Annotated in this window: 49 protein-coding genes, 1 tRNA gene and 1 pseudogene (2 of these 51 cut by a window edge); 25 read left to right on the forward strand and 26 right to left on the reverse strand. The window is 41.6% G+C overall.

All coding sequences use genetic code 11. From position 1 onward, the window contains the following. Positions 1-2,072, forward strand: partial view of a DNA polymerase I gene (gene polA, locus GYX26_RS06475; RefSeq protein WP_174828585.1) — the 3' portion only. It extends 718 nt beyond the left edge of the window; 2,072 of the gene's 2,790 nt are visible here — the last part of the coding sequence; its start codon lies off the left edge, out of view; it ends in the stop codon at positions 2,070-2,072. Between the two features lie 207 nt (positions 2,073-2,279). Here the strand turns inward: polA and rpe are convergent, their stop codons facing one another. Continuing rightward, entirely contained in the window at positions 2,280-2,975 is a 696-nt protein-coding gene (rpe, locus tag GYX26_RS06480) for a ribulose-phosphate 3-epimerase (protein WP_174828586.1), read from the reverse strand. Between the two features lie 167 nt (positions 2,976-3,142). Here rpe and GYX26_RS06485 point away from each other — a divergent pair, with 167 nt between their 5' ends. Next, entirely contained in the window at positions 3,143-3,490 is a 348-nt protein-coding gene (locus tag GYX26_RS06485; protein ID WP_174828587.1) for a Spy/CpxP family protein refolding chaperone, read from the forward strand. Between the two features lie 332 nt (positions 3,491-3,822). On the opposite strand, the gene GYX26_RS06490 is transcribed toward GYX26_RS06485, so the two are convergent. The 6 genes from GYX26_RS06490 to dnaB all read right to left on the reverse strand — a co-directional run bounded on the left by GYX26_RS06490 (position 3,823) and on the right by dnaB (position 8,501). Then, complete coding sequence (locus GYX26_RS06490) at positions 3,823-4,272, reverse strand: type IV pilin protein (RefSeq protein ID WP_174828588.1); 450 nt, start codon at positions 4,270-4,272, stop codon at positions 3,823-3,825. A gap of 32 nt (positions 4,273-4,304) precedes the next feature. Further along, on the reverse strand, positions 4,305-4,895 hold the full coding sequence (locus GYX26_RS06495) for a PilX N-terminal domain-containing pilus assembly protein (RefSeq protein WP_174828589.1): 591 nt from the start codon (positions 4,893-4,895) through the stop codon (positions 4,305-4,307). 37 nt (positions 4,896-4,932) lie between these two features. After that, positions 4,933-5,802: a PilW family protein gene (locus GYX26_RS06500; RefSeq protein WP_174828590.1), complete on the reverse strand. Its 870-nt coding sequence runs from the start codon at positions 5,800-5,802 to the stop codon at positions 4,933-4,935. Then, positions 5,799-6,281, reverse strand: a complete 483-nt coding sequence (locus GYX26_RS06505) for a hypothetical protein (protein WP_174828591.1) — start codon at positions 6,279-6,281, stop codon at positions 5,799-5,801. The genes GYX26_RS06500 and GYX26_RS06505 overlap by 4 nt, the downstream gene beginning before the upstream one ends. Before the next feature lie 32 nt (positions 6,282-6,313). Further along, positions 6,314-7,003 (reverse strand): GspH/FimT family pseudopilin, encoded by a 690-nt coding sequence (locus tag GYX26_RS11415; RefSeq protein ID WP_174828640.1) that lies wholly within the window; start codon positions 7,001-7,003, stop codon positions 6,314-6,316. A gap of 106 nt (positions 7,004-7,109) precedes the next feature. Then, positions 7,110-8,501 carry a replicative DNA helicase gene (gene dnaB / locus GYX26_RS06515; RefSeq protein WP_174828592.1) on the reverse strand — a complete coding sequence of 464 codons (1,392 nt, stop codon included), beginning with the start codon at positions 8,499-8,501 and terminating at the stop codon, positions 7,110-7,112. Positions 8,502-8,716: 215 nt separating this feature from the next. Here dnaB and GYX26_RS06520 point away from each other — a divergent pair, with 215 nt between their 5' ends. Beyond that, positions 8,717-9,301: a superoxide dismutase gene (locus tag GYX26_RS06520; protein ID WP_174828593.1), complete on the forward strand. Its 585-nt coding sequence runs from the start codon at positions 8,717-8,719 to the stop codon at positions 9,299-9,301. A 69-nt stretch (positions 9,302-9,370) separates the two neighbouring features. Here GYX26_RS06520 and GYX26_RS06525 read toward each other — a convergent pair whose 3' ends face one another. The 10 genes from GYX26_RS06525 to radA form a co-directional block, all read right to left on the reverse strand. Continuing rightward, the gene (locus GYX26_RS06525; protein ID WP_174828594.1) at positions 9,371-10,183 is read right to left on the reverse strand and encodes a MetQ/NlpA family ABC transporter substrate-binding protein; all 813 of its coding nucleotides are present in this window, start codon (positions 10,181-10,183) and stop codon (positions 9,371-9,373) included. Positions 10,184-10,451: 268 nt separating this feature from the next. After that, positions 10,452-11,120, reverse strand: a complete 669-nt coding sequence (locus GYX26_RS06530) for a methionine ABC transporter permease (protein ID WP_100089560.1) — start codon at positions 11,118-11,120, stop codon at positions 10,452-10,454. After that, on the reverse strand, positions 11,117-12,070 hold the full coding sequence (locus GYX26_RS06535) for a methionine ABC transporter ATP-binding protein (protein ID WP_202984291.1): 954 nt from the start codon (positions 12,068-12,070) through the stop codon (positions 11,117-11,119). The genes GYX26_RS06530 and GYX26_RS06535 overlap by 4 nt, the downstream gene beginning before the upstream one ends. Positions 12,071-12,313: 243 nt before the next feature. Next, positions 12,314-13,108, reverse strand: coding sequence for a ChbG/HpnK family deacetylase (locus tag GYX26_RS06540; RefSeq protein ID WP_174828595.1), 795 nt, complete (start codon positions 13,106-13,108; stop codon positions 12,314-12,316). After that, positions 13,089-13,523, reverse strand: coding sequence for a GtrA family protein (locus tag GYX26_RS06545; protein ID WP_174828596.1), 435 nt, complete (start codon positions 13,521-13,523; stop codon positions 13,089-13,091). The genes GYX26_RS06540 and GYX26_RS06545 overlap by 20 nt, the downstream gene beginning before the upstream one ends. Continuing rightward, positions 13,499-14,461 carry a glycosyltransferase family 2 protein gene (locus GYX26_RS06550; protein ID WP_174828597.1) on the reverse strand — a complete coding sequence of 321 codons (963 nt, stop codon included), beginning with the start codon at positions 14,459-14,461 and terminating at the stop codon, positions 13,499-13,501. Before GYX26_RS06550 ends, GYX26_RS06545 begins: the two co-directional genes overlap by 25 nt. Before the next feature lie 93 nt (positions 14,462-14,554). After that, entirely contained in the window at positions 14,555-16,003 is a 1,449-nt protein-coding gene (locus GYX26_RS06555; RefSeq protein ID WP_174828598.1) for a glycosyltransferase family 39 protein, read from the reverse strand. Positions 16,004-16,215: 212 nt separating this feature from the next. Continuing rightward, entirely contained in the window at positions 16,216-16,866 is a 651-nt protein-coding gene (locus tag GYX26_RS06560; RefSeq protein ID WP_174828599.1) for a fumarylacetoacetate hydrolase family protein, read from the reverse strand. 147 nt (positions 16,867-17,013) lie between these two features. Next, positions 17,014-17,316 carry a putative quinol monooxygenase gene (locus GYX26_RS06565; protein WP_100113451.1) on the reverse strand — a complete coding sequence of 101 codons (303 nt, stop codon included), beginning with the start codon at positions 17,314-17,316 and terminating at the stop codon, positions 17,014-17,016. A gap of 94 nt (positions 17,317-17,410) precedes the next feature. Continuing rightward, positions 17,411-18,784: a DNA repair protein RadA gene (radA, locus tag GYX26_RS06570; RefSeq protein WP_100089568.1), complete on the reverse strand. Its 1,374-nt coding sequence runs from the start codon at positions 18,782-18,784 to the stop codon at positions 17,411-17,413. Between the two features lie 1,000 nt (positions 18,785-19,784). Here radA and putP point away from each other — a divergent pair. The 5 genes from putP to secF all read left to right on the forward strand — a co-directional run bounded on the left by putP (position 19,785) and on the right by secF (position 25,375). Beyond that, positions 19,785-21,272: a sodium/proline symporter PutP gene (putP, locus tag GYX26_RS06575; protein ID WP_174828600.1), complete on the forward strand. Its 1,488-nt coding sequence runs from the start codon at positions 19,785-19,787 to the stop codon at positions 21,270-21,272. Between the two features lie 117 nt (positions 21,273-21,389). After that, positions 21,390-22,064 carry a DNA repair protein RadC gene (gene radC / locus GYX26_RS06580; protein ID WP_174828641.1) on the forward strand — a complete coding sequence of 225 codons (675 nt, stop codon included), beginning with the start codon at positions 21,390-21,392 and terminating at the stop codon, positions 22,062-22,064. A gap of 126 nt (positions 22,065-22,190) precedes the next feature. Next, positions 22,191-22,490, forward strand: a complete 300-nt coding sequence (yajC, locus tag GYX26_RS06585; protein WP_100089571.1) for a preprotein translocase subunit YajC — start codon at positions 22,191-22,193, stop codon at positions 22,488-22,490. 89 nt (positions 22,491-22,579) lie between these two features. After that, positions 22,580-24,433, forward strand: a complete 1,854-nt coding sequence (secD, locus tag GYX26_RS06590; protein ID WP_174828601.1) for a protein translocase subunit SecD — start codon at positions 22,580-22,582, stop codon at positions 24,431-24,433. A 6-nt stretch (positions 24,434-24,439) separates the two neighbouring features. Continuing rightward, positions 24,440-25,375: a protein translocase subunit SecF gene (secF, locus tag GYX26_RS06595; RefSeq protein ID WP_100089573.1), complete on the forward strand. Its 936-nt coding sequence runs from the start codon at positions 24,440-24,442 to the stop codon at positions 25,373-25,375. 215 nt (positions 25,376-25,590) lie between these two features. On the opposite strand, the gene GYX26_RS06600 is transcribed toward secF, so the two are convergent. Further along, complete coding sequence (locus GYX26_RS06600) at positions 25,591-26,232, reverse strand: hypothetical protein (RefSeq protein WP_100089574.1); 642 nt, start codon at positions 26,230-26,232, stop codon at positions 25,591-25,593. Positions 26,233-26,427: 195 nt separating this feature from the next. Between GYX26_RS06600 and GYX26_RS06605 the strand changes: the two genes are divergently transcribed. Together GYX26_RS06605 and GYX26_RS06610 are read left to right on the forward strand one after the other, a co-directional pair. Continuing rightward, positions 26,428-26,781, forward strand: a complete 354-nt coding sequence (locus GYX26_RS06605; RefSeq protein WP_100113448.1) for a Spx/MgsR family RNA polymerase-binding regulatory protein — start codon at positions 26,428-26,430, stop codon at positions 26,779-26,781. A gap of 20 nt (positions 26,782-26,801) precedes the next feature. Further along, positions 26,802-27,539: a UDP-2,3-diacylglucosamine diphosphatase gene (locus GYX26_RS06610; protein WP_100113447.1), complete on the forward strand. Its 738-nt coding sequence runs from the start codon at positions 26,802-26,804 to the stop codon at positions 27,537-27,539. Positions 27,540-27,885: 346 nt separating this feature from the next. On the opposite strand, the gene rho is transcribed toward GYX26_RS06610, so the two are convergent. After that, positions 27,886-29,148 carry a transcription termination factor Rho gene (rho, locus tag GYX26_RS06615; protein ID WP_100113446.1) on the reverse strand — a complete coding sequence of 421 codons (1,263 nt, stop codon included), beginning with the start codon at positions 29,146-29,148 and terminating at the stop codon, positions 27,886-27,888. Positions 29,149-30,087: 939 nt separating this feature from the next. Between rho and GYX26_RS06620 the strand changes: the two are divergent. Then, a pseudogene (locus tag GYX26_RS06620) lies at positions 30,088-30,504 on the forward strand (FKBP-type peptidyl-prolyl cis-trans isomerase); the annotation flags it as partial. Positions 30,505-30,560: 56 nt separating this feature from the next. Here GYX26_RS06620 and GYX26_RS06625 read toward each other — a convergent pair. The 4 genes from GYX26_RS06625 to GYX26_RS06640 form a co-directional block, all read right to left on the reverse strand. After that, positions 30,561-30,636 (reverse strand) — tRNA-Asn (locus tag GYX26_RS06625). 122 nt (positions 30,637-30,758) lie between these two features. After that, a complete protein-coding gene (argB, locus tag GYX26_RS06630; protein WP_174828603.1) occupies positions 30,759-31,673 on the reverse strand; it encodes an acetylglutamate kinase in 915 nt (304 codons plus the stop codon). Between the two features lie 271 nt (positions 31,674-31,944). After that, a complete protein-coding gene (gene ruvX / locus GYX26_RS06635) occupies positions 31,945-32,406 on the reverse strand; it encodes a Holliday junction resolvase RuvX (protein WP_174828604.1) in 462 nt (153 codons plus the stop codon). Continuing rightward, entirely contained in the window at positions 32,399-32,977 is a 579-nt protein-coding gene (locus tag GYX26_RS06640; RefSeq protein ID WP_174828605.1) for a YqgE/AlgH family protein, read from the reverse strand. The genes ruvX and GYX26_RS06640 overlap by 8 nt, the downstream gene beginning before the upstream one ends. A 215-nt stretch (positions 32,978-33,192) precedes the next feature. Between GYX26_RS06640 and gpmI the strand changes: the two genes are divergently transcribed. The 4 genes from gpmI to GYX26_RS06660 all read left to right on the forward strand — a co-directional run bounded on the left by gpmI (position 33,193) and on the right by GYX26_RS06660 (position 39,397). Beyond that, positions 33,193-34,716, forward strand: coding sequence for a 2,3-bisphosphoglycerate-independent phosphoglycerate mutase (gpmI, locus tag GYX26_RS06645; protein WP_174828606.1), 1,524 nt, complete (start codon positions 33,193-33,195; stop codon positions 34,714-34,716). Next, positions 34,716-36,017, forward strand: a complete 1,302-nt coding sequence (locus tag GYX26_RS06650; protein WP_174828607.1) for a murein hydrolase activator EnvC — start codon at positions 34,716-34,718, stop codon at positions 36,015-36,017. Before gpmI ends, GYX26_RS06650 begins: the two co-directional genes overlap by 1 nt. A gap of 139 nt (positions 36,018-36,156) precedes the next feature. Continuing rightward, positions 36,157-37,680: a S41 family peptidase gene (locus GYX26_RS06655; RefSeq protein WP_174828608.1), complete on the forward strand. Its 1,524-nt coding sequence runs from the start codon at positions 36,157-36,159 to the stop codon at positions 37,678-37,680. A 751-nt stretch (positions 37,681-38,431) separates the two neighbouring features. Then, positions 38,432-39,397: a triacylglycerol lipase gene (locus GYX26_RS06660; protein ID WP_174828609.1), complete on the forward strand. Its 966-nt coding sequence runs from the start codon at positions 38,432-38,434 to the stop codon at positions 39,395-39,397. 166 nt (positions 39,398-39,563) lie between these two features. Here the strand turns inward: GYX26_RS06660 and lysC are convergent, their stop codons facing one another. Continuing rightward, a complete protein-coding gene (lysC, locus tag GYX26_RS11690; RefSeq protein ID WP_370520860.1) occupies positions 39,564-39,749 on the reverse strand; it encodes an Rz1-like lysis system protein LysC in 186 nt (61 codons plus the stop codon). On the opposite strand from lysC, the gene GYX26_RS06665 reads away from it, so the two are divergent. Both GYX26_RS06665 and GYX26_RS06670 read left to right on the forward strand, forming a co-directional pair. Continuing rightward, entirely contained in the window at positions 39,742-39,879 is a 138-nt protein-coding gene (locus tag GYX26_RS06665; protein ID WP_174828549.1) for a hypothetical protein, read from the forward strand. The two genes, lysC and GYX26_RS06665, sit on opposite strands and share 8 nt — an antisense overlap. A gap of 1,204 nt (positions 39,880-41,083) precedes the next feature. Then, the gene (locus GYX26_RS06670) at positions 41,084-42,205 is read left to right on the forward strand and encodes a hypothetical protein (RefSeq protein WP_174828610.1); all 1,122 of its coding nucleotides are present in this window, start codon (positions 41,084-41,086) and stop codon (positions 42,203-42,205) included. Positions 42,206-42,960: 755 nt separating this feature from the next. Here the strand turns inward: GYX26_RS06670 and ppsA are convergent. Further along, positions 42,961-45,348 carry a phosphoenolpyruvate synthase gene (ppsA, locus tag GYX26_RS06675; RefSeq protein ID WP_174828611.1) on the reverse strand — a complete coding sequence of 796 codons (2,388 nt, stop codon included), beginning with the start codon at positions 45,346-45,348 and terminating at the stop codon, positions 42,961-42,963. Between the two features lie 417 nt (positions 45,349-45,765). Between ppsA and GYX26_RS06680 the strand changes: the two genes are divergently transcribed. The 4 genes from GYX26_RS06680 to GYX26_RS06695 all read left to right on the forward strand — a co-directional run bounded on the left by GYX26_RS06680 (position 45,766) and on the right by GYX26_RS06695 (position 50,449). Continuing rightward, positions 45,766-46,587, forward strand: coding sequence for a pyruvate, water dikinase regulatory protein (locus GYX26_RS06680; protein ID WP_100089943.1), 822 nt, complete (start codon positions 45,766-45,768; stop codon positions 46,585-46,587). Positions 46,588-46,855: 268 nt separating this feature from the next. Further along, complete coding sequence (locus GYX26_RS06685; protein ID WP_174828612.1) at positions 46,856-47,626, forward strand: gamma-glutamyl-gamma-aminobutyrate hydrolase family protein; 771 nt, start codon at positions 46,856-46,858, stop codon at positions 47,624-47,626. 8 nt (positions 47,627-47,634) lie between these two features. After that, positions 47,635-48,969, forward strand: a complete 1,335-nt coding sequence (locus tag GYX26_RS06690; protein WP_100089945.1) for a glutamine synthetase family protein — start codon at positions 47,635-47,637, stop codon at positions 48,967-48,969. 91 nt (positions 48,970-49,060) lie between these two features. Next, positions 49,061-50,449, forward strand: coding sequence for an aspartate aminotransferase family protein (locus tag GYX26_RS06695; RefSeq protein ID WP_174828613.1), 1,389 nt, complete (start codon positions 49,061-49,063; stop codon positions 50,447-50,449). 76 nt (positions 50,450-50,525) lie between these two features. Here the strand turns inward: GYX26_RS06695 and GYX26_RS06700 are convergent, their stop codons facing one another. After that, positions 50,526-51,233, reverse strand: coding sequence for a class I SAM-dependent methyltransferase (locus GYX26_RS06700; protein ID WP_174828614.1), 708 nt, complete (start codon positions 51,231-51,233; stop codon positions 50,526-50,528). Between the two features lie 159 nt (positions 51,234-51,392). Between GYX26_RS06700 and GYX26_RS06705 the strand changes: the two genes are divergently transcribed. The 4 genes from GYX26_RS06705 to uvrA form a co-directional block, all read left to right on the forward strand. Continuing rightward, positions 51,393-53,315 (forward strand): LysM peptidoglycan-binding domain-containing protein, encoded by a 1,923-nt coding sequence (locus GYX26_RS06705; protein ID WP_174828615.1) that lies wholly within the window; start codon positions 51,393-51,395, stop codon positions 53,313-53,315. A gap of 783 nt (positions 53,316-54,098) precedes the next feature. Continuing rightward, positions 54,099-54,425, forward strand: a complete 327-nt coding sequence (locus tag GYX26_RS06710) for a hypothetical protein (RefSeq protein ID WP_100089950.1) — start codon at positions 54,099-54,101, stop codon at positions 54,423-54,425. A gap of 29 nt (positions 54,426-54,454) precedes the next feature. After that, entirely contained in the window at positions 54,455-55,783 is a 1,329-nt protein-coding gene (locus tag GYX26_RS06715) for an MFS transporter (protein ID WP_174828616.1), read from the forward strand. Between the two features lie 118 nt (positions 55,784-55,901). After that, positions 55,902-57,671, forward strand: the 5' portion of a protein-coding gene (gene uvrA / locus GYX26_RS06720) for an excinuclease ABC subunit UvrA (protein ID WP_174828617.1). The gene runs 1,059 nt beyond the window's last position; only the first 1,770 of its 2,829 coding nucleotides appear in the window; its start codon is at positions 55,902-55,904; the stop codon falls past the right edge of the window.

A 57,671-nucleotide genomic window follows, 5' to 3' on the forward strand; every position in this document is an offset into this window, starting at 1 on the left:
CCATTAAAACAGATATAAACTTGCAACAGGAATTGCCACATGGTCTTGAAGACCTAAAGCGCCAAACGCCGGCATGGGCAGAACTAATTCCCCATTTTCAGCAACTGGGATTTAAAAACTGGTTAAAAGAAGCGCAGACACATCATGAAGAGAACACAACTATTTTACAGCCTGTGAACGACCTGTTTACCGAGACGGAAATTAATGAAGATACCAATAAAAAAATTGTACAGAACAAATCAGATGCAGATGATTTAAAAAACATTCCTAAACAATATTCAGCTATTATCAAAGCCACACAACTGTCTGAATTACTGAAACAATTAGATACAATACACACTATTGCTTTGGATACAGAAACAGATAGCTTGGATGCAATGAATGCCAATTTGGTTGGTGTCAGTATTGCTTTAGAACCAGGAAAGGCATTCTATATCCCTGTTGGTCACAGCCCTACTGCAGTTAGTGAACAATTACCGCTTGAAACGGTTTTGAATGCCCTTAAACCTTATTTAGAAGCCGATAAGCTTGGCAAAATTGGCCAGAATATCAAATACGACCAGCATGTTCTGGCTAATTATAATATTAATTTAAAAGGTATTGTTGGTGACTCCATGCTGGCTTCTTATATTGTTGAAAGCCATTTGGGGCATGGTCTGGATGAGCTGGCACTGCGACATCTTGACTGGCAAACTATTCACTATGAAGATTTATGTGGTAAAGGAGCAAAACAAATAAGTTTTGCTGATGTAGCACTGGAAGATGCAGTTAACTACGCCGCAGAAGACGCGGATGTATCCTTACGTCTCGAAATTTTACTCAGACAACAAATGGATGCAGCCCAGCTCGAGCTGTACCGTAATCTGGAAATCCCTGTTGAAAACATATTATGTATTATGGAGCGTACAGGGGTATTAATTGATCGTCACGAACTGGCCCAGCAAAGCCATGAGCTTGGTACGCAGCTGGTTAAACTAGAGGAACAGGCTTATCAGCTGGCCGGCCAACCTTTTAATCTAAACTCTCCAAAACAGCTGCAATCCATACTGTTTGAAAAAATGGGTATCCCTACTTCTGGGCTGAAAAAAACCTCGTCTGGCGGTATTTCAACCAATGAGGCAGTATTGGAAAAACTGGCTGCTGACTATCCCCTGCCCAAACTTATTTTACAGACGCGTAGCCTGGCCAAACTTAAGTCTACTTATACGGATAAATTGCCTCAGCTGATAAATCCACACACAGGGCGTGTACATACTACTTATGCCCAGGCTGTTGCCATTACAGGCCGACTAGCCAGTAACAATCCTAATTTGCAAAATATTCCTGTACGCACCGAAGAAGGACGGCGTATACGAAGAAGCTTTATCGCCCCACCCGGCCAACTCATAGTTTCAGCGGATTATTCTCAAATTGAGTTACGCATTATGGCTCATCTTGCCAATGATACTACTCTGATTGATGCCTTCCGCAATAATGAAGACATTCATAAGCGTACAGCTGCAGAAATCTTTGCAATCAGTCAGGATCAGATAACTGCAGAACAGCGACGCTACGCTAAAACGATTAATTTTGGTTTAATTTATGGCATGAGTGAATATGGATTGGCCAAATCACTCGGAATTGAACTTCAGGCAGCACAACATTTCATTTCCCGCTATTTTAGCCGATATCCGGGTGTGCATGAATATATGGAAAAAACTAAAGAACAGGCATTGCAGCATGGGTTTGTAGAAACACTTTTTGGACGACGTCTTTATCTGCCAGGCATAAAAAGTAGCAATGGTACGGAGCGCGCTGGAGCATTTAGAGCTGCAATCAATGCACCAATGCAAGGTACAGCATCAGATTTAATAAAACGTGCCATGATTGCTGTACAAGGTTGGCTGGAGCAGGAAAAAATGCATACAAAACTAATTATGCAAGTACACGACGAACTCGTATTACAAGTACCTGAATCTGAATTATCAACCTTGCAGCATCATTTACCACAATTGATGTCTGGTGTAGCCCAGTTAAAGGTACCATTAATTGCCGACGTTGGAAATGGCCATAACTGGGATGAGGCTCATTAAAATTTAATTGTATTATTCTGATATTGCTCTTATTTGTAAAAATAAAAAAAAGCAGTCTGCTATAAATCGACTGCTTTTTTATAAAACTATTTAAATCTTAAAGAAACATAAATAGTATGTCATTATAAGAATCAATAAATTACAGTAATCAATATATCAACTCAATATTGTCGTTTATATCCGAACAAAATACCAATTGACTAATTGCTAACTTATATCAGCCAGTTGCGTTCGCATTTCTATTATTTGTTTAGCATAGTTATCATGTCCAAAAATTGCAGAGCCTGCAACAAATGTATCAGCACCTGCCGCGGCTACCTGAGCTATATTATCAATCTTGATACCCCCGTCTACTTCCAGACGAATGTATCTTCCATTTTCTTTTGCATATTCATTGATTAGCGCTCGAACCTGACTTATTTTTTTCAACGTTGATGGAATAAAACTCTGTCCACCAAAACCTGGATTAACAGACATCAATAATATGACATCAAGTTTATCTATTACCTCTGCCAATACATGGATTGGCGTAGCTGGGTTTAATACCAGCCCTGCCTCACATCCTGCTGCTTTTATCAGACTTAAGCTTCTGTCAATATGCCGACTTGCTTCAGGATGAAAAGTAATAATATTGGCACCTGCAGCAGCAAAAGCATTTATCATTTCGTCTACTGGCTCAACCATCAAATGCACATCAATCGGTACAGAGGCATAAGGCTTTACAGCCTGACAAACCATAGGACCAAAAGTAAGATTTGGCACATAATGGTTATCCATTACATCAAAATGTATCCAGTCAGCACCACCATCAATTACTGAAGCAATCTCGTTGCCCAAACAGGCAAAATTAGCAGATAGAATACTGGGTGCTATAAAAAAATCTGGCTTTATTAACTTATTCATATAAAAGGCCTATGGTAAATTGTATTATTTACGCAAGTTTACTACCATTATAGGTGCTTGACTGCTATTTAAGTATACTCTTAACGTTCAAGAGAACTGAAAGGGAGAACAGAATGGTAGCCCCATGCTGGCAAAAAATAGTACGCTATTGTACTAGCTTTGTCATTTTGACATTTGCCTGCCCTACTTTTGCTTCTGGACAAATCAATTGTGATATCCGCAAGCTTGAATTAACTCAAATGCAAAAAGCACGGCTCAGATTCATTAGAATGCAGTATAAGCGAAATCATGATACAAATTTACAACATACTGCAAATAACAAACGTAAAAATGAACAATTGAATCAAATTCTGATGCAACCAAAATTTGATGAGGCAGAAGCTAAACGTTATGTGCTGAGCCATTATATGCCACGAATGCAGCAGGATGTAGAAGAATTAAAGGTTCAGTATGATTTTTTACAGGTTTTAAACCATCAACAGCGTCAAAACTGGATTAATAATTGTTTACGTTAATGATTAACAATTAATTAGAATTATCTATGTTGCTTTCTTAAAATTACACTGTATTCAATGTGATGTGCTAAACCAGATAAGCATTAAGCTTGTAATGCAACCACGCAATCTATTTAATGTACTTCAACTTATTGATATATCAGGTAAATATCTATAATAAGTGACTCATTAAGTTTTCATTCACTCAAGATTTATTTACTTTACTAACTCTGCATAAATCCCCTACAGGAATTTATGCAGAGGTGGAATAAATTTGAATGGTATTTGTTGTTATTTGGAATTAAAAAATTTAGCTATAAATCCAAAATTTTTTATTTAGTGAAATAATTGTTTTATTGTTTCGTGCAATTAGCATCACTAGATGCATCAACAATGCCACTAACACTACTTATATCACAAATATATAGACCACTATTATTCCCCATCCATACTGATTTTTTTAGATTGCTACCACTTTTGGGTTCAGCATACAAATGATAAGTAGAACAATCAGTATTATTTTGACATTTAACTCCAAAATTATATTTATTGCTGTTACCAACTTGCTGCTGAACAATAGCACTTAGATCACTTTGAACAAAACTACCATTAAATGATTGTAATTTTCGTTCGGCAATTTTTTGACTCAGATTTGTTAGTGTTGTGCTAGCCTCTGCTAAATTAGCTTTTTCGATATAGGTTTTATAACTAGGCACGGCTATAGCAGACAATATACCAATAACAGCGACTACTATCATTAATTCTATCAGAGTGAAACCATTATTTAAAAATTTATTGCTCATAAAAATCAATCTGTATATACGTTTTTAATAAATTATTTCTCATACAGAGCAGCCTGTATATTTTCCTCAACTATACTGGTTGTCGATTCATTAAGTCCCCAGCCTTTAGAAGTGATGCGGAATAAATATACACCTACTCCAGCTGCTTTATCTGGACCTAAATATTCTATAACGTATCGGTACTTCTTTCCATCGCTGTCGTGTGGTGATTTAATAGAGGGATCATTATTTGCATCGGTAAATACATTACCTCTCTTCCAGACTTCTACTTCACCCGACTTAATACTACTACTACATTCTTGTACTGTTGCCAACTTACTATTGGCTTTCGATGGTTGAATATTGGCGGCCGCACATAAACCATCTTTACAATTACAGGTGAATATTTTTTGAACACCCTCAGCCGGCCAAGTGCTAATAAGGTCTTCTGCTGCGACAATACCTAATTGCGCATTCTGTAGAGCAAATTGATGGTCACTATCATTGGCACTAGTGCGTGAATCCATTGAAGTACTCTGCATGGTGGCAACAACTAGAAAAGCAATGACAATCATCATAATAAGCACTAAAAATAGAGCGAAGCCGGATTGCTTAATTGGTTTAGTTTTATAATTAGTTTTCATGTCTTCAGCCATTAGTATAGAACTTAAATAATTACAGTTAAACTTGATTATTGTTACAAATTTCACCTTGTCTAACCATTGCATTGATAACATAATTCACATTATTCGTATTCGGACCAGCTGACAGTGGGTTTATTGTCAACGTAGCTTTTATTAAAACAGGTGGTTTGGCAAAATTGAAATTAAGCCGATTTCGTGTATTAATATTATTAACTGATTGAATAGGAGAGCCCACCCCTGATGAAAGCTTTGGACAGTTATCAGTGTGACCATCGTAATCAAAGCTAAATTGTAGATTGGATACATTACTCACAATAAGTTGAGGAGCCCCCCAATGTCCGCTGCTATAATTTATGCGATACAATCCAGGTGCAGAATCAGAATTTGTGGTACCAACTATGTATACTACAGCATCCACATGATTTTCTAAATTCGGTATATCTTCATTACAATTTGTGGCTACAATATCTCTTGCATAATTTTCATTAATATATGTCATTATTAGTGACTGGCTGCCTCTAGTCGGAGTAATACTTATACCATTAGGGATTCTAGTTGATAAAAACTGTTTATTATTTATAGTAAAAGAGCCACTGAATATATGATTTAGATCTGCTGTTGTTGGTGGGTTCATGCAACTAAAATTACCTAATTGGCGTGCATCGCTACGCAAGAGGTTTGCTGCATTTCTGACATCCTGTTCATAATTGATTCTTGTCTTAACCTGTTCTTTCAGTTTATAAGTAGTTATAAATGTTGAACTAGCGGCTAGTAGTATAATTATACTGATAATTGATGCTACCATTATTTCAACAAGACTGAAACCAGATTGTTTATTTAAACCAACTACAAAGTTTGAATTAAATTTACTCTCTCGATTAGTCTGAGCATGATAAGTTTTTTTCATGATTGGCCTGCTGTTAAACTATATGAAAATTCACCATTTACATCATTATTACCCAGAGATTGTCCTCCCCACGTGACAGTAATTTTTCCATCCCGATTAATAGCACAGCTATTTAAACTTGCATTGATGAGGCGAATATTCAGTTTGTTTGAACAAGTATCCTTATTGTCGGTAACATATTGAGAATAATCTTTAGCAATGTATTGTATTTTGGTACCATTTGCGTCCTCTCTTTCCTTAATCATTAAACCAGGTTGGGAGCGCATCTTTTCTATATAATTTTGCACTGCTCTGGTGACCTCACTTTGATTTGCCGCATTAATTGATGTATTTACCGCTGTAATCTGCGCTAACATCAATGCAAGTACCCCGAAAGATAATACAAATATGGCTACAATTGCTTCTACTATAGTAGTACCTTGTTGTGACTGGTAAGCATACAAATAATGCTTTGTATTTTTAATATTATGCTGAGACATATCAATTTTCCTATCTTTCAAAATCAGGGTAACTATAATGTACAGTAGGAATTTGTATTATTGTGGCTACTCTGACCATAACATGCCACTGGCTTGCCACCCGGAGTGATAATAAGACGCCGGTTTATATTCGTATAGTGACTATCAATGATATCGATTATTATAGTCGACTGTCCAATGGCCCAGCTATTAGCATTTGGCCCATTACCAATACCAAATTGACCACTAGGCATAAAACCCAACATATCATTATTAGCAATATTGCCATTACATGTGGCTGAATTGCCATTACAGATTCGCCATCTTAGTAGTACCTTAATTTTATTAATATTATCAGCATTCTGATTCAGGGCAACAACACGTACAGAGGAATCTTTAGTTGCTTCGTATTGCCCATTCATATCACTATCATTGAAAGCTAAAAATCCCTGCCAGCCCAGACCATTCTGATAGTTACCAAACTGACTACACGCATTGGAATCAGCCGTACTTTTTTTGATTACCGTAGGACAGATTAATATCGGCTTATTGGTACGAATAGCTTCAGCACGGGCAAACTGAAACAAAGCAAACATCTGATCTGCCCGATTATTGATTCGCTGCGAAGCAATCAATCTTTCCATACCCGGTAAAGCAATAGCAGCCAGCACTGCCGTAATTGCAATAACAATTAACAGTTCAATCAAGGTAAAACCAGCATTTGTTGGTTTGGATGAAACCATAATTTCAATCCTAAAATTTCCAGACACAAATTAATATACAGTTATTTTCAGATAATTTTACAACATTTCACCTGTTTTGAACTAATTATTTGTGCCAAAAACAAAATTAATCATCAAAATACCCATCAGGCATAGCTACATTATCAAATTTGGTAAATTGACCCTGAAAGGTTAGATGTACTTTTCCGGTTGGCCCGTTTCGGTGTTTGCCGATGATACATTCTGCTAAACCCTTGAACTGACTATCGGGATGATAATATTCATCTCGATACATAAACATAATCAGGTCTGCATCCTGTTCAATTGCGCCAGATTCACGCAAATCCGACATCATTGGCCGTTTATCCGTTCTTTGCTCTACTGTGCGGGATAACTGTGACAAGGCAATGATAGGAACCTGTAACTCTTTGGCTAATGATTTTAAAGAACGGGAAATTTCACCCAGTTCTGAAGCGCGGTTATCCGAACGACCCGAACCAGACATTAACTGTAAGTAATCAAGCACAATCAGACCAAGTTTCCCACCCTGCTGCCGAGCCAGCCGCCGTGCGCGTGCACGTACTTCCAGTGCTGTTAATCCAGGAGTCTCATCAATAAACATTGGTGCATCAGTCAGTTTAACTACAGCATCATTCAGCTTGCCCCAATGTTCATCCTGCAACTGTCCTGTTTTGAGTACACTTTGATCAACCCGGCCTACTGAACCCAACATACGTAGTACCAGCTGTGCTCCACCCATTTCCATTGAAAATACAGCTACTGGTAATTTTTCCGAAATGGCCACATGTTCAGCAATGTTCAGGGAAAAAGCGGTTTTACCCATAGAAGGACGACCGGCAACAATTATCAAATCGCCAGGTTGCAGGCCGGATGTCATTTTATCTAGATCTATAAATCCGGTTGATACGCCCGTAACATCATTTTTGTTGTCGCGGGAATACAAATAATCAATTCGGGTAACCACTTCTTTCAGTAACACGGGCATACTTAAAAAGCCCTGTTTCGACCGAGCGGTTGATTCGGCAATCTGAAATACACTGTTTTCTGCCTCATCCAGCATTTGTGCTGCGTCTTTACCCTGAGGGCTGTAGGCTGAACGAGCGATTTGTGTTCCGACCTGTGCTAGCTGACGCATAATGGAGCGCTCGCGCACAATTTCCCCATAACGGCGGATGTTTGCGGCTGAAGGTGTGTTCTGCGCCAGCGTGATAAGATACTCCAGCCCACCTGCCGGTTCAAGCTCTTCACGCCGTTGCAATTCTTCCTGTACTGTAATTACGTCAGCTGGACGCGACAGTTCAACTAAAGTTTTGATCCCCCTGAATATGAGTCGATGCTCATGACGATAAAAATCATCTTCATCAATTAAATCTGCAATCCTGTCCCAAGCGCTGTTTTCCAGCATCAGACCACCCAGAACAGACTGTTCTGCTTCCATTGAGTGAGGAGGTACTGCTAGCTGATTTATCTCTTCACTGCTTATATTGATTTCTTCCATGTCTTTTAACTTTAATGACCTCTTTTTTAATTTTACCATTAAGCGCGTGTTTATTTGCCGCTAATGAGGGCAGTGTATTACAATGATTAATGAACCATATAATGGTTTAAGGTGAGTTAAACGTTTTTTATATTTGCAAATTAACCCAATTTGCCTGAACGCATAAACACACTGCAAAGCACTAACAAACCACCTAATCAAAAGGAACCTCAACCATGGAACATAAATTACCAGTACTGCCCTACGCTCTTGATGCTCTGACACCACACATTTCCAAAGAAACAATGGAATACCACTATGGTAAACATCATCAAACTTATATCACCAATATGAATAACCAGATTAAGGGTACTGAGTTTGAAAACATGCCTCTGGAAGAGATTGTAAAAAAATCTTCAGGTGGACTATTTAATAACGCAGCGCAAACCTGGAATCATACTTTTTACTGGTTTGGTTTTGCTCCGAATGGTGTAGCGTTGACAGAAAACGGTGCTTTAGCCAAGGCAATCAATGATAAGTGGGGCAGCTTTAATGCCTTTAAAGAGGCATTCGATAAAGTAGCAGCAGGTACCTTTGGTTCAGGCTGGGCCTGGTTGGTAAAAACACCGGATGGTGAGCTTGATCTGGTATCAACCAGTAATGCTGCCACTCCACTTACCAGTACCAATACTCCGCTGTTAACATGCGATGTATGGGAACATGCTTACTACATTGATTATCGTAATAGTCGTCCAAATTACTTAAGTAATTTCTGGGAAATTGTTAACTGGGGTGAAGTAGAAAAACGCTTCGCTGCCTGATTAAACAGTAATTATAAAAAATCTAAAAAACTGCCTTGAAAAAGGCAGTTTTTATTATTGAGTTTTGATTTAGTTACTTTCTTTAGGTATGTACCAGTAATGCTTGGTGTTATGTGTTTGCATATACTGCTTGAATTCTACTGAGTTATAAGCTGATTTAACAGCCTGAGCCCAAGACTTTTGTACATTATCCGCTCTTACTGCTACCACCAGCTCAAATGCAGGTACTATATCTTCCTGCAAAAGGGCAAGATCAGGATTAATTTTGGCTGCATAGGCTCTGCTTCCCGGTATCACTGAGTAATCGAAATCAGACAATGTTCTTGGAATATTACCCGGGTCTAGTTCTGTAATGCTCAACTGATAAGGATTAGTTTTGATATCATTTTTAGAAATCATGCCTGGATTAGTTAGGGGTTTTAGGGTAATCCATCCTGCTTTCGCTAGCAAACGATATGCTCGGGCAGCATTTGCCGGATCATTGGGTACGGCGATGGCACTGCCTTTTTTTATCGCCTGCAAATTATCATGGCGTTTAGAATAAATAGCTGTAGGTACGGTTGGAATGTGTGTTAAAGCCACCAGACTGGCTTTTTTGTTTTGATTGAAAGCTAGCATATAAGCAGTATGCTGATCGACATTAATATCTACACTGCCTTGCTGTAAAGCAATATCGGCCTGCAGTAAATCAGAAAAATCAATCTGTTTAATCTGGTAACCCTGTTTTTCCAGAATCGGCTTGACTGCATCAAGAAAAAGCTGGCTATAGGGCCCGGGCGATGTACCAATAATAATCTGTTTGCTATTGTTTTTATTCTGCTGGCAGGCCCCCAGTGCCAAGCAGGCTATTATTAAAATAAAAAGATACTTTATCAGCTTCATGCTATCTGCTCCGGTTAAAGTAAGATTTAAATCCTATATTTTGCAAAAACCAAAAATTTTTAGTCTGTTCTGAATGGAGATTAACCACTTGCATTTGGCTTTATGATTGTTTAAGTGAGTCTTCCAATAGTTAGAAAATTGAGACTAAATGATATTTTCTACTGATTGCAGCAGGATATTAAAAGATTGGCTGCTTATAAACAAAGATTAAAAAGTTATAAGCTTATAAGTACAAAAAACGGCTTTTTTCAAAGCCGTTTTTTACAGATTAATTCTTTTTGGCTTTGGCCGCGAGCCAGTTGCCTAAAGTCTGGATAATTTGCACAATCAATACCAGTACAATGACAGTAGCAATCATAATTACGTAATCAAACCGCTGGTAACCATAATTAACCGCCAGATCACCAATACCGCCACCGCCAACTGTACCAGACATGGCTGTGGCATCAATCAAACCAATCAGCGCTGTGGTTAAAGCCAGAAGAATAGAAGGCATTGCTTCCGGTAAAATAAAATAGCGAATAATCTGGAAATTGGTGGCACCCATTGATTGAGCTGCTTCAATAATCCCGGCAGGCACACTCAGTAATGAGTTTTCTATCAGGCGTGCTATGTAGGGGGAAACAAAGATAATCAGGGGGATAATCATTGCTTTGGTGCCAATAGAGGTATGAATAATCAAGCTGGCAACCGGTAATACACAAATCAGCAGAATAATAAAAGGTAATGAGCGGACAATATTAATAATAATATTTAACAAGTTATACAATATTGGCTTTGGCCACACGCCTCCCTGACGGGTGAGCAACAATAATACGCCCAGAGCTGTACCTAATATTGAACCCAGAACAAATGAAATGCTAACCATGTTGAAGGTTTGCAATAATGCTGTACCAAACTGGTCAGCAGTTAATGAGGTTTCAAACCATTGATTCATACACCACCTCTTTCAACCCGAACGCCTTTTGTTTGTAAAAATGCCACTGCCTGTTCTACATTTATTTCAGTACCGTTCATCTGAATAAACATACTTCCCAGCACAACACCACCTATTTCACGCATATTGGCAAAAAGTATATTGATTTCCACCAGCTGTTTTAAAATCAACTCGTTTACCACTGGCTCTCTGGCTGAATCGCCCAGAAATTCTAGGCGGAAGATATTGTCTTGTTCAACCAGACTATCTAGTACAGCTTCGGGTATTTCAGCATTGATTACAGTGCTGACAAATTTTTTTGTTGTTTCCTGCTGTGGTGCTGAAAAAATATCCAATACTGAACCCTGCTCGATTACCTGACCTTTTTCCATCACGGCCACTTTATTACAAATTGAACTGATTACTTCCATTTCATGGGTAACCAGTAATATAGTAATATTACGTTCATTATTAATTTGCTTTAATAATTTCAATATTGATAAAGTAGTTTGCGGATCCAGTGCAGAGGTTGCTTCATCACACAATAATATGGATGGCTCGGTAATCAGGGCGCGTGCAATTCCGACACGCTGCTTTTGTCCGCCGGATAACTGACCGGGGTAGCTGTGTTTTTTGCCGGCTAAATCAACATACGACAACATTGCATCAACCCGACGATCAATTTCTTCACGTTTTAAGCCCTGCAAAACCAGTGGAATGGCTATATTCTGGGCTACTGTTTTGGATTCCAGCAAATTAAAATGCTGGAAAATCATACCAATCTTTTTCTTGTGCGCGCGTTGTGCTGTAGCATCCAGTTTGTTTAAGTCAACTCCATCTACACACACTGTGCCAGTAGTAGGTTTTTCCAGCTGGTTTACCAGACGGATTAAGCTGCTCTTACCTGCGCCACTCCAACCAATCAGCCCGAAGATATCACCCGTATCAACAGTGAGATTAATATCATTCAAGGCATGTACTTGCTGTTTATTTTTGATATAAGTTTTTTTTATATTTTCAAATATGATCATAACGACCCTTAGAATATCCAGTGCAATTTGATTCCAGATGATGTAGTTGCAATGCAATACAGATAGTGTACTTGATAAATCATGAATGTGTTGACTGAATTTTTCATGCCAACGGCTAAAAACCACAAGTATACTGTAAATAATAGTCAAAATGGCTGGAATTATTTATCAATGAATTACTGCTTAGCGACAATGATTTCCCTGTCGAAGGTCTTGCCAGTTAACTGCATGGCAATGGTGCTGCTGCCAGCACTGGATAAACGCTTCACTTTGCAACCATTGCCATTCATATTCACGCGCACTTTTAATTTCATCATTCCAACTCACTGACGGAACCGCGGGATGACACATAATCAACAAACCCTGTTTTGAAGCACTGCCAAGCCATTCTGTCCATTTGGCCTGTAAGATTTTGACATCCGCATCGAAGTTGTAAATACCTGCGAAAGCATAATTATGTGTGATGTGTGCTTGTTCTAATGATTTATCTAGCTGATAGCCGCCAAGAGCATGAATTATTCCTGCTTTGATATCGTGCTGTGTGCTTTTAGTGCTGCGTACTGCAACATCACATCCATACCGCTGTAATATAATCTCTAGCAAAACGGAACGTATCTGCGGAAACTGATGAACGTGCTGATGTCCATCTATAAAAACCGGTTTATACCCGATTTTGTCTTCGAAGGCATCAAGTTGGCGATTAATCACATCCTGCAAAATTGTTTTTGGCCATGCATGTAAGTAAGATTTGATTAAAACCTGTTTCAGGCTGCCCAAACCTGCAAAACCAGTTAAATCAAAATGCAAACCAATATCGATATGCTGTTTTTTCAGTTCAGCCACTTCATCTGCTGCGATTGTACCCAGACTCATGAAACTACTGGCCTGTATGCGCCTCATTTGCGCCAACCGCAGTACAGCTTCGTTTACGGCTGCCGACAAACCTAAATCATCTACATTAATCATTACTGGTTTCATGGCTTACTTTCTCATTGAAGGCCCAGAATTTACCCAGAATAAAAGATAAAACCGTCACTATTATGGTAACAATGATCCATAACCACCAGTAGGCCTGATTGCCAAACCATTTTATGCCAGCCATGAATAAAATCTGATTAAGCCCAAAACCTACCACGGCACTGCATAACCAGCGCCAAAGAGCCTGAAACCACGAATAATGCGTCTGGCTAAAGGTAAGGTGATAATGTCCCATAAAGCTGATAACAAAAGCACACAGGAAAGCCAATGGATTAGCTAAAACAGGCACAAGCTGAGCATACTGTACCAGTAGTAACAAACAGAAAAAATGCATAGCAGCAGCAGCTCCCCCTACCAGGGTAAACCAGACCCCCTGTCTGGAAGCGATTTTCATTTTGGTTCGCGACTGTCCCATACTTTATCCACCAGATAAAGCGGCCGCTGTTTCACTTCTTCATAAATACGGCCAATATACTCGCCAATCACACCAAGACAAACCAGCTGAATTCCGGCAGAAAACATAATTCCAGCGGCCAAAGTCGGCCAGCCGGCAAGGTCTTTGCCAAAAAATAAGGTATCAGCCACAATACACAAGCCATAGATTAGTGCGAGCAGGGAAATAATCAGTCCCATCCGGGAAATCCAGCGTAACGGCCGTTGTGAAAATGATGTAATACCTATCAGTGCTAATTCAAACAGGCTGAAATAGTTAAATTTACTTTTGCCAGTCTGGCGTAAAGATGCCTGAAATGGGATGTAAATGGTAGAAAAACCAACCCATGCATACAGCCCTTTCATAAAACGCTGTCGCTCAGGTAACTGAAGCAGAGCTTGTACCACTCTGCGCTTCATCAGACGAAAGTCACCGGCATTAGGGGTAAGCTCATAGCGATGCGTATCCTGCATAAAATGGTAAAAACTATTTTTCAATGTTCGGATTAATAACCCTTCGTGTTCGCGCGAGGCCTGTACTGCTGCTACCACATCTACATTATTGGTATGCATCAAAGTCAGCATCTGCTCAAGTACTGATACCGGATGCTGGCCATCAGCATCCATCATGGTAACCAGCTCACCCTGAGATTGCTCCAGTCCGGCAGTCAGTGCTGCTTCTTTCCCGAAATTGCGTGAAAACTGCACCAATCGCAAGGCAGTGTTGGCCGGTAGTTGTTGTCTGAGCTGCTCATACGTAGCAGTCAAATGATCTTTACTGCCATCATCAACCAGAATAATTTCACAAGATTTTTCCTGCCGGCTTGTAAAAGTAAATAATTCCGGCAAAAAACGGCCTACTGCGGCCGCATCATTATATATTGGTAGAATAATACTCAAACCAATGATATTTTTATCCATATAATTTACCTTACAGACGACTGGCAGATTGAGATAACCCAGGCATTTTGTAGATAATACCCGATTTCATTTTTGCAATAAGTAAGCACATTGTTACTTCAAACATTTTTTTGGAATATAAGCCTGCCAGACTACTTTAAGCGGTTCACGATCAGGCAATTTATTCCACGCGATTGTCCACTCCCCTCGTTTCATGATCAAATCAGGCTGCTGAACTAAAGGCTGTAACCATGGCACTTGCGGCCGATCGTTGGCTGGCCATAATGCCAGTGTGCCATGCTGCCGCAAACGATTATCGCTCATCCAGGGTGAATAGGCAGCATCGCCCGACACCATTACCGATGGGGCAAATTTTGAATAGGAAGCAACCAATAGCGCTACCCAGTCTGAACCAGTCACACTGTCCAGTTTACATGAAGAAAGCATTTGCCATTGTTTATCAGCTTGTATGGCCAGTGCAACCTGTGGCCAGTCCATGCGTGAAGGTTTATGGCGTATACGGGCACCAAATTCTACATAAATAGCCATTAATATGGTGACGATTAATGCCCAGATGCCTGTGCCTTTTAGCAAGGAGTCAATTTTATTGGTGAATACCTGTTCAGGGATGAGAGCAACTATTATCAGTCCGGATAACCCCCACATCGGCATACCCCACATATCCCGCAAACCAAGTCCGAAAATCAGTCCGGCACAAGCCAGTATCAATGTAGGAGCCAGCCCCATCCATAACAGGAAATGCCAGTCAGACCGATACAATATCTGAACGGGAGTGCGTAAGCTCAGGCGTGTACGGGTAAAAAGAAGAATCAGTAAAAGGGGCAGATGATTGATTATCTGTGTTCCCAGATAACCAAAAGCAGCCAAATGACCATTGCGGCTGGCATCCTCGGCAGAACGGGCGGAAGCATAGGTCAATGGTAACCAGTTATGCTGCATCAGCCAGTACACATTCGGAGCAAAAACCAATAAGGCTATCAGTATCGCCAGCCACGGTTTTGCTGTTAACCATAAGCGGCGATATGGTGTGCACAGTGAATACAGTACCATGGTAATAATCAGCACGGCAACAGTATATTTCACTAGCATGCCAGCGCCAGCCAGCAAACCAAACAGCAACCAGTATCGCCAGCGATTTTCTCGGATAGCCAGATAAAATACGTATACCAAGCCAAGCCATACTGGCATTTGCGCTATATTATGATTGAACTCCAGTGAAGGCCACGTATAGTAAAAGATAGCCAATAAAAACAGAGCACCTAAAAATGCCCTGCTCGGACTCATCAGGCGTCGTCCAAACAGATAAGCCAGCCACAAGCTCAGCGCAATAGTACACTGGCTCAGAATATACGGGCCGATGTGTCCGAAAATATGATAGAAAGAATACAGTATCCAGCTTGAAAGTGGTGGATGCTTGTAATATCCCCATTGCCATTCACGCCCCCAATAAATACCTTCAGGCACATCTAATGGGTAGCTGGCAGAAAGCACAAATGGTAATACTGTCCACAAAATAAAATACAGGATTAACCATAAAGGCAATCGGACTGAAAACGGTCTACATGACATGGATAGGATTTCAGCTTTTAAAGCACATTATTATAGCGGTACTGTAAAGATTAAGGTCAATTCCACAGTACAGCACCAGTGGATTACGGACAGGTAGTCTTTAATAAGCCATCCTGTCCCGAAAAACTCAAGCGCAATTTATCAAAAAAATTGCGCTTGAGTTTTATCAATCAGGCTGAATAAATTCATGCCACCTGAAATTTAAGCATAATTTTTTCCGGCCAGATCAATTCCAGCTCATCACCAGACTTAATTGCGGCAACGCCTGCCGGTGTACCGGTATAAATAATATCACCAGCCTGCAAGCCATAAATACGGGATAAATAACTGATAATCTGCCGACAGGAGAACATCATGTCGCGGCTATTGCCCTGCTGTCGTATTTCCCCATTAACTTTCAGGCAAAAATCCTGCATCTGGATATCGTTGACCTTATCTGGGGTAATAAAGTGTGAAACACACGCAGCGGTAGGAAATCCTTTGGCCTTCTCCCATGGCAGCCCTTTACCTTTTAGTTCTGTCTGCACATCACGAGCAGTTAAATCCAAACCAATGGCATAACCGCCTACATAGTTAAGTGCCTTGTCTTCGTCTACATCAATAGCATCTTCTTTAATGTAAATGACCAGCTCACACTCGTGATGTACATCCCGGCTATAAGCCGGCAGTTTTATATTATCGCCAGCCTGAGCCAGAGAAGAAGTTGGTTTCAGAAATACAACCGGTTCGTCAGATTTGGCATTATGCAATTCTTTCACATGTTCTGAATAATTTCGTCCGATACAAAAAATATTGCCTAAAGCAGCTTGCTGTCCTTCAATTTGAATGGTTTTCATCATATGTTACCAAAATATAGTTCAAGCCTGAATATTAACTACTGTCTGAAAACACCAATTAATTAATCCGACAAAAACAGTTTGTCAAAATCACAAATTCTGCCCGTATTATCCCTGATTATCGGGCAGAATACAGATTTAGCTGGCTTAAAAGGTAGTAATTTCACTTAATTTTAATAATTGCATGGATTCACGCAAATATGGCTCAACAGTTTTAATCAGATTTTGAAAATGGGCGGTATTGTTATGCTCATCAATCGCAGCTTCATTAGCCCAGCATTCTATAAATACAATGCGATCAGCCTTATCCAAGTCCTTGTTAACTGTATAAGACATATTGCCCGGTTCTTGACGTGACAGAGTCACACACTGCTCAACTGCTGCCGCAATATTCGGCCATGCATCGGTTTTCAGCTCCATCATGGCAACTAGCTTAATTGGTTGTGACATATCTTCATCTCCAGAATTTTATATTAGGCAATAGCACAAAAAGTAATACCACAGTTTTAAGCCTATCCTTTTAATTAGGTTCAGGCAAATAAAATTACTCGCGGCGAGTAGCGTCTACACCTTCCTGAACCGAGTTTACCCCGATAATAGTCAAACCTGGAAAATCAGCTACCCGTTTCGGACAGTTGGCCGCCGGAACAATGGCATGCGTGAATCCGAGCTTTTCTGCCTCGCGTAGCCGTTCCTGTCCGCGTGGTACGGGGCGAATTTCACCAGATAAACCAACCTCACCAAATACAATCAGCTTTTCCGGCAAGGGGCGGTTACGATAACTGGACAACATGGCCAGAATAACAGCCAAATCGGCAGCCGGCTCCGTAATCTTTACACCACCGACGGCATTCAGAAATACATCCTGATCATAGCAGGCAATACCAGCATGGCGGTTCAGCACAGCCAGCAACATGGCCAGACGTTCCTGTGCCAGCCCCACGGTTAATCGCTTGGGCGCAAAGCCATGTGCATCATCAACCAATGCCTGAATTTCTACCAGTAGCGGACGCGAACCTTCCTGTGTTACCAGCACGCAGGAGCCGGGTACGTCATCACGGTAGCTGGATAAAAACAGTGCCGAGGGATTAGACACCCCTTTTAGCCCTTTTTCCGTCATCGCAAAAACACCCAGCTCATTGGCGGCGCCAAAACGGTTTTTAATTGCCCGAATCATGCGGTAATTTGAGTGGGTTTCCCCTTCAAAATACAACACTGTATCTACCATATGCTCCAGAACGCGTGGTCCGGCAATCGCTCCGTCTTTAGTTACATGTCCAACCAGTAACATACTGATGCCCTGCTGTTTGGCCAGGCGGGTTAACTGGGCAGCACATTCGCGTACTTGTGATACTGAGCCGGGTGCAGAAGTAATACTGTCTGAATACATGGTTTGAATCGAATCAATCACCACCACTCTTGGCTGCTGCCGCGCAATAGCTGCACTAATCGCTTCGACCCTGATTTCTGCCAGCAAATGCACTCTGTCTGCCTGCACACCCAAGCGCTGCGCACGCAACGCTACCTGCTGTGCCGATTCCTCACCAGAAACATACAATACCGATTCTTTTTCTGCCATCTGGGCTATTGTTTGCAGCAGTAAGGTGGATTTACCAATACCCGGGTCTCCGCCCAGCAGGATAACCGCACCTTCTACCAGCCCTCCTCCAAGCACCCTGTCCAGCTCCCCCATACCGGTAGCAGTGCGCTGTACTTCAACCGCACTCACGTCGGCCAGCAACTGCACCTGCGTTTGACCGGCTGCCCATGACTGAAAGCGGCTATTGGACGCAGCCGTGGGTAAAACTGTTGTTTCTTCTAGCGTATTCCATTCGCCACAATGCGGACAACGTCCTTGCCATTTGGGTGAATTACCGCCACAACTGCGACATTGAAACTGAGTTTTTTGTTTTACCATGAAACCTTTCCAACAAAATTTTCTCTAAATTTGGCAAAAACGAAGTATGGTATTGCCCACACTGCTTCAAATGTTTGCCAGTCTGGCGTTGCTAGGCTGGATTTTATGTTCACAAAGCCAATGATTAATATTTAATAACCCATTTATTGTCAATGAATATTGATACAAGCCATCTTCCAAACAGGATGTTTAAAATACAATAAACACGGGATTAAAAACGTAACGCACCTATTTAAAAATCATCTCCAATAAGCCCTTTTATCGACGCATTAATTGATTTAGTAAAATCAGTTTGTGGTATTTTGATTTTACATGAGCTTTAGATATGGTAGAAAACCATATATTGCGCTTTTTACGTTTCTATATAACCTTATTTCGGGTGGAATCATACTCGGCTTTCAGCAGGCGCATAATGGTATTGGCCAACTAAAATCAGCATTCGAAACAAAATTTCTGTTTTTCTCTCAACATTGGGTTGCTGAATTGATGCAAAGTTTTTCAGGATCAAAACCTATTGTGCAAATATAACTTTAGAACTTACCCATTCTAACGCTAAAATTCGCTCAGCGGGTTGGCAGTAGGCTTTGTTAACATTTACATTTATGGCTTGAACCGAAAGTACTGTAGCAATAAGTAGTTCAAATGTGGATTTGACAGATAGGCTTAGTCATTGGATATTTTAAATATAAACTTTTAATCTTCCCATATTTGAATTCGAGTTGCCCGTTTCACACAATAATTATAATCAGTGTATATATAAAATATTATATACTTTATATATTGATTATATGCTGGCTAAATTTGGCTTTTATCGAGATTCATACGTGCAGATGCTTATTGAAGCAGTAACCTATACCACTTTGTTCTATTTGAATCTTTATCGGCTTAGCTAATGTAGAGTGGATTGATTTTAATAAATCGTCTGCTTTCTGACATGATGCTTTTGTGATAAAACTAGCCCACTATTTTTCTAATTTCATAAACAGGGTTTTTCTGAGATATGTCCTTACCAATGATTGTCACCTTTGCTGTGTACATTTTAGGAATGATTGTAATCGGTTTTTTTGCGTATCGATCAACGCAAAATTTTGGTGATTATATTTTGGGTGGGCGTCGTATTGGCAGTATGGTAACCGCACTTTCTGCTGGAGCCTCTGATATGAGTGGCTGGCTGCTCATGGGACTACCGGGTGCTGTATTTTTGTTTGGCATTTCACAAAGCTGGATTGCCATTGGTTTGATAACTGGTGCTTATTTAAACTGGTTATTGATTGCCGGCCGATTACGTGTTTTTACTGAAATCAATCATAACTCATTAACTTTACCGGACTATTTTGCTCACCGTTTCGATGATAACAGCTCGTTACTGCGTATCATTTCAGCGGTTATCATTCTTATCTTTTTTACTATTTATTGTGCATCAGGGGTAGTTGCTGGTGCTAAATTATTTGAAAGTACCTTTGGTATGAGTTATGGCTGGGCTATGTTAGCAGGTGCCGGTGCGACCATTACTTATACATTTATCGGTGGCTTTTTAGCTGTTAGCTGGACAGATACCATTCAGGCCAGTTTGATGATGTTTGCCCTGATTTTAACGCCTATCATGGTAATAATTAATGCTGGTGGCTTTTCAGACGCCATAATTTATATTGAATCCCTTAATCCAGATTATACAAACCTCTTTGCTCATGTGGATGTTATTGCAATAATATCATTGCTTGGTTGGGGATTAGGTTATTTTGGACAACCGCATATTCTGGCCAGATTTATGGCTGCTGATTCACATCAAGTGATGAAAAATGCACGTCGCATTAGTATGACATGGATGATTTTATGCCTGGCCGGTGCTATTACTGTAGGTTTTTTTGGAATAGCGTTTTTTGCCAATCATCCTGAACTGGCCTATCTGGTTAATAATGGCAAACACGAACGCATTTTTATAGAGCTGTCAAAATTACTATTTAATCAGTGGGTTGCAGGTGTTGTACTGGCAGCAATTCTAGCTGCTGTGATGAGCACATTGAGCTGCCAGTTATTAGTCTGTTCAAGTGCTTTAACAGAAGATTTTTATCGCGCTTTTTTCAGACCTCAAGCCAAACAAAGAGAGCTTGTCTGGATTGGACGGATTATGGTGTTATTAATATCGGTGATTGCTATCTTATTAGCGATTAATCCAAATAATAGCGTTCTGGATTTGGTGAGCCATGCCTGGGCTGGTTTCGGTGCGGCATTTGGTCCAATTATTATTTTCTCGGTATTCTGGTCTCGCATGACACGTAATGGTGCACTAGCCGGTATGATAACCGGTACTGTAACGGTATTACTGTGGATCAATTTTAACTGGTTTAATCTGTATTCACTTATTCCCGGTTTTTTGTTTGCCTCCATCGCCATTGTGATTTTTAGCTTATGCGATAAAAAACCAAACGAAATAGTGCAAACTCATTTTAAACACGCGTATGAACGCTACCATAGCAAAACAGAATAGATTTCTTTCATATAATCTGTTTAAAACAGGTGGTGAAGCGAGAAAGCCAAGTAAAACCAATTTATTTTATTACAAAGTTATATTATGATTATGTCTTTAAATGACATAAACGTAATAATGAGTATCAAGCACTGGCCGCAGCATGATCGCCCAAGGGAAAAGCTTCTCAGACTGGGTGCTGCTGCCTTAAGCGATACTGAGTTACTCGCCATTTTGCTGCGCACTGGCACACGTGGCATGAGTGCTGTAGACCTTGCACGTGAGCTCATCTCAAAAATGGGTAGCTTGCGTGCCTTACTTGAAGCTGATTGCCAGCAGCTTTGTCAGCATCGCGGCATGGGCGTGGCCAGTTATACCCAATTTGCCGTTATTCGCGAAATTAGCCGGCGTATGCTGGCAGAAGAAATCCAACGCCGTCCTGTTTTTACCCAGCCCAAAGCCGTAGCAGATTTCCTGCGGCTGCATATAGGTCATGAAAAAGTGGAAGTATGCATAGCATTGCTACTGAATCAGCGCAATGAACTAATGCATACCATCGAACTGGCACGTGGCACTATCAATGAAGCCAAAGTGTACACCCGCGAAGTTGCCACAGTGGCTTTAAATCATTGCGCAGCGTCAATCATTCTGGCGCATAATCATCCAGGACAATCCACTATGCCATCTACAAGTGATATCGAGTTTACCAGACAGATAAAAGCAGCACTAAACCTATTGGAAATACGCTTACTGGATCATTTCATCATCACTGCCGAAAAGGCAACCTCAATGGCAGAATTAAACTTGCTATAGCAATCATTATAGCCTGAGGCTGTTTATTTACCGATAGTGCTGCGCAAAACTGGATAAAATTATCATTGCCGATTACAATGGCTGGTTTAATAGCGTTATTTACCTGAATCATACGGAGTAAACCCCATGATTGATTTTGCTTATGCTGCCAACACTGCCGGTTCCCAGAGTGGCCTCATGCAATTTTTACCACTTTTATTAATACTTGTTGTATTTTATTTTCTCATAATCCGCCCGCAGCAAAGCAAGCATAAAAAACATCAGCAGATGCTAACTGAGTTGAAAAAAGGCGATAAAGTGATCACTCTGGCTGGTATTGTCGGCAAAATTACCAAAGTTAATGAACAATACTTCACTCTGGAAATTGCCCCGAAAGTAGAAGTTGAATTTGAGCGCAATGCCATCAGTGGCAAAGTACCAGAATAAATCAGTTTCCCTGCCGCAGCTATGCAGTTGCGGCCTTTGTTTTCTTTACCTGAATTGTAAAACAACAGTCTGCAAGCAAGGCAGCAAATATGAATCGTTATCCTTTGTGGAAATACCTGCTTATCATCGTTTCAATCATACTGGGACTGTTATATACCATTCCCAACCTGTTTGGCGAGATACCGGCAGTCCAAATCTCTACCAACCGTCAGGCCATTACCATAAATGAGCAAACCGAAAATACGGTAAAACAGGCACTGACTGCTGCCCATATCCAGCATCAGGGTATGTTCATCACCGATGGCAGCCTGAAAGTGCGTTTTAGCGATACGGAGACTCAACTCAAAGCGCGTGATGCCATTGCGGCCAAATTTGGCGACGGGTATATCGTGGCATTAAACCTGCTGGCCAATACTCCGGAATGGATGGAAAAAATTCACGCCAAGCCTATGTTTCTGGGTTTGGACTTACGCGGCGGTGTGCATTTCACTATGCAGGTTGATATGAATTCAGCCGTAGACAAAACGCTCGACAGTTATGCCGGTGATATTCGTCGCCAGCTGCGCAAATTACAAATTCGCAGTGGTAATATTGTTAAAAACGGACAAACACTGGTAGTACCATTCCAGTCTGCTGCTGATGCCACTACAGCCATATCAGGATTAAAAAAATATCTTAACGATGCCACACTTACCCAGAATGGTGACCGCCTGATTGTAAGCCTGAGTGATACTGCTCTGGCCAGAATCCGTACTGATGCAGTAACACAGAATATCAATACCCTGCATAACCGCGTTAATGAACTGGGCGTAGCAGAACCTGTTATTCAGCAGGCAGGACCAAACCGGATTGTGGTACAACTGCCAGGTGTTCAGGACACAGCCAAAGCCAAAGACATTATAGGCCGTACGGCCACCCTGCAAGTGCGTATGGTTAGCGACAACCCCATTCAGTATCAGCAGGCATTGCAGGGACATACTCCAGACGGCTTTGAACTGCTGCCATCTGCTGGTAATGGTGCCCCAACACTGGTCAGCAAACAGGTTGAGCTTACTGGTGATAACATCAATGATGCACAGGCCAGCTTCAACGATCGTGGGCAACCAGGTGTAAGCGTAAACTTTGATAGTACTGGTGCCAGCATCTTTGCCGACCTTACCCGCAACAATGTTGGCAAGCGTATGGCCATGGTACTTATCGATCAGGGCAAAGCAGAAGTTATTACAGCACCAGTAATCAACGAACCGATTCCGGGTGGCAAAACCATCATTTCCGGCAATATGAATATCGCTGAAGCCAATGATACCGCCTTGCTGCTGCGTGCCGGCTCTCTGGCAGCGCCAATGAAAATTATCGAAGAACGCACCATTGGTCCATCACTGGGTAAAGAAAACATCAGCAAAGGCTTCCATTCGACCCTATGGGGTTTTGTGGTAGTAGCCATATTCATGATGCTTTACTACCGGCTGTTTGGCGTATTCTCGGTAGTTGCCCTGTCATGCAATCTACTGTTTCTGATTGCCATTCTGTCTGCCATGCAGGCTACCCTGACACTCCCTGGTATTGCTGCCATTGCCCTTACACTGGGTATGGCTATTGACTCGAACGTATTGATTAACGAGCGTATCCGCGAGGAGTTACGCCATGGCAATACACCACAGATGTCAATTAATGCTGGTTATGACCACGCATGGCATACCATTGTGGATTCAAATATCACCTCACTAATTGCCGGACTGGCATTACTGATATTCGGTTCTGGTCCTATCCGTGGATTTGCCGTGGTGCACTGTCTGGGTATTCTCACTTCCATGTACTCATCTGTAGTGGTTTCACGTGCCATTGTTAATTTGTGGTACGGCCGCAAACGTAAACTGAAAATGCTGTCCATTGGCCATATCTGGATTGCTGATAGCGCCACTACCAGTAAAAGTAAGGCTTAATTAATTATGGAATTCTTTAAAATCAAACGCGATATCCCGTTTATGAGCTATGGCAAGCTGACAACGGCGATTTCATTAATTACTTTTATTCTGGCTGTATTTTTTCTTGTCACTCGCGGGCTGAATTTTTCTGTAGAATTCACCGGTGGTACTGTGATGGAAGTGGAATTCAAGCAGAGTGCAGATTTAAACAAAATTCGCAGTGAGCTGGATGGGCTGAAGCTGGGCGAGGTACAGGTACAGGCACTGGGGACCAACAAGCAAATCATGATACGCTTGCCCAATAAAGCCAACATGACTTCTGCACAACTGTCTAATCAAGTAATGAACTTGCTCAAACAGCATCAGGAAGGTGTGAGTCTGCGGCAGGTTGAATTTATCGGGCCGCAGGTTGGTGAAGAGCTGGTTACCCATGGCCTGTTGGCTCTGGGCATGGTCGTTATTGGCATCATCATTTACCTGTCCATGCGCTTTGAATGGCGATTTGCCGTTTCTGCCATTATTGCCAACATGCACGACGTCGTGATTATTCTGGGCTGCTTTGCCCTGTTTCGCTGGGAGTTTTCCCTTACCGTACTGGCTGGCGTACTGGCCGTGCTTGGTTACTCAGTGAATGAATCTGTAGTGGTGTTCGACCGTATCCGCGAAAACTTCCGTAAACCGCATATGCGCGGTAAAAGTGTTCCGGCTATCATCGATAACGCCATTACCGCCACCATGAGCCGAACAATCATCACCCACGGCTCCACTGAAGCAATGGTTATTTCCATGCTGGTTTTTGGCGGTGCAGCCTTGCATGGTTTTGCCATGGCCTTAACCATCGGTATCGTATTTGGTATTTACTCTTCCGTATTGGTAGCCAGTCCGTTATTGCTGATGTTTGGTTTAAACCGGCAGAATCTGGTTAAACCACCAAAACGTAAGGAAGAAGCCGTGGTATAAAATTGCAGTATTGCCTACTAATATAAAAATATCTCCAGACTGAAACATTTTCTGGAGATATTTTTGATTATCAGACTAATTACCACATTTGCTTTAGCTACTTCACTATTCCAACTTAGCAACTGAATTTATGAAATAGAGTATTCTGTCTCTTACAGTTAATTAAAGTAGCCAATCATTTGTAAAGTAGTAAGCAAACATAGCAGAATGTTCACCTAGTGCAGTACCCGTTCGTCTTTCCATCCTTTATCGGTTAAAACCAGTACCGCAGTACGACGCTGAGGTTCCTGCAAAGATTTCCACCAGCTTTCATCTGTAGTTTTGAGTAAATCTTTAGCCCATTTTTCTGGTATCAGCTTTGCATCATAAACCACTTTGGAAATGGTTACTCCATTTGCAGGTGTTGGTTCAGTAAAGAGTACGATTTTATCGACCTTCTGTGTACCGAGACACAGCAAATTTCCCTGTGCATTATTCAACATATTGGCTTCACCTTTACTGGTTCGATAGTACACAGCTTGCGGAATATCCGATCCGCCGTTAACAGTCAGGGTGGAATCTTTACCTTTTTCGTATAGATCTGCATCAGTAAGAATATCCATCTGTCTCAGAGCAGTTTTATTAACTTTATCACCCTCACCATTTTTTCTGGCAATACGAATTTCTTTGCTGCCTATGGTAACCATATTGTTCATACCGCCCTGAACATTATCCAGCACCAGATTAACGGCCAGACAAACTTTATCATTTTTGGCAAATTCATCAATCGCTTCACTAAAATTACGGTTACTCGCTTCCTGCTTACTACCACAGGCTGCCAGTAACAGGCTGATAGCAAGTATACTGATTTTTTTCATTCTGGCTTTCCTCATCAAAAATAAAAACTGGCCTGATTAAAGCATACTGCCAATATGCCGGATTAGCAATGCAGACAGTATACCTTAAGCCTGCTCAAGCAATATTGAACGGCCAATCGGCATAAAACCAACACTTAAGCAAGTATGGGCAAACCGGTATAATACTAATCTATCTGAACATACAGGTTTTCATTCATGAGTATCCGAATTTACGGTATCAGCCAGTGTAATACAGTAAAAAAAGCGCGCCAGTGGCTGGCAGAGCAACATATTAACGCTGAATTTATTGATTTCAAAAAAATACCACCCACTGTCGCAGACATCCAGTTCTGGCTTACACAAATTCCCAAAGAAACACTGATTAATCGTAAAGGCACTACATGGCGAAAATTAAGTACCAGTGAGCAGCAGAATGCACTAAGCAGCGATGAAGCAGCCATTAACCTGATGATTAACCAACCTTCTGTCATTAAGCGTCCAGTACTGGTAAATAACCAACGCGTACTAGTTGGTTTTGATGCGCAACAATATACTGAGTTTTTAGCCTGATATTTCTACAAATACAAATTATGAATACCACTATCTTTATTTCTGATTTACATTTATCCGAACAAACACCGCCATTAAATGAATTATTTCATCGCTGCCTGCAACAATGGCAAGGTAATATTGATGCACTGTATATTCTGGGCGATTTTTTTGATGTCTGGATTGGTGATGATGACGATAATGATTTTATCCGCCACATCAAAAACGAATTGAAAGCTTTCACTGAAAGCACCCCAGTTTATTTTATTCATGGTAACCGCGATTTCTTGCTGGGTGAAAAATTTGCGACCGAAAGCGGTATTAAACTACTCACAGCACCTGAGCGGATAAATCTTTATGGCCACGATTATATAATCATGCATGGTGATGAATTATGCACCGATGATGTGGCCTATCAGCAATTTCGTGCCCAGTCCCGCAATCCGCTATGGCAAATGGCTGTACTAAGTAAACCCATCGCTGAAAGACGTTTACTGGCCGGACAGATTCGCCAGATGAGTGAAACGCGCAAGAATAATGAAGGCAAAAGCGAAATATCCGATGTGACTGAAAGTGCCATTCATACCTTGATGACCAGCCATGCTCAGGCCGCTCTACCTACTCTGATTCATGGTCATACTCACCGCCCGGCCGTGCATGAATCACAGCTAAACAATCAGTCTTTCAAGCGTTATGTGATACAGGACTGGGCTGAAAACTATGGCGGCTATCTGGCTGTTGATGCAAAAGGTGTACACGTGCATGAGCTTAAGCTTTAATCCGACATATTTGTTTTAAGCTATCAGACAAATATATCTCTTCTGTTCATTCTTGCCATACCCAAGAACAAACAACAGAACCATACTGCATAATATCGGTATGGTTCTATTACTGCTTATTCAACTGCTCCTGTTTGTTGTTCAACACTGACTGTATTAACAGGAAAACTGTCTGCCCAAAATAACATATAGAATATTAAAAATTCGTATACACACTTAGTCCGGTAGTAAGTATAGTTTATCTAACCAGCTAAGCTGAAATAGTGTCTGATTACAGCGACACTGGCTTAAATAAAAAACCGTGTTTATAGAACTAAACACGGTTTAAGTAAGCCAGAATACTTGGTTATTTACTACCACGCATTAAATCAAAAAAGTCTGCGTTATTTTTAGACTGTTTTAATTTATCAATAATAAATTCCATTGCCTCAATATCATCCATTGGATGCAGGAATTTACGCAAAAGCCACATTTTCTGCAAATGCTCATTGGAAACCAGCAACTCTTCACGACGTGTGCCAGAACGATTGATATTGATTGCCGGGAACAGACGTTTTTCAGCCATGCGTCGATCAAGATGCAATTCCATATTACCCGTGCCCTTGAACTCTTCATAAATCACATCATCCATACGGCTACCAGTTTCAACCAGAGCGGTAGCGATAATAGTTAATGAACCACCTTCTTCCACATTGCGGGCTGCACCAAAAAAGCGCTTGGGACGATGCAGAGCATTGGCATCAATACCACCGGTAAGAATTTTTCCAGAAGCAGGAATAACCGTATTATAAGCACGCGCCAGACGGGTAATTGAATCCAGCAGAATAATCACATCTTTTTTGTGCTCCACAAGGCGTTTGGCTTTTTCAATTACCATTTCTGCTACTTGTACATGGCGGGTAGCTGGTTCATCGAAAGTGGAAGAAACCACTTCACCGCGTACAGAGCGGGTCATTTCGGTTACTTCTTCCGGGCGCTCATCAATCAGCAGCACAAGTAGTTCTGCTTTAGGATAATTAGCGGTAATCGCATGCGCAATGTTTTGCAGCATCACCGTTTTACCGGATTTCGGCGGTGCAACCAGTAAGGCACGCTGACCAAAACCAATCGGAGCGATCAGGTCAATGGCTCGGCCAGTAAGGTTTTCACCTGAGCGAATATCCCGCTCCAGCACAAACTGACGGTCTGGAAATAATGGAGTCAGGTTTTCAAACAGAATTTTATGTTTGCACACATCCGGGTTATCACCATTGATTTTATCCAGACGTACCAGTGCAAAATAACGTTCGTTGTCTTTAGGTACACGCACGCTACCTTCAATTGTGTCACCAGTATGCAGATTGAAACGACGAATCTGGCTTGGGCTGACATATATGTCATCCGGACCGGCCAGATAAGATGTATCCATACTGCGCAGAAAACCAAAGCCGTCGGGAAGAATTTCCAGCGTACCGGAACAGGTAAACGCCTCTCCCTGCTTCATTTTAATGCGCACAATCGCAAAAACAAGGTCTTGTTTACGCAAACGGTTGGCATTTTCAATGCCAAATTCTTCAGCTATGCCCAATAATTCAGACACATGTAGGTTTTGTAATTCAGAAACGTGCATAAAGATATAAATGAACTTATTTATTAGAATTCAAGATAAAATGAGTCGGCAGACTCATAATAATTCCAGTTACCGAGCCTTATATACATGGTGCATGCAAAAGAATGGTAAGGTTTTTATTGAAAGTCGATTTGGTTTTAACCTGCCGCTATAGACATTAAACAAAGATTTAGAATAGACATCTTCTTATAGGATGCAATTCTATTCTTCAAGTCTAATAGTGTCAAGCCATTATCAACATTCGAATAACACTGGTGACAAGCATACCCGCAAAATGAAAATCTGACATCTGGAAATACTGTACGATTGAAATAGGTATAACAATTTTTTTAATCTGTTCACGGAAGCAGTTCGGCCAAACCACAATTCAAGTTAATATAATTTTTTTATTGTTATATTAATCATTTATTTTTAACTCTATACTGTTATTCACGCCGTATATTTACCTTATTATTAATATTAGTATATTAATGTAAATTAAAAACTAAAGGTATCGAAAAGACAACAGTTACAACTAAAGCCGATATAATCTGCCAAGAAAAGTTACCAGCATAAATTACCATAATCCGCTACATTTTCAGAAAAATTTGTTTTCAGCGTATTACAAATCAGTCCTTATATGAGTAATAGCAATTATCAATCGGGTTTAACCAATATCGGCAAAACACAGTGCCTGAAATATACGCCTTTATCTGTTTAAAATAACAAATTACATTTAAATAAGGGTTTACGTCCGCATCTTGCATTTACTTAACTTGTTTTATGCAGAGCAGAAAATTTGTTTTTCCTGATGCTGCTATAATTACTCTTCTTCCAATGTTTTAGAGAGAAATTATGAAACGCTTGTCTTTTACTATTATGGGAATCACTACTCTGCTGGCTGTATCAGCCTGTAATTCCACTGATAATGGCTATAAAAATAACAGCAGTGAGCCGGTAGCTGCTTCTACTTCGGCTACCCGAAACCCACAGGTGGCAGGAGATGAGTTTCTGGCCAAAAATAGAACGGCACCAGGTGTAAAAACCACCGCTTCAGGTTTACAATACAAAATTAATCATGAAGGATCAGGCAAGAAACCTAAAGCCACGGATATGGTTACCGTGCAGTACGAAGGCCGGTTAATAGATGGCACGGTATTTGACAGCACCGCACAACGGAATAATCAGCCAGCCACATTCCCGCTTAATGGCGTTATACCGGGCTGGACTGAAGGTTTGCAATTAATGTCTGAAGGCAGCGAATTTACTTTTTATATTCCTGCAAATCTGGCCTATGGTGAACAAAGTCCAACCAGTGCCATTCCGGCTAACAGCGTATTAATCTTCGATGTAAAGCTGCTTAAAGTTGGTGAATAATCAATAGCATCAGTAATGAAAAAAGCACTCAAATATTTGAGTGCTTTTTTCTAATCTGGCTCCCCGACCAGGGCTCGAACCTGGGACCTGCGGATTAACAGTCCGTCGCTCTACCGACTGAGCTATCAGGGAATGAGGCGAGATTATAGCGTTTGTAATTTTAATGTCAAGCTTTTTAAACAAATTTTCTGCTAAAATTTTATTAAATCATTAATTACACAATAATTAAATATTGATAAGCTGATAAAACCAGCTTATTCAGCCTGCTCATTCCGGCCAAGAATCATCGTCCCAACACCTTTATCCGTAAATATTTCCAGCAACAAAGCATGAGGAACGCGCCCATCAATAATATGAGTATTGTGCACACCATGCATGGCAGCCTGCAATGTGGCATTGATTTTAGGCAACATACCATTTTGCAAGGTGCCATCGGCAATCAAGGCATTGATATCAGTCGGGGTTAAACGACTAAGTAACTGATTATTTTTATCAAGTACTCCGATGGTATTGGTAAGCATAATCAGCTTTTCTGCTTTCAGGCTTTCTGCCAGCTTACCGGCGACCACATCAGCATTAATATTAAAAGCCTCACCCTGCTCACCTACACCAACAGGCGCAACAACAGGAATATAGCCATGCTCTACCATTTCCTTAATCAAGGCAGTATCAATTGCCTCAACCTCGCCCACCTGCCCGATGTCCTGCTGAGTATTCTCCGGCGTGGTGACAAACAGTTTTTTAGCCTTGATAAAATGATTGTCCCGACCAGTGATTCCTACTGCGTGCCCGCCATGCAGATTGAGTAAAGAAGTGATTTCCTTATTTACACAGCCGCCCAGCACCATTTCCACAATATCCATGGTTTCACTATCAGTAACACGCATTCCTTGAATAAAATGATTTTCTTTGCCTACCTTCTGTAACAATTCATTAATCTGTGGTCCACCACCATGTACAATAATCGGATGAATGCCCACTAGCTTGAGCAACACTACATCTTTGGCAAAACTTTCTTTCAATTGTGGGTCAGTCATCGCATTACCGCCATATTTAATAACCATGGTAACCCCGGAAAAGCGGCGGATATAGGGTAGTGCTTCGGCAAGAATATTGGCTTTGGTTTTGGCCTCAATGGTATTAAGGCCTATGCTGCTGTCTGTGCTCATTATTTATCCTAGTCTGATTAAACCGTTTCTCTACTTAGTACGGTTAAGTTTATCGCCGGATTCAATAAAATAAAACCATATTTTGTGATGAAAGGTTTATTTCAGATGATTGAAATAACTAATAAATACACAAAGATGGAATGGTAGTATCAGACAGATAGCTAAAACGGAGTAAAAACTCAGACAGGCATATATCCAGATGGTAAGTCTGAAGCTAACTTAGCCAGCTATAGAAGACATAAGCAAAAACTACTAGAACTGAAGAAGATAGTTAATCCAATCTGGCCAGACAGGCGCCGGCACTGAAGAACGTGGCGAGAATATTCTGGGCAGCAACCTGATCTAATGCCTGCTTGCGCTTCTTGCCAAATACTCTGGCCTCACTTAACAGACTATCGGCTACAACGGACGTCCAGCGCTCATCTACCCAATAGACTGGCAAATGGAAGCGGCCATGTAAACGGTTGCCAAATCGACGGCATAATGCAGTAGCCTCATCGGCTGCACCATCCGCATGCGTGGGCAAACCCACCACCAGAGCCTTAGGCTGCCATTCTTTAATTAGCGCTGCAATACGGGTAAAACGTTCTTCATTACTAACCACAGCAATGGTTTCCAGCGGATGCACCGTAGCCAACTCCGCTTCACCAACAGCCACACCAATTCGTGCGGCACCAAAATCAAAGCCAAGAACAGTACCACACTGTAAAGAAGGTATAATTGACTCAGGCATGACCCACCAAGACACTCAGATTAGTAATATCAATATTCAATAATTGTAAGGCCGCTTTATAACGTTGCTTATATGGGATATCAAACAGAATTTGCATATCAGCTGGCGTCGTAATCCAGCTATTGTTTGCCAGTTCCTGCTCAAGCTGCCCTGCCGACCAGCTGGAATACCCGATTGTGGCTACAGCTTTGTTTACTTCATTTTCCTGTGTAAGACCCATAATAATATCGCGTGAAGTGGTCATGGCAATATCATCAGTGACCATTAAACTGCTTTCCCATGAACCAGCAGGAGTATGCACCAGAAAGCCCCGGTCTACCTGAACAGGCCCCCCCATCAGTACATTCTGACCATGAAAACGTTCTGGCGTAGGTGTCTTGGCAGAATCAAACAGCAAATCCATCATAATTGGCGATGGTTTGTTGACAATAATGCCCATCGCACCTTCTGCACTATGTTCACACAGATAAATCACGCTTTCTTTAAAAAACGGGTCTTCCATTGCCGGCATGGCAATCAGAAAGTGATTAGCCAGAGAAAAATCGGAAGGAGCGCCTTGTTGTGCAGCCATATTGTGCTTGTCCATGAAAATGATATCAGACTATACAGAGTTAATTTATCGTTAAGTTGGGTCTGTCTGGCAGTTTCTCAAGACAGTGCTTTTCGTTATAATCATATCTTACTCTAAACTGGATTGTTTTATCCGGTTCTTAAAAGCATATTCACACAGATATTACTGGCTACTTTTTCCAGGGCAGCCAGCACACCATCACAGAAAGGCCAACAGTGTCATTAACCAAACCCATTGTTCTTTTAATTCTGGATGGTTTCGGCCATCGTGCCGAAGGTGACGACAATGCTATTTTACTGGCACATACACCTCATATCGATCACTATCGTCAGCATTATGCCTATGGCACTATTGATGCTTCCGAGCGCATGGTTGGTTTGCCTACAGGTCAGTTTGGTAACTCCGAAGTAGGTCATCTAAATATCGGCGCCGGACGGATTGTGCCGCAGGATATCACCCGCATTGATATGGCAATTGAAGACCATACTCTTGAACACAATTCAGTATTGCAGCAGGCATGGAATAATCCTAATTGCACTGTGCATCTGTTAGGGCTGTTTTCTGACGGAGGCGTTCATAGCCACATAGAACACTTTTTTGCAGTAATGGATGCAGCAATAGCCGCGGGCATGCAGAAAATTGTTGTTCATCCGTTTCTGGATGGCCGTGACACCCCACCTCAAAGTGCTCGCCCCTATCTGCAACGCCTGGAACGTTATATGCAGCAACATCCGCAAGTATTATGTGGAGCAGTGGTTGGACGCTTTTTTGCCATGGACAGGGATAACCGCTGGGATCGGGTAGAGGCTGCATACAATGCATTATTTGGCGATGCCCCCTATCAGGCTGCCTCACCCACGGCCGCGCTAGAGGAAGCATATGCGCGGGGCGAACAGGACGAGTTTGTCAAACCCACAGTTGTCAGCTCACAGGCAGGTCTGATCGATGGTGATGCCATCTTATTTCTCAATTTCCGAGCCGACCGTGCACGTGAATTAACTCAGGCACTCACCTTTACCGATTTCACTGGTTTTGAACGTAAACATCGAGTACAGCCTGGATATTTTGCCAGCATCACCGCTTATGGCACACAGTTTGCCCATCCGGTGATGTTCGGGCGCCAATCAGTAAATAATGGTCTGGGTGAATTTCTGGCTGCACAGGGACTTAGCCAACTGCGTATAGCCGAAACAGAAAAATATCCGCATGTCACCTATTTTTTCAGTGGCGGACGGGAAGAACCTTATATCGGTGAAGAACGGATTATGATACCTTCGCCCAAAGTCACCACATACGATTTACAACCAGAAATGAGCGCCATTGGCATTACTGAGCAGATTATTGACAGTCTGCAACATCATCGCCATGACGTTATTATCTGTAATTTTGCCAATGGTGACATGGTTGGCCATACTGGTTCACTTGATGCCGCTATCAGAGCAGTGGAAACATTGGATAGCTGTGTAGCACGCGTGGTGGATACAGCACGAGCTGCAGGTGGAGAAGTTATCATTACCGCTGACCATGGTAACTGTGAGCACATGTATGATGAACACAACCAACAGCCTCATACTCAGCACACAGTTGAGCCAGTGCCGTTTATCTATATTGGACGTAAAGCTACCATCCATTCTGGCGGTGCACTTAAAGATGTGGCTCCTTCACTATTAACTGCTCTGGGCTTGACCCCCCCAGTAGAGATGACTGGCCAAAACCTGATAGAATTTACAGATAAATAATGAAATCCCTATCCAGACTTTTTCTGGTCTGTTGCAGCATTGCTACTTCTGTGTCTATGGCGGCCAGTAACCACACAATACAGCCCACCGGTGAGCTGAAACAAGTTCACCAAGCCATCTCGGCAACACGGCACCAGATTAGTAAAACCACGATAGAGCAGAAAAAAATTGATGCCTCAGTGGCTGCAACCCGTCAGCAGCTGGAACGTGCCCAGAATGAACTTGGCCGTATCCAGCAGCAGCAAGAGACCAGTATGCGGCAATTACACTTGCTGCAAACCAGTCTGGATAAAACCCGTACCCAGATTGCTGAAACCCAGACCCAGATAGCACGCCTGCTCAATGCACACTACCGCAACCGTCAGCCCAACAGTGTGTATTTAATGCTGAAAAAAGACCCTTCTGACCACAAAGGCCGGTCTTTACAATATATTCGTTATCTGAATGAAGCAAATGAGCAGGTTATTCGGCAGTTGCGTGAACAGCAGACGCGCATGAACGAGCAGCAACAGGCAATCAACAGTCAACAAAAGGAGCTGGCTGCATTACGGCAAAAACAACAGCAACTCATTAACAAACTGCATGACCAGCATGTAAACCAGCAAAATAAATCCAGTATTCTTAACCAGCAATTATCAGTACAGAATAAGCAGCTTCAATCGTTAAAAGCTGATGAAAAACGATTGAATAACTTGTTAAGCCGCCTGTCTGCGCAGGCAACCATGCGGCGTCTGGCACAGGCTCACGCCAAACCTGCCAGACAAAACACGTATAAGTCTAAAAATTCCAGTCAGTCGCATAATACAGCTATCACCACTAATAATATTGATTCAGCCAGCACCAGATTACCTTCTACTTTAACCGCTGAAGATATGGCATTACAGGCTACTGAAAGCATCAAAACACCGGCAAACAAAGGACTAGCACAAAAACAGGGACATCTTCCACGACCGGTTAATGGCACCATCACCGGAAAATTTGGTGAAAGCAGACCAGATGGTGGTATCTGGAAAGGCCTGTTTTTTGCCTGCAATAATGTGGCGGTACATAGTATTGCCAGCGGTACCGTTGCCTATGCGGCTTTTTTACAGGGCTATGGCAATACCATCATTATTGATCACGGTGAAGGCTATATCAGCATTTATACGGGCTTGTCTTCAGTCAGTGTCTCTGCCGGCAGTATAGTTAGCGCTAGTCAAAACATTGGTATAAGTGGTAAATTACCAGATGCTCAAAACGGATTGTACTTTGAGATTCGTTACCATAATCAGGCAATGAACCCATTATCATGGTTACGTTAACGCAGACTATGGCGTTTTATTACCTCCGGTGACTTTATAGTGTACACTTTGCCCGGTTTTGAATTTTTATAAATTCCTGTTATAAACAGAATATTTATACCCTGAATTATTGTCGTTATCAGAAAGAACAACAGAAATAATGGCTAAATCTAGATTAAAAAAAGCTGCTCTGTACACATTAGGCGCTTTCAGTGGCGTGATTCTTACCCTGAGTGTACAAGGTTATGCCAATGAAAAATCCGAAGCTTTACCAGTAAAATCTCTGCATACTATGGCTGAAGTATATGGACAGATTAAAGCCAACTATGTCGAGAATAAAACCGATGATGCAATTCTGGAAGGTGCGATGAAAGGCATGGTCAATAACCTTGACCCGCACTCGGAATATCTGACAGGTAAAGATTATTCTGATCTACAGGAAAGCACCACAGGTGAATTTGGTGGCTTAGGCATGGAAATCAGTTCGGAAGACGGGCTGATTAAAATTGTGGCACCAATTGAGGACACACCGGCTGATCGTGCTGGTATTAAAAGTGGGGATTACATTGTTAAAATCAATAATGAATCTACCCGCAATATGACAGCCACCGAAGCCGTGAAAAAAATGCGTGGTAAACCCGGAACCAGCATAACACTGACACTGGCACGTAAAGATGAGACCCAGCCTATAGTGGTGCACCTGACAAGGGCAATCATCAAGGTTAAAAGTGTACGCTACAAATTACTGGAACCAGATTATGGCTATGTACGCATTACCCAGTTCCAAGAACATACAGTAAGTCTGCTGGCCGATGCCATCAAAAATCTGGAACAGCAGAATAAGCAGCCACTAAAAGGGCTGGTACTGGATTTGCGTGATGATCCCGGCGGTTTATTAAATAGCGCTGTTGGCGTATCCTCAGTATTCCTGAAACCCGGAGTAAAAGTAGTCAGTACCAAAAACCGGGATAAAAAAGATGGAATGGTCTTAAAAGCGATTCCAAAGGATTATGTCGTAAAAGGTAACGACCCACTGATTAATATGCCTGATGAGCTGAAAACCATCCCAATCACAGTTTTGGTTAATTCAGGTACTGCTTCGGCTTCAGAAATCGTTTCCGGTGCATTACAGGATTACAAGCGTGCCGTGATTGTAGGTACACAGAGTTTTGGTAAAGGTTCTGTGCAAACAGTTATTCCATTATCCAATGGTGGTGCGGTTAAACTAACTACAGCTTTATACTACACGCCTAATGACCGCTCTATACAGGCACAAGGCATCGTACCTGATGTAGAGGTAAAAGATAAAAACCGCAAATTTGAAAGCCGCGAGGCCGATTTGGGTGGGCATCTGAGTAATCCATTAGGAGGCAAAGAAGTTAACGGCGAACTGTTAGGTAGCCAGAAAAAAACTACCCCTTCTGCTACGGCCAGTGAGCCTGCCATTCAGGATACTAATGATAACGCTGATAAAGCCGGCAAAATTAGCAATGCTGCCGATAAAAAAGATAGCAAGAAAAAAGATGAAGAAGACTGGCTGGCACGACGTGAACCCAACCCGGCTAAAGATGAGCAATTAAAAGCTGCTCTTGATTTAGTAAAAGACCCGGTTAAATGGAATCAATCACTGGGACTGGCTGCCAAAAAGCCTGTTAAAACCACTGATAAAAAAGATAAGAAATAAATAACATCGTTAAAAAACAGATAGCTTTGCTATCTGTTTTTTATTGCAGTATAAACAGTGTGTTAACTTTATCCGCAAACTCATTTAATACGGCCTGGAATTTCTATTTCATTTTCCGTAACTTTAAAGCTAATTATAAAAAGATCATATACTTTATTTCAGGTTTTACTGAGAAACCCTATCTGATTAAAAAATAAATATACTTTAACTGATTCTTGACCCATCAAGACTTACTGCTGTCTTATTTTTATGTGATTAATTAAAAATCAACTACCCATCTCAAAACAGCTCTGCGATAGCTTTTACTCTACACGATGCAAAGAAAAGACTGAAATACAGAAAATACGGGTGTTTAGAAAGGCGAAAATGCCAAACTCAGCTTTGAAAATTTTTTGCATATAAACCTAGGTACTGGCTTAGGAGATGCTCTCCCTTGCAGTAGCTAAACTGGTTACAATGTATCTATACTTAACAAAATATAGTTAAATATAATATATAATTTATAAAATTGTTATTTTTTGTAAAAAAAATTGACACAAAATAACGATTATTATGAAATAATTACCGTACTTGGCATACATTTCCTAAAATAACAGATACGAAACTACCCACTGATGGATAGCCGCATCATCGGCCATGCCAAACTGTAGGGTTTTTTTGAAGATATTGATTGCCAATGTACTGATCTGCTATTGAGCAGCACTACATAATAAAACTTAATCTACTGGAAAAATAGAAAGGAATTACATTAATGGATAATTCAAATAACCATAAAAAACACCGAAACAACGATAAAGTTATCACTACCTTAAAAGGTCTGGTACCTATCGAACCTAGCAAAAAACTCGTTAAAACAAAATATCCAATCGTACTTGTCCATGGGTTATTTGGTTTCGACAGAATTATGGGATACCCATATTTCTTTAATATTGCTGAATCTTTAAAAAAACAAGGTACTGAAGTTTATACTGTTGCAATTTCAGCTACTAATTCAACTGAAACCCGTGGTGAACAGTTGCTGGCTGAAGTTAAAAAAATACTGAACAAAACTCGTGCCCAAAAAGTAAATCTGATTGGACATAGCCAAGGTGCGCCTACTTGCCGTTATGTTGCTGCGCTCCATCCTGAAATAGTCGGCTCAGTAACTTCTGTAAATGGTGTGAATTTCGGTTCTGAAATTGCAGATTTAATGTTGGAAATTCTTTCTGGCAAAATGGTTGGCCCTGCTGCTGATATGATTGTTGAAACATTTATGAAATTTATTGGTCTATTTAGTACTAAGCCATGTTTACCACAAGATTTTAGAAGCGCACTACAAAGCTTGTCAACTAAAGGTACTAACGCGTTTAATAAAAAATATCCGCAAGGTCTGCCCGAACAATGGGGTGGCGAGGGTAAAGAGCTAGAAACTAATGGTGTTTACTACTATTCTTGGAGTGGTATTATTAAATCAAACTCGCTTAATGAAGGTTTAAATCTGGCAGATCCATCGCATGCTATTTTGGTTGCATTAGGTACTTTCTTCAAAAAAGAGCGTAGACAAAATGATGGTCTGGTTGGCCGTTATAGCTCTCACTTGGGTAAAGTTATCTGTTCTAACTACCAGATGGATCATTTCGATGCAGTCAATCAAATTGCTGGTGCGCATCCGATTAAACCAGATCCGGTAAAACTTTATTTGGAACATGCTGCACGCTTGAAATCTAAAGGTCTATAAATTATATTTATGAGCATAAGCTGAATTCTGTGATTTTACAGGGTTCAGCTTTTTTTATTTATATTTGGCGTTTATTTGTTGGTGCTGTGTGGGAATTAAGCTGAATTTAAATAACTAAATATTAACAAGCACACTGTTGGAAATACTGAGTTGTTTATTTTTATTATTAACATACTTGTGTAAATACATTAACTAATGATTGATTGTGTCTTAAATTATTCATGGGAAGATAGCAGGGTGTTACGACTAGGCAACCAGCTTTGATAATCTGTACTTCCTTTGATTTGTGGCCGTGTGTACAACTTAATAGTATCGGGCAGATCACTATCAGACCACATACGTATTTGTTCATTAAAAAAGATGAAGAAGATTGGCTTGCACGACGCGAGCCCAATCCAGCTAAAGATGCACAATTAAAAGCTGCCCTTGACTTGGTAAAAGACCCGGTTAAATGGAATCAGTCGCTGGGACTAGCTGCCTAAAAGCCAGTAAAAACCACAGATAAAAAAGATAAGAAATAAAAACCATCGTTAAAAACAGATAGCTTTGCTATCTGTTTTTTATTGCAGTATAAACAGTGAATTAAATTTATTCGCAAACCCTTTTAATTCGGTCAAGAATTTTAGTGTATTTTCTACACCTTTTTTATATCAATTATTGAGGGGCATATGCTTTATTTTAGGTTTTACTGAGAAACCCTATCCGACTAAAAAATAAATATACTTTAACTCATTCTTGAATCATCAAGACTTACTACTGTTTTATTTTTATGTGATTGATTAAAAATCAACCTACCAATCTTAAAACATCTCTTCGATTCTGCATAATACGAAAAAATATTGAAATACAGTTAGTTATAGAGGTAAAAATATCAAAAATTACAAACTCAGCTTTGAAATTTTTTGCACATAAACTGCACAATTGTTTAAATTTTTTGAGCAAATTATAAATAAGGTTTTTCAACAATATTTGAATTGTGGTTAAAAGCCTGTTTTATGTTTTGGATAATGTGATATTTATGTATTTGGGGCGTAATAGTTTTTGCTTTAAATTTTGATAACGGTACCACCGCTCTGAAAATACTATGGGTTTTGGCCAAACCCAGCAATATAGGTGAATTATATTTCCCTATATTACAAATGATAATTTTTCTAAATAAGAAAGCAAACGGAAATAGCTGTAATGATTAAGAAAGACAAAGTACAAATGCAAGCACCAGACTGTGAAATGCATAATATAGCAGCCTGCATAACTACATATATCAGATATTAAGCTCATCTGGCTAACAGTATTAGCTCCGACAAGTTAAAAAATATTCTTATAGCAGCAGAATTGAGCAGAATCACCGCACAGTATGATTTACTTTATAATATTGAAGAAATAGCTGTAATTGGCTCAATGTATCTATACTTAACAAAATATAGTTAAATAAAATTTATAAAATTGTTATTTTTTGTAAAAAATTTTGACATAAAATAACAATTGTTGTGAAATAATTACCGTACTTGGCATACATTTCCTAAAATAACAGATACGAAACTACCCGCAGATGGATACCCGCATCATCGGCCATGCCAAACTGCAGGTTTTTTTGAAGATATTGATTGCCAATGTACTGATACTGCTATTGAGCAGCACTACATAATAAAACTTAATCTACTGGAAAAATAGAAAGGAATTACATTAATGGATAATTCAAATAAACATAAACTACACCGAAACAACGATAAAGTTATCAGCCTTTATGCCCTGTCTTCTTTAAGTTGCCGCCAATTGCCACTTTCTACATTAAAAGGGCTGCGACCTATGGAACATTGTGCCCTTAATAAAGGAGAATTTATAACAGTATCAGAAGAATTTGATAGATGTGTTACTGCCAGAGGCAAAGTTTTTAGCGATGATGATCCGGATTCAATCATAGCTGGTTACGATTATAATTATGAAATGGTGGCTTATGAGGACGGTGAAATTGAGCTAACCTCAGAAACCAAAAACACTTTCCCAGCTCCGCGCTCACGTAGAAACATCGGTGTGGGCGAAGTGGTCACCATCAAATCCAATGTTGGCGTAACATGGCGTATTGATAGTAAATTGGTCAGTATCATCAAGCGCGAAGCTAAAGAATTATGTATCCGAGCCAGAGATAAAGGCGGTATCTGCACCATTACCGCTTCTTATAAACGTAAAGGTAAAACCATTAAGAATAGTATCACATTTACTATTGTAGAACCTAAAATGCTCCGATATTCACTGGCTAAATATCAGGATTATAAACCTTTAGAGGGGAAAGGTTCGATGCTTTATCACTCAAAGGGCACTTATGAAGGGTTAGTTGGCTTACGAATTCAACTACTGCCCATCTCAGTTAACTTTAGCAATGTTTTAGTACGTGAATTGAACTGTGCCTCAGTCAATACAGGCTATTTTAAGGATGCAAGTAAAGGTCCAAACTGCCATATACACATACCTGGTGATACCCAATGCACAGGAAATGGTGAGGAAGTTAATTTTAAAGCTATAGGTAATACAATTAATATTGCTAATACCTTTGATATTGTGGGCGGAGGTGATAACGACCCCAAAGCCGATATTGGTAATGGTGGCAGCATGAAGTTGACTATTCCATTAGAATGGCGCTTAGATAAATCTGCCAACTGGAAAAGTATGGGTAGTGTAAAGCAGGATATTGTGCTATGGGCCAATGGCAATATCACAATATCCAAAGGTAATTTTAACCGTACATTTACTAAAAATGATGATTATCCAGATCGTTCTTTTGTAGATCATAATCCAAAAAATAAAATCTGAAGTTAAATTGATTTTTTGATTATTTGCCTAACCTAAAACTAGTAAAAGCAATGTAGTCTATACATTGCTTTTTTAATAAATTAAGCAGACAAATTACTCTTTTTTGTCTTGAAACTAAGAAACAAACACAAGGTGATGATCTGTTTCTTTTCAATACTTCAGCGGTCTCTATTCTATCTATGTGATTACTATTGATCACCTGATCGTATTATTACATTTTGCTGCATTGATTTAATATCATCATAAAAAATACCTAGTTTTAATTGAACAAGACCGCCCTAATAGGCCACTTTTCTAATACTTTAATTGCTTTATCACAGTTATTTATGTTTACACACCTTTCTACTAATACTCTTAGCCAGATCAGTGCTAAGAAATCTCTGTTTGGATCGTGAATAAAGCGCTAGCTTAGTATAAACTGTTTTGGCACATAGTATAATAGCATATTAATATCAGTAATTTATACTTCATTCGGTGCATGAAATAGTACTACTCAGCTCAGTAATTACAGCAGGATTTCCCTGAAATGCTACTATTTCATAAATATACTGGTTGAATATCAAATTTGTATTGCAAAAATTTAGGTAATTTGCATTAGAAATTTCCAGCATTAATTGGAATTGATTCACTAATAACAACCGGCATTTCAGCCGTTCTAATAGAATTCTTGTGCGAAAAATTTATGCATTCAGCCAGTTATAAATAAAGGCCGCTAGTTGTTAACTAGCGGCCTTGGGCATAATTAATTGAAAAATTTATTTTTTCAATTCTTTTGCCAGATACAACCAAGTTTCAATCACGGTATCAGGATTGAGAGAAATGGTTTCAATTCCTTCTTCAATCAACCATTTGGCAAAATCAGCATGGTCAGATGGACCCTGTCCACAAATACCAATGTATTTGTTTAACTTGCGACAAGCCTGAATTGCCAGACTGAACATCACTTTAACTGCCGGGTCGCGTTCATCAAAAGTGCCAGCAATCGGGCCACCACTATCACGATCTACGCCCAGAGTTAACTGAGTCATGTCGTTGGAACCAATAGAGAAGCCATCGAAGTATTTCAGGAATTGTTCAGCTAGTACAGCATTGGTTGGCAATTCGCACATCATAATCAGGCGCAAGCCATTTTTACCGCGCTCCAGACCATTATCCTTCAGGGCACGAACTACATGTTCTGCTTCTTTTAGGGTACGTACAAATGGAATCATGATTTCAACATTGGTCAGACCCATTTCATCACGGACATATTTCAGGGCTTTACATTCAAGCGCAAAACAGTCTTTGAAATCATCTGACACATAACGTGCTGCACCACGGAAGCCTAGCATCGGATTTTCTTCATGTGGTTCGTATTTGTTACCACCTAACAGATTGGCATATTCGTTTGTCTTAAAGTCAGACATACGCACAATCACTTTTTTCGGATAAACGGAAGCAGCAAGTGTGGCAACACCTTCAGCAATTTTATCAACGTAAAAATCTACCGGAGAGGTATAGCCAGCAATACGGTCGATGATAGTGGCCTGCATTTGCTCATCCTGCTGGTCAAAATCCAGCAAGGCGCGCGGGTGGATACCAATCTGGCGATTAATAATAAATTCCATGCGTGCCAGACCAATACCATAACCAGGTAAGCCGGAGAAGCTGAAAGCCAGCTCTGGATTACCTACATTCATCATGATTTTGGCTGGTGATTCAGGCATATTGTCTAGAGGTATTTCATTAACATCAACCTTCAATAAACCTTCATAAACATAGCCAGTGTCTCCCTCGGCACAGGATACTGTTACTTCCTGACCATCCTGCAAGGCAGAAGTTGCATTACCACATCCTACTACGGCTGGAATACCCAGTTCACGCGCAATAATAGCAGCATGGCAGGTACGGCCGCCACGATTGGTAATGATGGCAGAAGCGCGTTTCATCACTGGTTCCCAGTCTGGGTCAGTCATGTCGGTTACCAGCACATCACCTGGCAAAACCTTGTCCATTTCATCAACGCTTTTAACCAGTCTTACTTTGCCCTGACCCACTTTCTGGCCAATGGCGCGACCTTCAACCAGAATGGCAGATTTGTCATTAATCTGGTAGCGACGCAGTACGCGGCTGTTATTTTCCTGTGATTTTACGGTTTCAGGACGGGCTTGCAGAATATACAGTTTGCCATCAATACCATCACGCCCCCATTCGATATCCATCGGACGGCCATAATGTTCTTCAATAATCAGCGCGTATTGAGCCAGCTCGGTAATTTCTTCCGCACTGATAGAGAATTTTTTCCGTTCAGCAGGCTCTACATCCACGGTCTGTACAGACTTACCTGCCTGTGCCGCATCAGTGAAAACCATTTTGATCAGTTTTGAACCCATGGTTTTACGCAAGATAGCCGGGCGGCCTGCACGCAAGGTAGGCTTATGTACGTAAAATTCATCAGGGTTTACTGCGCCCTGTACTACGGTTTCACCCAAGCCATAAGATGAAGTAATGAATACCACCTGATCAAATCCGGATTCGGTATCCATGGTGAACATTACGCCGGATGCGCCTTTATCAGAGCGTACCATGCGCTGTACGCCGGCAGAAAGTGCTACTACATCATGAGCAAAATTCTTGTGAACTCGATAGGAAATGGCACGATCATTATACAGGGAAGCAAATACATGATGCATGGCTTCCTTGACATTTTCATAGCCACTGATATTCAAAAATGTTTCCTGCTGGCCTGCAAAAGAGGCATCCGGTAAATCTTCAGCAGTAGCAGAAGAGCGCACAGCCACGCAAATCTGGTCTGTACCGGCATCTGCTACCATTTTTTCCCATGCAGCCTGCAAATCTGATTCCAGTTCAGGCGGAAATGGGGTATCCATAATCCATTGACGGATTTGTTTACCTACTCTTGCCAATTCGGCAACATTATCGACATCAAGTGCATTGAGTTCGTTATTAATCCGTTCACTCAAACCTTCGTAAGCAAGAAATTTGCGATAGGCTTCGGCAGTGGTAGCAAAACCACCGGGGACACGCACACCTTTTTCAGTGAGCTGTGAAATCATCTCGCCAAGAGAAGCATTTTTGCCGCCGACGCTTTCAACATCAGTCATGCGCAAATTTTCAAACCAGATTACGTTATTACCGGCCATGATGGTTATCCAGTGTGGAGTGTGAAAGTTGAAGACGGTCTATTCTAACTAGTCAGGTATAAAATGTCATGTATTTTTGGCTATTTATCTGCTCTTTGTGAATATAGTTTAGCTTTTGTCAAACACCTTTTACTTACAAATCATTGATAGCATAAGTATTTTAATTACAATATCGATTTTTTAGCTGAATATATCAATTTAATTTGCTTATTAACAATTTAAATTTAAATATATGACAAAAATAGCTTAAAGTATGCGTATTTATGCCGGAATAACGCAAGTTCAATATGATTTATTTTTCCAAACCAGTTATTGAAAAAAGCCAACACTGAAATATGAGTTAGGAGAAAACTTCATTTACAATAGATGATCTATTCAACTGTCGCAATTTCTTTAACTTTGATTGTATAAATAATTATGAAACCTGTACGCCAAGTTTTTTTTGTTTCCGACCGCACCGGAATTACAGCTGAAAGTATGGGGCTGGCTTTGCTGAATCAGTTTGACAATATTGAATTCAAACGTGCTACCTACCCTTTTGTAGACACAGAAACAAAAGCACGTGAAATTGTTGCTTTAATCAATAATGCTGCAAACCATTGTGAAACCCGCCCGCTGGTTTTTTCGAGTATTGTTGATGAAAATGTTCGCGAGCTGATTAAAACCAGTGCCGGTTTGCACATGAGTTTTTATGATGCTTTTATTGGAGAACTGGAAGATGAGCTCGCCACCGAGGCCAATCATTCTATCGGCCGTACCCATGGCATGCATGACACCGAACGTTACGACAAGCGTATGGAGGCAATTAATTTTGCTCTTAATCATGATGATGGTATTACAGATCGGGAATTAAAAAAAGCCGATGTGATTCTGATGGGTGTATCCCGCAGCGGTAAAACCCCTACCTGCCTGTATCTGGCACTACAGTATGGTATTCGCGCGGCCAACTATCCCCTTATTCCTGAGGATCTGGAAAGCAGTGAATTACCCAGAATGCTACAGCCGTTCCGGCAAAAATTATATGGATTAACTATTGACGCTGACCGCCTGCATCATATTCGTTCGGAGCGGCGTCCTGATTCACGCTATGCCAGCAGAGATAATTGCCGGCGTGAAATTTTAACTGCAGAAGATATGTTTCGCCGTTTTAATATTCCTTATACCAATACGACTCACAAATCCATTGAAGAACTGGCCGCCAGTATTATTCTGGCGGCAAAGTTACAGCGTCGGTTCTAAAGTTGTTTAATTCTGTGTATTTTCGCCCTGAAAATTTTCAGGGCTTTTTTATTGTTGTCAGCCATATTAGTGTGAATATGCTGTTTAGACAGACAAGAAAAATGTTCTTTCTCGCGTGCAATTGGCATTATCTTTCAGAGCATGCAAGCAGAAAAAATTTCTCTTCGATACTTTAACTTAAGAATTCTTGCCATTTTTTTCACGGCATGGGATTATGCAATACAGAATTCGGAAATTCTCTTAACTATTAAAACTTTGAGACTGATTTATGGAATTGCGCCCAGTTATTGGTATTCCGTGTGATGTGAAGCAAATGGGTAAGTGGAATTTTCACGCTGTGGGCGAAAAATACATACAGGCCGTACAGGATAGTGTCGGTGATGTGATTCTGCTGCCAGCACTGGCTGACCAGACTGTATTACAGCGTTTACTAGCACTAGTAGATGGTGTTTTTCTACCTGGCTCCTATTCCAATATCGATCCAAAATGGTATGGCGAAGCTACTGCCCGTGAAGGAACACTACAGGACACGGCTCGCGACCACACCACTTTGCCGCTTATCCGGCAACTTATCGACAAAGGTATACCGCTTTTCGGAGTTTGCCGCGGCTTGCAGGAAATCAATGTCGCACTTGGCGGCACGCTCTATCAGCATTTACAGGAAATACCAGGTTTTCTGGATCACCGGGAACCAGATAATCAACCAATTGAAGTACAGTACGATGATGCGCACATTGTCAACCTGCATGCAGACAGTTTATTGATGCTGTGGCTGGCCGCAGACCAGCAACAGTATGCTGTTAATTCTTTACATCAACAAGGAGTTAAAACTTTAGCACCTGGGCTTAGCATAGAAGCAACTGCACCAGATGGCCTGATTGAAGCATTCAGGATTGATGCCGCGCCGTTATTTGGCTATGCAGTGCAATGGCATCCTGAATGGCTATATGGGCAAAAACCGCTTTCTATCGCTATTTTTAAAGCTTTTCGTGAAGCATGTATGCAATATAAATTGCATAAGCAAAAGGAATCATTTTAAGGTGACTTATGTATGATGGCATATTTAACTGGCTCAAAGAACATGGTATTACTGAAGTAGAATGTATCTTGCCAGATATTACAGGTGTAGCTCGCGGCAAAATTATTCCCAAAGACAAATTCATATCTGAACCGGATATGCGTTTACCTGAAGCAGTGTTGCTGCAAACGGTTACCGGCGAATATCCGCAGTCGAGTCTGCTGGATGAAACTGATGCAGATATGGAATTAAAGCCAGACCCTACAACATTACGGTTTGTTCCCTGGGCGCAGGAACCCACAGCATCACTGATATTCGACTGTTTCTCCCCAGAGGGTTTACCGGTAGAGACCGCGCCACGCAATGTCCTCAAACGCATACTGAAACTGTATGAAAATATGGGGTTGGAGCCGATTGTTGCTCCTGAAATGGAATTTTATCTGATTTCGCCCAATCCTGATCCGGATGTACCGCTGCAACCACCGATAGGCCGTACAGGACGCAGTGAGTTTGGCCGGCGCTCTTATGCCGTGGATGCAGTTAATGAGTTTGACCCGCTATTTGAGGAAATATACGACTATTGTCATGAACAGAATCTTGAAGTAGACACCTTGATTCATGAAATTGGTGCCGCACAGATGGAAATTAATTTTCTGCATGGCAATGCACTGGATTTGGCTGATCAGGTATTTCTGTTTAAACGTACTGTACGGGAGTCAGCATTTCACCACAAAATGTATGCCACTTTTATGGCCAAGCCTATGGAAGGTGAACCGGGAAGTGCCATGCATATTCACCAGAGTCTGAATGACGTAAAAAGCGGTAATAATGCTTTCAGCAATGCCGATGGCACACCTTCAGATCTGTTTTTTCATTTTATTGGCGGTTTGCAAAAATATCTGCCTCTTACCATGCCATTTTTTGCCCCGTATGTGAATTCATTTCGCCGCCTGACCCGTTTTACCGCGGCACCAACCAACGTAGAATGGGGTTATGACAACCGTACGGTTGGCTTACGTGTTCCTCGTGCCAGTGCCAAAGGCCGGCGCATTGAAAACCGGCTGGCCGGGGTGGATGTCAATCCCTATCTGGCGATAGCCTGCTCACTGGGCTGTGGCTATCTGGGAATTAAAGAACAGTTACAGCCGCGCACGCCCATGAGCACTAATGCATATTCTCTGCCCTATCAGTTTCCTACCACACTGGAAGAGGCCATAGAACGCCTGCGCCAGTGTGAACCAATACATGATCTATTGGGGCAACGTTTTGTCGAAATGTACATTGCAGTCAAAGAACAGGAAGTATCTGAATATTTTCGGGTAATCAGTCCATGGGAACGTAAATATCTACTGTTGCATGTTTGAACCACGTACATGGCCGGTTCTGCGGGTTTGCTGCTGTTCACAGCAAGCTTAGCAAACAGCCTGTATCATTTTTAACAAAGGAGTATTTTATATGACTAAAAAAACCGATAGCAAACACGCCGTAAAACATCACCTGCATCCATTTTCAGACAATGCCCAGCTTAAAAAACATGGCGTACGTATGATGGTTAAGGCTAAGGGTATTTATGTCTATGACAGTGACGGCAATGAAATCATTGATGGCATGGCCGGCTTATGGTGTGTGAACATTGGTTACGGACAAAAGAAACTGGCTAAAATTGCCGAGAAACAAATGGAGGTTTTGCCATTTTATAATACTTTTTTCAAAACCACCCATCCGGCTGTAATTAAATTATCCGAAAAACTGGTAGAAATTACCCCGCCTGAATTTAATCATGTGTTCTATACAAATTCTGGTTCGGAATCAGTTGATACCATGATTCGTATGGTGCGTCATTACTGGACATCAGTAGGACAACCAACCAAAAAAATCATTATTGGTCGCTGGAATGGCTATCACGGTTCAACCCTTGGCGGAGCCAGCTTGGGCGGTATGAAAAGCATGCATGAACAGGGTGATTTACCCATAGCTAATATCGTCCATATCGAACAGCCCTGGTATTACGGTTTAGCCAACAACAATGAAAGTGAAGAAGAGTTTGGTATCCGTGCGGCCAATTGGCTTGAAGAAAAAATCCTGTCCCTGGGTGCGGATAAAATTGCAGCATTTGTTGGCGAACCTATTCAGGGCGCAGGTGGCGTGATTATTCCACCAGCAAGCTACTGGCCACGAATTGAAGCAATCTGCAAAAAATACGATATTTTGCTGGTAGCGGATGAGGTAATTTGTGGCTACGGCCGTACCGGAAGATGGTTTGGCTTCGAAACACTCGGCTTTACTCCTGATATCTTTACTACGGCTAAAGGATTGTCTTCCGGATATTTACCCATTGGAGCTGTTATGGTAAATGACAGGGTAACTGAAGGCCTGCTGGCAGGTGGTGATTTTAATCATGGCTTTACTTATAGCGGCCATCCGGTTTCAGCAGCAGTGGCGTGCGAAAACCTGAACATACTTGATGATGAAAATATTATTGAAAAGGTACGCACCAAAACCGGCCCATATCTGCGTAAACGCTGGCAGGAAACATTCAGCCAGTTTAAATATGTTGCAGATATCCGAGCAGAGGGTCTAATGTGTGGTTTCACTCTGGTAAAAAACCGCGAAACGCGAGAATTTTTTGAAAATTTTGGTACCACAGGTTTAATTTGCCGTGATATCTTTTTCAAAAACAATCTGATTTTCCGCGCCTGTGGTGACCACATGGTAGCAGCTCCACCGCTGATTATTTCCAAAAAGGAAATCGATACCATGCTGGCCATTGCCGCTACCTGTATGCGTGAATTTGAAGAACTAATGGATAAAAAGCTGAGCAGTGATGCTGATAAGACAGCCTGACATTCACACAGGCAAAAGACCTGAGCTAGGGCTCAGGTCTTTTTAATTCAGTTAACGCTGAGGCCTTACAGCCATGCTAATTACACCCCATGCCTTTTAAAGCCATATTGGTTACCGAATTCAACCCCAGATTCGCAGCATTCTGTGGCGTTAAAGTAAGCGGAACAGTCCGTTTAACCAGCACCAAACCATAAACTGCGGCCAAATGCGGCCACCAGCGGTTACCCATATACTCGATGGCTTGATGATTTTTCCCGAAACAGCCAGGGACGCCATAACCCATAAACTTTCCTTCTTCAAGATACAAGCCATATTGTTGCATCCGGCTCACTACAGCACTTGCAGATAAAAGATTTAAAGCTGGCCGGCTGTGTATGCAGCGCTTATAAAACAGGCGCCAGTATCCCTGAACATTCAGCCCGGTTAGGATAACATGACCTCCCGGCACTAATACCCGTGCTATTTCCGCTATGGCTGCATCATGACTGGATATCATATCCAAACCATGCGGCCAGATAATTGTATCCATACATGGTTGTACCCAAGGTAAAGCCGTACTGTCAGCAACAATAGCCACATTTGCATCAGCCTGTTCGCTTTGTACAATATACTGCGACTCTGCGGCAAATACATTCTGAAACTGCCACCGTGGCAAGCCGCATTGCATAATAGTTCCAAAACGCAATACTGATAATTGATGCCTTATAAACTGCTGTTCAAGCTGGCTAAGATACAAACCAAAAGCATGCTCTGCCAGCCAGTTTTCCAATCGCGGATAACTCATTCACAACACCATTGCGCATATGTTAAATAAATATCATGGCCATTTAAAAGATTCTATCGCATTTGCAACATTACTGTAAAAATAGGGATTTATCCTTGACTGTTAAGGAATTCCTCTTTAATATTAATGGGATTTTGCATAAATTTTACGGTTATACGAATGGCTCAATTGAAGCATATGGTACTGGCACTCACTAGCCTGGTACTCGCTCCCTCTATCTCATTTGCCCAATCTTACACCAGTAATGGCATCGGATTATCAATCATGAATTTGAATGCGGCCACCCTTAAAGGCAAAGCGCATCCTACTCATGATATCTGGGGGCGTATGCGTCAGGATTTTCGTATGACTGAAGTCAATCCTGAAATTGTTCGCAAGCATGAGCAATACTATTCAAGCCACGGCGACTATTTCAATCGCACCATTCTACGCAGTCAGCCATATTTATATCACATTGTGAATGAGGCAGAAAAACGCCAGATGCCGGCTGAAGTAGCTTTATTGCCTTTTATTGAAAGTGCTTTTGTCAGCAAGGCAAAATCTCGCGTGGGTGCATCAGGATTATGGCAGTTTATGCCCCACAGCGGCCGCCAGTATGGACTGGAACAAACCAATCTTTATGATGGCCGTCATGACGTATATGCTGCTACCGATGCTGCTTTAACCTATCTGCAATATCTTTACAGCCTGTTTGGTGATTGGTCGCTGGCACTGGCTGCTTACAACTGGGGTGAGGGCAATGTAGGTAAAGCCATCAAACGCGCCCAGCTGGCCGGCATTGCTCCTACCTATGAAAATCTACGTATGCCTAATGAAACCCGTAATTACGTGCCTAAACTGCTGGCTGTACGCAATATTATTGAAAATCCACAGGCATTTGGCATCCATCTGGCTTCCGTACCAAATCGTCCTTATTTTGAAGCCATCAGTATCGACCAGCCGATTGATATTGATGCGGCTGCCCGCTTGGCCAATATTTCTACTTCAGAATTCTTAACACTCAATCCAAGCTTCAAGAGCCCGGTATTCATTCCCAAAGAAAACCGCAAAATGCTGCTGCCGATTACCGCAGTGAATACGTTTGAACGTAATTACCGCAGCGCAGATAAAAGCAGCCTGCTGTCCTGGAATGTCTTTAAAGCTTTTGCACCTACCAGTGTGGCAGATTTAGCAGCCCAGACCGGCATGAGCAGTGCAGAAATCAAACGGCTGAATAATCTTAGCAGTAACACTGTTCCAGCCGGACGCAGCCTGCTGATCAGTAAAAACAGCTTGAATACTCAGATTCTGGATTCTTTCAGCAACAGTGATACCGACCCCTTGCTGAATATTGCCATGGCACAGCCTGTGTTGCCTCCCGGCACATTCGTGACCCATCCTACTGTAGCAGTAGCCCAGTCAAACAATATAGTTAACAATAATCAGGAAGCTCTAACTATTACCCGTACATCTACGGTGGCTACCACTGCGCTTAATGCCGAACAGCCATTGCTGGAAAATACAACAACACAGACAGTGACAGTTGCTACCACCACACCAGCACCATTAGCAGCAGAAAATAGTGACGCATTGATGCAAATGGCACAGACTGCTCAACTACAGGCCGCCGCTGCCGCTTCTGTACAAAAAGTACTGGCACAGGCTGAGCGCGAGGAAGCACAGGTTTCCCGTGTAGCTGAAAACCGTTCTGAGCGTGCTGCACGCAAGATAATTAATGTTGCCGACAGCCGCCGTAATGTCGCCCATAAAGTGAACAAGGGTGATACTTTATTCTCAATTGCCCAGCGCTATAACATCAATGTTGCCGACCTTGTAACGGCGAATAATCTGCGAGGCCACAACCTACAAGTGGGGCAGGTACTGAAAATTGATACCAATGTTAACAGCAAACGCATGCTGGCTTCAGCACGCAGGACTGGCAATAGTAAGACCAGCATTATTCCAGCGTCCTATACTGTTAAAAAAGGCGATACCCTTACCAGCATTGCCCAGCGCCTGAATATCCCCGTAAGCAAACTCAAGAAAGTCCATGGTAAGCAGATGTTACGCCCGGGGCAAAAACTTAAACTGACCAATATGTAATCTAGTTTTTTGTCAAAGCTTCAGTGCTAAAAATCAGGGTTAGTGCTCAATGCACTAACCTTTTTTATTAAAAGTAAATCTGCTTAGTTCTTTTGCGGAATGAATATACAGGTAGTTGCTACTCCGATAACCATTATCGTACCGGCCAGAACCTGCATATCCACAGACTTTTTAAGCAATATAATTGCCATTATTATTAACCTGAAAACCGTTTTCATTGCCAGAAAAATACCACTTACACTGACTGAAGCATTTTCTAGTCCTTTATTCCTTCGGCATCAAGCAGTAACCAGAGTTCAACCAATATTCAGTTAAACTATTGCATCCATGTCCTGAATGGAATAATGCCCCACGTACACCCTGCACCAGTATCACTGGTCACCAACAGTATTATCTGTCTGTAACATTAAAGCCGTTGAGATATAACGTCCATTCTGTGCAACATGTTCTGCCGCAGACGAATCCAGACAGCCTTTTACAATAGCCGAAGTCAACACCAGCACAGTACTAAGCTATGCAATATTGCTCTTGTCTTTTCCTGTTTACCTACCCCAATCCCATACTGAAAAAACCACAACACTGATTTGCCTACCGATATATTGACCAACGTATTAACAACCATCTTTATTTCCCCCATCACGACTCATAATTAATATTAATGGATATTCCGTGGGCAAAAGCATGCATATTAGCAGACACAATTTTTTATAAACTGCTAGAATCCTGACAGCAGGATTCAGAATTTGATTAAGTCCTTTTCAGACTTCAAAGAAATTTTTAATTATGTTTTATTTTAGTATTAATAGCCCAGACAACCATCATCTTGGTTTTCTGGTGTTGATGGACGAAGATGATTCCACCTATACCAGTGGTGCTACCGGTTATTATGCAATTAAAGCGCAGGCAGATGAGGCAGACCGGCAAGCATGCCCGGTACAATGGCAGATATTGCAGCAATTATCCCAACATAACAGTCTAAGCTGGTACAGACAGTCCGATTATGTGCAATTATGTGATGCTGAAAACAATATTATCGGCCGTTTGCAGCAACAGTATCTTAGCCTGTGCGGCCAGCATTTTCTGCTGAACGACCTCACCGGCACCCTGTAACCATTCAGTACCTTTTTGCAAGGTCATATATGCCTACACCTGATATATTGCCATCTGGCAACCAGTTTGCTTTTGCCCATACCAGAAGGTTCCTGCCGCTGTTTGGTACCCAATTTTTTGGTGCATTTAACGATAATCTGTTTAAAACCGCCCTGTTTGTGCTGATTAGCTTTTATGGCCTGGGCGCCAACTCCTGGCTACCTGCTAGCCAGATGTTAAATGCCGGTGCCTTACTGTATATTCTGCCCTATTTTTTGTTTTCTGCTCTATCTGGCGAATTATCCAACAAACTGGATAAAGCCATACTGGCGCGCTGGATTAAAGCCGCAGAAATCTGCATTATGCTGGTAGCTGGCCTTGGCTTCTGGCTACACTCGGTAGCAATATTAATGCTGTGCCTGTTTCTGATGGGAACACACTCTACCCTGTTTGGCCCCTTAAAATACGCTATTTTGCCCGAATACCTGCCACAATATGAATTACTCAATGGTAACAGTCTGATTGAAAGTGGCACCTTTTTGTCTATCCTGTTGGGGCAGATTTTCGGTACCATCCTGGCAGGCACAGACGCAGCCTGGCTGTTTGGTATTCTGCTGTTTGTAGCCATATTGGGACAACTGGCCAGCATGTTTATGCCACGCGTACCGGCACAGATTCCCCAGCAGTATATTGATGCAAACATTTTGCGCAGTACCAAACAGCTACTCAAGCAAACCTATCAGCAAAAAAACGTCTGGGTAGCCATAATCGGTATTTCCTGGTTCTGGCTGATTGGTTCGGTTTATATTACTCAGCTTCCCACTTTCACCCGCCTGAATCTTGGCGGTAATGAGGCGGTATTTAATCTGATGCTTACTTTGTTTTCATTGGGCATTGGTAGTGGTTCGATTGCCTGTGCACGCCTGAGCCGGCATCAGTTACATCTTAGTCTGGTTATATTAGGTACGCTTGGCATGAGTATCTTTGGTCTGCTGCTGGTGTGGGTCACTCAGGCACAGCATAGTCTGCCCATTGAGGGTATCAGCACATTTCTGAGCCGACCCAATAGCATAATGGTTATGCTGTGCATAATTGGTATTGGCTTTTGCGGTGGTTTCTTCTCCCTGCCGCTATATACATGGCTGCAAACGGCCAGCAGCAATGAATTCCGTGCTCATGCAGTTGCTGCCAATAACATTATTAATGGCCTGTTTATGGTCTGTGCAGCAATATTAAGCGCAGTGCTTATCTGGCTGTTTAACAGTATTAATGCCCTGTATCTGATTGTAGCTTTGGGAAATGTGCCGGTTTTATTTTATTTATGGTGCAATCAGGAATTACGCCTTGATTTTAAGAGATTTATTTTACGCAAACATTAAAACCTTTACTTGACAGCTTTAAATTAGAGTTTTGAAATGAGTATAATACCGGATGGTTTTAATAAACAGTAATTTGATTAAAGCCAAAATCCCATTTCATTAGCTCGGGCAAGGCATTATGTCAGATAACGACAGAATTCATATTCGCGGTGCACGTACACATAATCTTAAAAACATAGATCTGGACATTCCCCGCCATCAACTGGTAGTCATCACCGGCCTGTCTGGCAGTGGTAAATCTTCTCTGGCTTTTGACACCTTATATGCAGAAGGTCAACGGCGTTATGTCGAAAGCCTGTCGGCTTATGCACGCCAGTTTCTGCAAATGATGGAAAAGCCGGATGTTGATTTAATTGAGGGTCTGTCCCCAGCCATTTCCATTGAACAGAAAGCCACCAGTCACAACCCCCGTTCCACTGTAGGCACGGTTACTGAAATTCACGATTACCTCCGTTTATTGTATGCACGGGTTGGTACGCCGTATTGTCCCGAACACAATCTGCCACTTTCAAGTCAAACTGTTTCACAGATGGTAGACCATATTCTGGCTCTGCCAGAAGATAGCCGCGTAATGATTCTGGCACCCGCGGTACGCGGGCGCAAAGGTGAATTCATAGACTACTTTGCCGATTTACAGGTACAGGGTTTTGCACGGGTACGGGTTGATGGTGAAGTGTATGCGATTGAAGAAGTGCCCAAGCTACAGAAAAATATTAAACACGATATTGACGTAGTCATCGACCGAGTAAAAGTACGCACCGATATCAAACAGCGTCTGGCTGAAAGTTTTGAAACCGCACTGCGTCTTGGCAATGAACGTGCCCTTGCCATAGAAATGGACAGTGACCAAGAACACTGGTTTTCTGCCCGCTTTGCCTGCCCTGTATGCTCATACAGCCTACAGGAACTGGAACCAAGGCTGTTCAGCTTCAACAATCCTGTCGGTGCCTGCCCCAGCTGTGACGGACTGGGCAGCATGGATTATTTTGACCCTGAACGCGTAGTTATGCATCCGGACTTGTCTTTGGCCGCGGGTGCTATCAAAGGCTGGGATAAACGCAATACTTTTTATTTCCAGATGATTCAGTCACTAGCTCATCATTTTGATTTTGACGTTGATACTCCATTTAATCAACTGAAAGAAAAAATCCAGAACATCGTTCTGTATGGTTCCGGCAAGGAGCAGATTGAATTTACTTACCTTTCAGAACGGGGTACTAAATTCACCCGTAGCCATCCGTTTGAAGGTATTCTGCCCAATCTGGAGCGGCGCTATCGGGAAACCGATTCCGCCACTGTGCGCGAAGAGTTAGCCCAATACCAAAGCCATCGTGCCTGCCCGGCCTGTGGGGGTGCGCGTCTGCGTACTGAAGCACGTTACGTTTATGTAGGCGGTAAGCCATTACAGGATGTAAATGCTTGGCCGCTCACAATCACACTGGATTTTTTCCAGAATCTGAATCTGGATGGTAACAAAAAACAAATTGCCGAAAAAATTCTTAAGGAAATCAATGAACGGCTTGGTTTTCTGATTAATGTTGGCCTCAATTATCTGAGCCTAGCACGTAGTGCAGAAACATTATCTGGCGGTGAAGCACAGCGTATCCGTCTGGCCAGCCAGATTGGTTCCGGCTTGACCGGTGTGATGTACGTACTGGACGAACCCTCTATCGGTCTGCACCAGCGTGATAACGACCGCCTGCTAGATACCCTGAAGCACCTGCGCGATTTGGGTAACAGCGTAATTGTGGTCGAACATGATGAAGATGCCATCCGTGCGGCTGATTTTGTTGTCGACATGGGCCCCGGTGCCGGTGAACACGGTGGCCACGTGATTATTGCCGCCTCACCAAAACAGGTTGCCAGCTGCAAAGAATCGATTACTGGC

The organism is Snodgrassella sp. ESL0253 (assembly GCF_013344965.1).
Lineage (GTDB): Bacteria > Pseudomonadota > Gammaproteobacteria > Burkholderiales > Neisseriaceae > Snodgrassella > Snodgrassella alvi_B.

Bases quoted from the DNA above. Each gene is read 5' to 3' on its own strand.
- rpe (WP_174828586.1), bottom strand. From the start codon at position 2,975: ATGAATAAGTTAATAAAGCCAGATTTTTTTATAGCACCCAGTATTCTA.
- GYX26_RS06490 (WP_174828588.1), bottom strand. From the start codon at position 4,272: ATGAGCAATAAATTTTTAAATAATGGTTTCACTCTGATAGAATTAATG.
- GYX26_RS06495 (WP_174828589.1), bottom strand. From the start codon at position 4,895: ATGAAAACTAATTATAAAACTAAACCAATTAAGCAATCCGGCTTCGCT.
- GYX26_RS06500 (WP_174828590.1), bottom strand. From the start codon at position 5,802: ATGAAAAAAACTTATCATGCTCAGACTAATCGAGAGAGTAAATTTAAT.
- GYX26_RS06505 (WP_174828591.1), bottom strand. From the start codon at position 6,281: ATGTCTCAGCATAATATTAAAAATACAAAGCATTATTTGTATGCTTAC.
- GYX26_RS11415 (WP_174828640.1), bottom strand. From the start codon at position 7,003: ATGGTTTCATCCAAACCAACAAATGCTGGTTTTACCTTGATTGAACTG.
- dnaB (WP_174828592.1), bottom strand. From the start codon at position 8,501: ATGGAAGAAATCAATATAAGCAGTGAAGAGATAAATCAGCTAGCAGTA.
- GYX26_RS06520 (WP_174828593.1), top strand. From the start codon at position 8,717: ATGGAACATAAATTACCAGTACTGCCCTACGCTCTTGATGCTCTGACA.
- GYX26_RS06525 (WP_174828594.1), bottom strand. From the start codon at position 10,183: ATGAAGCTGATAAAGTATCTTTTTATTTTAATAATAGCCTGCTTGGCA.
- GYX26_RS06530 (WP_100089560.1), bottom strand. From the start codon at position 11,120: ATGAATCAATGGTTTGAAACCTCATTAACTGCTGACCAGTTTGGTACA.
- GYX26_RS06540 (WP_174828595.1), bottom strand. From the start codon at position 13,108: ATGAAACCAGTAATGATTAATGTAGATGATTTAGGTTTGTCGGCAGCC.
- GYX26_RS06545 (WP_174828596.1), bottom strand. From the start codon at position 13,523: ATGGGACAGTCGCGAACCAAAATGAAAATCGCTTCCAGACAGGGGGTC.
- GYX26_RS06550 (WP_174828597.1), bottom strand. From the start codon at position 14,461: ATGGATAAAAATATCATTGGTTTGAGTATTATTCTACCAATATATAAT.
- GYX26_RS06560 (WP_174828599.1), bottom strand. From the start codon at position 16,866: ATGAAAACCATTCAAATTGAAGGACAGCAAGCTGCTTTAGGCAATATT.
- GYX26_RS06565 (WP_100113451.1), bottom strand. From the start codon at position 17,316: ATGTCACAACCAATTAAGCTAGTTGCCATGATGGAGCTGAAAACCGAT.
- radA (WP_100089568.1), bottom strand. From the start codon at position 18,784: ATGGTAAAACAAAAAACTCAGTTTCAATGTCGCAGTTGTGGCGGTAAT.
- putP (WP_174828600.1), top strand. From the start codon at position 19,785: ATGTCCTTACCAATGATTGTCACCTTTGCTGTGTACATTTTAGGAATG.
- radC (WP_174828641.1), top strand. From the start codon at position 21,390: ATGAGTATCAAGCACTGGCCGCAGCATGATCGCCCAAGGGAAAAGCTT.
- yajC (WP_100089571.1), top strand. From the start codon at position 22,191: ATGATTGATTTTGCTTATGCTGCCAACACTGCCGGTTCCCAGAGTGGC.
- secD (WP_174828601.1), top strand. From the start codon at position 22,580: ATGAATCGTTATCCTTTGTGGAAATACCTGCTTATCATCGTTTCAATC.
- secF (WP_100089573.1), top strand. From the start codon at position 24,440: ATGGAATTCTTTAAAATCAAACGCGATATCCCGTTTATGAGCTATGGC.
- GYX26_RS06600 (WP_100089574.1), bottom strand. From the start codon at position 26,232: ATGAAAAAAATCAGTATACTTGCTATCAGCCTGTTACTGGCAGCCTGT.
- GYX26_RS06605 (WP_100113448.1), top strand. From the start codon at position 26,428: ATGAGTATCCGAATTTACGGTATCAGCCAGTGTAATACAGTAAAAAAA.
- GYX26_RS06610 (WP_100113447.1), top strand. From the start codon at position 26,802: ATGAATACCACTATCTTTATTTCTGATTTACATTTATCCGAACAAACA.
- rho (WP_100113446.1), bottom strand. From the start codon at position 29,148: ATGCACGTTTCTGAATTACAAAACCTACATGTGTCTGAATTATTGGGC.
- argB (WP_174828603.1), bottom strand. From the start codon at position 31,673: ATGAGCACAGACAGCAGCATAGGCCTTAATACCATTGAGGCCAAAACC.
- ruvX (WP_174828604.1), bottom strand. From the start codon at position 32,406: ATGCCTGAGTCAATTATACCTTCTTTACAGTGTGGTACTGTTCTTGGC.
- GYX26_RS06640 (WP_174828605.1), bottom strand. From the start codon at position 32,977: ATGGCTGCACAACAAGGCGCTCCTTCCGATTTTTCTCTGGCTAATCAC.
- GYX26_RS06650 (WP_174828607.1), top strand. From the start codon at position 34,716: ATGAAATCCCTATCCAGACTTTTTCTGGTCTGTTGCAGCATTGCTACT.
- GYX26_RS06655 (WP_174828608.1), top strand. From the start codon at position 36,157: ATGGCTAAATCTAGATTAAAAAAAGCTGCTCTGTACACATTAGGCGCT.
- GYX26_RS06660 (WP_174828609.1), top strand. From the start codon at position 38,432: ATGGATAATTCAAATAACCATAAAAAACACCGAAACAACGATAAAGTT.
- lysC (WP_370520860.1), bottom strand. From the start codon at position 39,749: ATGAACAAATACGTATGTGGTCTGATAGTGATCTGCCCGATACTATTA.
- GYX26_RS06670 (WP_174828610.1), top strand. From the start codon at position 41,084: ATGGATAATTCAAATAAACATAAACTACACCGAAACAACGATAAAGTT.
- ppsA (WP_174828611.1), bottom strand. From the start codon at position 45,348: ATGGCCGGTAATAACGTAATCTGGTTTGAAAATTTGCGCATGACTGAT.
- GYX26_RS06680 (WP_100089943.1), top strand. From the start codon at position 45,766: ATGAAACCTGTACGCCAAGTTTTTTTTGTTTCCGACCGCACCGGAATT.
- GYX26_RS06685 (WP_174828612.1), top strand. From the start codon at position 46,856: ATGGAATTGCGCCCAGTTATTGGTATTCCGTGTGATGTGAAGCAAATG.
- GYX26_RS06690 (WP_100089945.1), top strand. From the start codon at position 47,635: ATGTATGATGGCATATTTAACTGGCTCAAAGAACATGGTATTACTGAA.
- GYX26_RS06695 (WP_174828613.1), top strand. From the start codon at position 49,061: ATGACTAAAAAAACCGATAGCAAACACGCCGTAAAACATCACCTGCAT.
- GYX26_RS06700 (WP_174828614.1), bottom strand. From the start codon at position 51,233: ATGAGTTATCCGCGATTGGAAAACTGGCTGGCAGAGCATGCTTTTGGT.
- GYX26_RS06705 (WP_174828615.1), top strand. From the start codon at position 51,393: ATGGCTCAATTGAAGCATATGGTACTGGCACTCACTAGCCTGGTACTC.
- GYX26_RS06710 (WP_100089950.1), top strand. From the start codon at position 54,099: ATGTTTTATTTTAGTATTAATAGCCCAGACAACCATCATCTTGGTTTT.
- GYX26_RS06715 (WP_174828616.1), top strand. From the start codon at position 54,455: ATGCCTACACCTGATATATTGCCATCTGGCAACCAGTTTGCTTTTGCC.